Source organism: Affinirhizobium capsici, assembly GCF_977018625.1.
The window spans coordinates 225,755-268,514 of the sequence record NZ_CDRNXD010000008.1; the positions used below are offsets into that span (position 1 = coordinate 225,755).

The following is a 42,760-nucleotide window of genomic DNA, read 5'->3' on the forward strand; positions in this document are numbered from 1 at the left end:
GAACGCAGATGATATTGTTTGTAGCGTTGGCCATCAACGCCTCCCTCGGATGAAATGCTTTTCAAGACGTGAGACAACGGCAACCATGGGCCACAGAAGCAGCAGATAGATCAACGCAGCTCCAATGAGAGGTGTTGGGTTGGCCGCCAGTGCCTGCGCCTGGGTCGCCTGCTTCAAAAGATCCGGCATGGCGACCACCGAGGCAAGCGCGGTATCCTTCAACACATTGATGCAGTTGTTGGTGAGTGGCGGAATGACGATGCGAACTGCCTGAGGCAGGATGACGTCCACCATCGTGTGCCGATTGGAAAGGCCAAGCGCCGCGGAAGCCTCAAACTGTCCATTCGGAATTGCCTCAATCCCTGCACGGAAAATCTCCGCAGTATAGGCCGCCGAGACGAGCGAGAGTGCGGTAACCGCGGAAAGGAAGGGCGAAAGCCTGATGCCGACGAACGGCAAGGCATAATAGACCACGATCAGGAGAACGAGCAGCGGTATGGAGCGAAACACATCCACATAAATGCGGATGAGGACCTTCACGAAAGCTGGGCTGTACAGGCGAGCGACCGCAAGAACGAGACCGCCGATCAAGCCTGCCACGATGCTTACAAGACCAATTTCCAGCGTGACCAACAGGCCCCACAGCAGTTGCGGGAGGCTCTCCAGAAAGACCTTGAGATTGAAGAATGTATTGAGAAGATTCATGCCAGCACGGCTCCTTTAAACCAGTGGAACCGAAGTTCGGTCCCACTGGAGCATCAAGCCTTACTTGCCTTTCGGCATGTCCATGACCTTGACAGTCGACGTCGTGTCTTCCGCCTTGGCGCCGAACCAGGTGTCATGCAGCTTGGCGACGTAGCCTTCCTTTTTGAGTGTCGTGATGACGTCATTGACCTGCGTTGCCAGCGGATCGCCCTTGTTGAACATGATGGAGTATTTTTCACCCGTCGGGATGCGCTCGATCACCTTCAGTTCCGGTTTATCCTTCACGTAATAGAGGAGTGCCGGAATGTCGCTGATGTAACCGTCGATACGTCCCGCCACCAGATCGAGCATGGCAGGCGAAAGGCCCTCAAAACGTCGGATTTCTCCAAACTTGTATTCGGCCTTGTTCTTCTCGGCCCAGACATCCCCCGTGGAGCCGGTATCTACACCAACCACTTTGCCGCTCATATCCTTCAGGTTTTTGATGCCCGATTTCGCAGTCGCCGTCAGAGACTGGTCGCTATCGTAGTAAGGCTGGGCGAATGACACTGATTCCAGGCGCTTTTCGGTTATGGTGATGGATGATATTGCCATGTTGATACGACCGGACTGAACCGCTGGAAACAGGCCGTTGAATGGCGTGTTCACGAACTCGACCGACTTGCCCAGACGCTTGCCGATCTCGTTGACGAGATCCACTTCAAAGCCGACAACCTTGCCGCTTGCATCCTGAAACTCCCAAGGCACGTTTCCGATGTTAGCCCCAACAGTGAGGTCTGCCGCCTGCGCTGTCTGCAAGGTGAGGAGTGCTGCAACGCCAGAAAAGATGGCGGCGGCGAATGTAGTCACGCGTGTCATTAGGTTCCCCTTGTTATTTGATGCACGATGTCACATACAATGGTCTAACTGGTCAGACCAGTAAGGCCAGACAATCACGGCTTTTGGCGCTTTGCAAGATGTCCGTGAGAAAATAGATTGGCCAGACATTAGAGGATGGTCGCGGGAATAATAGAAAATGCTGAATAAGACCCTTTTGCCGCAAACGGTGGCGCGCGAAATCCAGAATATGATCCAGTCCGGCGCGCTTGCGCCCGGCCAGAGAATTCAATCCCAGCGTGAGCTTTCGGAAAAATTTGGCGTTAGCCGCGCATCATTGCGTGAAGCGTTGCTTACACTTGAAACACTCGGTTTGGTCAAAACCGAGGCTGGGCGTGGAACGTTTGTCACCTCACCTGCGGAACGCACGCAGCCTTCAGGTGGTGACATGGCGCCTTGGCGCTATTCACAGACCTACTCAGCTTTCGATGTGTTCCAGACACGTATTCTTTTGGAGGGAGAAATTGCGAAGCTGGCTTCGGGTCGCCTGACCCAGCGCCAGTTGGACGAGATGGAAAAGGCGACGGAAACAATGGAGGAATGCTGGGCGAAACAGGACGTTGTCTCCAACGTGGAGGCAGATCTCCTCTTTCACGCGACGATTGTTTCCGCCTGCTCCAATCAGATGCTGCAGGCCCTTTACCGAACTGTCCGCGAGCTCATCACCGAAACGCAGCGTCAACCTATTCCGATGACGGACCCGCAACGTATGCGTGATTCCATTTCTGAACATCGCCGCATCATCGACGCATTACGCGCCAATGACGGAGCGCGCGCTCAATCTGAAATGGAAACCCACGTCCGCAATACTGCGCGCTGTGCCGGGCTCAATCCGTAACTGGCACGATACCCAAGCTGAATGTTTTCGATTCTGACATACTGGCTATCTTAAGAAAACACGCGCAAGCTGCTTGGAGTATGACATCTTCAGGACGGACAATCGCACTTTAGGTCATGATCCGGTCGTCTGATGGCAAGGACGTTCTCGGTGTTGCACCAAAACCTGAAGTGAAAGCGGCTCCTCAGATCTCATCGCTGCAATATTAAGTTAAGCGCTTTAGCGCCGTAGACCTTTCTACGGCGCTAAATGTTTTTGGCGACCGACATTGTGGATGTTGGTCGGTTTCCTAAGACGTTATTTCTTGGTCCAGCTCTTCACCAGTTCGTCGTAATTGACGGTGATTGGCTTTTCCTTCTCATCCTTGATGGCCAACTGCGGCGCGAGGTTACCCTTTTTTACCGCATCATCATGCCAGTATTGCAGATCATGCTCCTTGGCGAGCTTTGGTCCGAGATCGCCCTGAACCTTGGCGCGCTCGATACGAGCCATGACCTTTTCCTGTTCGGCACATAGTGAATCCATGGCTTCCTGCGGCGTCTTTGTGCCAGCTGCCGCGTCACCAATTGCCTGCCACCACAGCTGGGCCAGCTTCGGATAGTCCGGAACGTTGGTGCCGGTTGGGGACCACTGCAAACGAGCTGGTGAGCGGTAGAATTCCACCAGGCCACCAAGCTCCGGCGCACGCTTGGTGAAGCTCTCATGATCCAGCGTCGATTGGCGCACAAAGCTGATTGCCGTGTGGCTCTTCTTCAGGTCCACCGTCTTGGACACCACGAACTGAGCGTAGAGCCAGGCGGCCTTTGCACGGTCTTCCGGCGTGGATTTCAGGATGGTCCAGGAACCGACATCCTGATAGCCAAGCTTCATGCCGTCCTTCCAGTAGACGCCGTGCGGTGACGGAGCCATGCGCCACTTCGGCGAATTGTCGGAGTTCACGACCGGCAAGCCTGGCTTTACCATGTCGGCGGTAAAGACTGTGTACCAGAAGATCTGCTGGGCTACTTCACCCTGTGCCGGGATCGGGCCTGCTTCCGAGAAGGTCATGGACTGCGCCTGTGGAGGCGCATATTTCTTCAGCCATTCCAGATATTTGGCAATGGAATAAACGGCGGCTGGACCATTTGTGTCACCGCCACGCGCAACGCATGAACCCACCGGGCGCGAGTTTTCATCGACTTTAATACCCCATTCGTCCACCGGCTTACCGTTGGGAATGCCCTTATCGCCATTGCCAGCCATGGAAAGCCACGCATCGGTGAAGCGCCAACCGAGAGAGGGGTCCTTCTTGCCATAGTCCATGTGGCCATAGACCTTCTTGCCGTTCACCTCACGACCGGTGAAGAATTCGGCAATATCCTCATAGGCAGACCAGTTGACCGGAACACCGAGGTCGTAGCCATATTTGGCTTTGAAGTCGGCCTTGTTCTTCTCATCGTTGAACCAGTCATATCTGAACCAGTAGAGGTTCGCGAACTGCTGATCCGGCAATTGATAGAGGTCACCATCCGGGGCGGTGGTAAATGACGTGCCGATGAAATCCTTCAGGTCAAGACCGGGATTGGTAACGTCCTTGCCTTCGCCAGCCATCCATTTTGTCAGGTTGCGAACCTGCTGGTAGCGCCAGTGTGTCCCGATCAAATCGGAATCGTTGACATAGGCGTCATAGACGTTTTCGCCGGACTGCATCTGCGTCTGCAGCTTTTCGATTACGTCACCTTCACCGATCAGGTCATGCGTGACCTTGATGCCGGTGATCTTTTCAAAGGCAGGTGCCAGAACCTTCGATTCATAATCATGTGCGGTGATGGTTTCTGATACGACGCGCAGGGACATGCCCTTGAACGGTTTCGCTGCATCTATGAACCATTGCATTTCCTTTTCCTGTCCTGTGCGGTCAAGGACAGACATGTCCTTGATTTCACTGTCCAGGAACTGCTTTGCCTCATCCATGCCTGCGAAGGCGGACCCCGCCCCCATTACGAGCGCGATGATGCTTGCTGATGCCATTATGTGCTTCCGCATGTTTTCCTCCCATTGCGTTGCACGACTACCCCTCCTCCGATGGCGTCCCGCCACCGGCATACCTCGCTACACGAAGCGGAAAACGCCAATGGCGTAGACAACCGAGAGTGCGAGAGCCCACCACAGGTTTGGCCCCACGAGACCAAGCCATGCGATATTGATGAATGCGCTGCCCAGCAGCGAAATGAACAGTCGGTCTCCACGCGTCGTGTTCATGCGCAGAATGCCGTAGCGCGGATTGCCGCCGGGCGAGAAATATTCCCATACTCCCATCCCGATCAGTAGAGCCACAATCGTGACGAAGAAGGTGGCTGTTTCCCAGGTCCAGGCCATCCAGCTGAGGTCGATCATGTTTAGCCCCTCCCCCTTTAGACCCGCCCGAGGGCAAAGCCCTTGGCGATGTGATTGCGTACGAACCAGATGACGAGAGCGCCAGGAATGATCGTCAAAACACCAGCCGCAGCCAACACGCCATAATCGAATCCAGCAGCAGAGGATGTGCGCGTCATGGCAGCCGCAATTGGCTTTGCATCCGTCGTTGTCAAAGTGCGGGCAATCAGGAGCTCGACCCAGGAGAACATGAAGCAGAAGAAGGCCGTGACACCCACGCCGGAAGCAATAAGCGGCATGAAGATTTTGCCGAAGAAGCGCGGGAAGGAATAGCCGTCGATATAGGCGGTTTCATCAATCTCTTTCGGCACGCCCGACATAAAGCCTTCCAAGATCCAGACAGCCAGCGGCACGTTGAACAGGCAGTGGGCAATGGCAACTGCAATATGCGTATCGATGAGTGCAAAGGCAGAATAAAGCTGAAAGAAAGGGAGAATGAACACAGCAGGCGGTGCCATGCGGTTAGTCAGCAACCAGAAGAAAAGATGCTTGTCGCCCAGAAAGCGGTAGCGCGAAAAAGCATAGGCAGCGGGCAGAGCTACCACGATGCAGATTACCGTATTCATCACCACATAGGTCATGGAGTTGAAATAGGTCTGGTACCAGGATGGATCGGTAAAGATCACCATGTAGTTTCGCAGCGTCGGCTGCTGCGGCCAGAGGCTAAGCCCGCTTAAAATCTCGTTGGTGGTTTTGAACGAGAGGTTCACCAGCCAATAGATCGGTATCAACAGGAAGAGCACGTAGAACGTCGGAATGATCCACCGGAACGAGCGCTGGCTTTTCCGCGTATGAATGCTATGCGCCTTCACCATCGCATCGACCGGATAAGCTGTGCCTGTCTGGGTTTCGGTTGTCATGGGAAACTCCTTAAGCACGGTCTTCATCTGGCTGTGTGGTGACGGTGTAGAACAGCCACGAAACCAGAAGGACAATCAGGAAGTAGATGATGGACATTGCCGAGGCCGGGCCGAGGTCGAATTGCCCGACAGCCATCTTGACGAGGTCGATAGAGAGGAAAGTCGTCACGCTACCAGGGCCACCGCCGGTGACAACGAAAGGCTCGGTGTAGATCATGAAGCTATCCATGAAGCGCAACAGAATGGCGATCTGCAAGACACGATTGAGTTTGGGCAGTTGGATGAAGCGGAAAACGCTCCACCGCGAGGCACCATCAATTTTCGCCGCCTGATAATAAGCATCAGGGATCGACATCAGGCCGGCATAGCAAAGCAGCACCACGAGGCTCGTCCAGTGCCAGATATCCATGATAACGATGGTGAACCAGGCATCCAGCGTATCGCGGCCGTAATTATAGTCGAAGCCAAGCCAGGTGATGATGTAGCCGAACAGGCCGACATCGGTTCGGGCAAACAGCTGCCAGATCGTGCCGACCACATTCCATGGAATGAGCAGTGGCAAGGACATCAAGACGAGGCAGATCGGCACGCCAATGCCGCGCTTTGGCATATTGAGAGCAATCACGATGCCGAGCGGGATCTCTATCGCCAGCACAATGGCTGAAAACAGCAGGTTTCGCGCCATTGATTCCCAGAACCGATCTGATGACAGCACCTGCTCGAACCATTCGGTTCCAGCCCAGAAGAATTCATTATTGCCGAACGTATCCTGAACCGAATAGTTGACCACGGTCATGAGCGGAATGACCGCAGAAAAAGCCACGAGCAGCAGCACTGGCAGCACGAGAAACCAGGCTTTGTTGTTCCAGGTTTTTTCCATGGTCAGGCTCCCAGTTCCACGCGCCAGGAATTGGCGTAGAGGTTGATGCCGCCGGGTTCGAACTGCACATGGGGCGAGGCTGGCATTGGTTCACCTTCCCCGGCAAGGGCTGCGATCTCACGTCCTTCCAGGACAGCACGCACGATGCGATGGCGCCCCACATCCTCAACTTTGCGGATCTGAACGGGAATGCCCGTCTCGCAAATGCGGGTATATTCAGGCCTTACGCCAAGATCAGTCTGGCCACCCGGTAGCTGTTGTGCGGCTCCTGGCAGGGTAATTTCGTGCGATCCTATATGCGCGGTGTTGCCAGTCACTTGAACGGGCAGAAGGTTCATGCCCGGAGAGCCAATAAAATAGCCAACAAATGTGTGCATGGGGCGCTCGAACAGCTCTGCTGGCGTACCGATCTGCACTACCTGCCCCTCATACATAACGACAACCTGGTCGGCAAAGGTCAGAGCTTCGGTCTGGTCATGGGTGACATAGATCATGGTGTAACCGAACCGCCGGTGCAGCTTTTTCAACTGCGAGCGAAGCTCCCACTTCATCTGCGGATCGATAACTGTCAAAGGCTCATCGAACAGGATGGCGTTTACATCGGCGCGTACCAGCCCGCGTCCCAGCGAGATTTTCTGTTTCTGGTCGGCGGTCAGACGCCTTGCCTTTCGATGCGCCCGCTCTGACAAGCCGATCATTTCCAGCGTTTCGCGAACCTTGCTATCGATAGTGGAACGGTCGACACCGCGATTTCGCAAGGGAAAGGCAAGGTTGTCGTAAACGCTCATCGTGTCGTAGACGACGGGAAACTGGAACACTTGCGCGATGTTGCGGTCCTGAGTTGACAGATGCGTCACGTCGCGCCCGCCAAACAACAAACGCCCATGCGACGGCTGCAAAAGGCCAGAAATAATGTTCAAAAGGGTTGTCTTGCCGCATCCGGAAGGACCGAGCAAAGCGTAGGCTCCTCCATCGCGAAATGCGTGATTGATTTCGCGAAGGGCGAAATCCTGAGGCTTTTGCGGGTTAGGGCGGTAGGCGTGGCGAATGTGATCGAAGCTGATTTCTGCCATGTCCTGTCTCCCTCAGGCAGCCCGTGCGGACCGGTGTTCGACGGCATGCCCGTCAGCATCGAAGATCAGCAGATGCTTCAACTCGAAGCCGATGCGGATGATCTGTTCAGGATCGTATTCGCGCACACCCGCTGCCAAAATGACCCAGTTGGCATCAGCAAATGCGACATGAATAAAGCTTTCCGAGCCGGTGATTTCGGTCACGGCCACCTGTGCATCTAACGGGATGAAAGAAGGGCCCTGTGGCTCGACCGCAAGATGGTGGGCCTGCAGCGCAATCGTGTAGCGACCGTCCGGCAAATGATTGAGCGTCGGAGAAACCGGGACGCTTAGAAGCGCACCATGGATAAAGCGGTCCCCTGTCTTTTCCACGTCAAGAGTATTAAGCGGCGGATCGGCAAATGTTTGGGCGCTCATCAGGTTGACCGGATGACGAAATACATCGAGCGTTTTGCCAAACTGGGCAACCTGCCCTTCATGCATGACCGCCGTATTGCCACCGAGCAACAGAGCCTCCTGCGGCTCTGTGGTTGCATAAACAAAAATTGCGCCTGTTTCGGCAAAAATCTTGGGAAGCTCTTCGCGCAGTTCCTCACGCAGCTTGTAGTCAAGGTTCGCCAGAGGTTCATCCAGTAAAACCAGGCTTGCCCGCTTTACCATCGCACGTGCCAGCGCCGTTCTCTGCTGCTGACCACCAGACAAGCTGAGCGGTGTGCGATCCAGATAAGGCGTGAGGCGCATCAATTCGGCAGCCCGTTTTACATCCCGATCAACGGTGGCCTTATCAACGCCCTTCACGCGAAGTGGCGACGCGATATTTTCGTAGACGGTCAACGATGGGTAATTGATGAATTGCTGATAAACCATCGCCACGTTGCGGCGCTGCACCGGAACACCTGTCACATCCTTGCCATCCATGCGGATGGCTCCTGATGTTGGCGCGTCGAGCCCTGCCATCAGGCGCATCAGCGAGGTTTTGCCTGCCAGTGTTGGCCCCAGCAAAACATTCAACGAACCCGGTTCGAGCGTGAGCGAAACATCAACGATGTGTTGTGCCGCGCCCACGGACTTCGAAACATTCCGTAGTTCAAGCATGCCATCCTCCTCCCAAAGGTGCCGGCACGGCCGGCGGCAAGCGATTCTGGCCCTCCCATCCAGAAGGGCCAGAACCCTACGTTAAAGATTTGGAGAAATCTTCCAATCCCTTAATTTATAAACTGTGCCTGGACGGGGGCGGATATCCCCACCCTCTTTCAAGCGACGCTTGAAACTGTGAATTGGTGTCGCAAGATCATTGATCCGAAACTCCACCACTGATGGCCCGTCATGTGCAAAGGCGCGATCAAGTGCGGCATCAATTTCGTCTGGTGTTTCAACTGCTACTCCCAAAAGACCGAGACCAGCACTCGCGGCTGCAAAGCTTGGCCGCGCACTCTGTGTTTCAAGCATGGCGGATTGGACATTGCCGAAATACAATTGTTGCCAAAGCTGTATCCAGCCCAAGCGACCGTTGTTAAGCACGATGTTGACCACCCTTTGGTTCTGCTGAAGCTGCGTGGCCAACTCACCAATAGTGTAGGAAAAGGCTCCATCCCCGGAGACTGTAACGATGCGAGCTTGCGGGCGCGTAGCCGCCGCGCCGATGGCGCCGGGAATCGAATAACCGAGGCCGCCCTGGCCGCGTGCATACAGGAATTGCCGTCCGGGCTTGCGGGCCGGGATATAGCCGCCAATCCAGCCTGCCGCAAAACTGGCATCCGAAACGACAATGTCGTCTTCATCGAGGCGTGCAGCGACTGCGGCCATAATGCGAGGTGGTGAAAGCGGAATTTCTTCCGATTCAATTTCTGCTCGCTTGGCCCTCTCGCCCTGCTCTTTTATTTCAGCAATCCGCGTTTTCCAATCTGCATTGTGACTAGCACGAAGGCCGTCTTTCAGAAGTTTCACCGTTTCGCGTATGTCTCCATAAAGCGAGATCGTTGGACGGAAGGTTCTTCCATGTTCCAACGGGTCGGCATCAATGACGATCGTTGCCTGTTCCGGCAGAGGAAGCGTCCAGTTCATTGCTGTGTTCTGGCTGGCCTTGGAGCCACACCAGATGACCAGATCGGCTTCCTTGATAAGTTCGATGGCCGCCCAGGAACCGAGAGGGTTGAGAATGCCAGCTGCATAATCTCGTGTTTCCGGAACCGAGCCCTTGCCGGAAAGCGAGGTGACAACAAGGCCGTTCAATTGATCTGCAAAGGCGGTCACATCCATTGCCGCATCCGACCCATGTACGCCGCCGCCGCAGACAAGGGCTGGCCGTTTGGCTTTTGCGATCAGGTCGAGCGCGGCTGAGACATCAGAAGCCAAAGGGACAGATCGCAGATAGGGAATATGAATGGAACGCTCATCCACCACAGGCTTCAGCACGCTTTCATCCCATTCAGCATCAAAAATATCATGCGGAATGATGATGGCTACAGGGCCGGGTCGCGGTGCCACGGCTGTGCGAAACGCAGTGCGCACGATTTCCGGCAGAGCGCTGACCGATGGCACCAGCCAGGCATTCTTGGAAATGGATTGAAAGAATTTGAGCTGGTCAAACCCTTGGCTGGCAATGCCCTTCTCCTTCAACGTCAACCAATCGAGCGGTAGTTCCCCGATAATGCCCACCATTGGAATAGAAGCATTGAGCGCTTCAAGGAAACCGGCGGATAGAAGGTTGGCGCCTGGACCGACCGTAACGTCGCATACGCCCGGCTTGCCGGTCAGCCGTGCATAGGCATCCGCCGCATAGGCTGCATTGCGTTCGTCACGCATTAACACGTGACGAATGCGGTCTGTTCGCCGCGAGATGCCATCATGGAGGGCTGTCGTCTGCCCGCCAGGCATGCCGAATACCAGCTCAACACCGTATTGTGCCAGCATTTCAGATAAGAGATCGCCAATATGCGCCATTGTTCTAGTCCCATCATATCCAGGAAAATCGTAGGTCTCTTCGGCCTTCAGTGTAGCGAGGCCAGATTTTCGACCACCGATCTGTAGGCAGTCAGTTTGCGGGCCATGGCCCTGTTGCGCTCCAACCGGGGCTCGTATTGCCGGGAAACCCTCACCATACGCCGCGCCGCCTCTCCAAGGTCCGGGTAATGGCCGAGGGCCACCGCCGCGCAGATGGCGCCTGCCTTGGCACCGAATTCACTGCCATCGGCAACTTCCACACGCATGTCCAGCGCATCCGCGAACATCTGGCACCAGTGCGCGGATTTCGATGCCCCGCCTGCCATGCGGGCAATCGTTGGGCGTCTATTGGCCTCTGGCGGCAGCAGACGGTCGATATCCGTTTTGTGCGCGAAGACTACTCCTTCGAAGGCCGCTCTAAGCACATCCCCCAGCGTGTGGCGGGCGCAAAGGCCAAGAATGCCACCCGGAACATGCGATGGGCCCCCATACAGAAATGGTAGGAAGAGAATTTCATTATCCCGATCCAGCGCCTCCGCTACCAGTCGGTTGCCGACATCATAGATAGATGAACCCATGGCCTTTGCCCTTGCACCCTCTGCTTCCAGGAGAGTTGAGAAGATCCATTCCACATTGCTGGCAGACGTGGCCGCACCTTCCGTCGCGATGAAGCGATTGCCAATCGGAAAGGCGGATTGGATGAATGGCTGTGGGCTGACCAGCGGCTCATCAGTAATGATGGAATTGATGCTGAACGTGCCAGCAACCACGGAGATGAAATTGGGATCGGTTACACCGGAAGCTAGGGCCGACCCCGTGACATCCACCACGCCACGAATGACGGGCGTCCCTGCAAGCAGGCCGGTAGCTTGCGCTGCGTGCTCTGTCACATAACCGGCAACATCAACCGAAGGCCCGACATCCGGCAGTTTTTCCAGCCAGCGAGAAACACCACCGACACGGAACGCCTCTTGCGAATAGCGATTGTTGACGAGATCGAATATCCCGGCAATCCCACCGTCTGTCGGGTCTGTGGAGACCTTTCCGGTCAGCCTTGCCCGAATGAAATCTTTGCAGAAGACAAGCTTCCAGGTGCGATGAAAGAGATCCGGCTCGTTTTCATCAAACCAACGCAGAAGCGGAATCGCATGGGTTGCGAACATACGCGCCCCGATCAACCGGTCGATCTCGTCAACGATACCAGAGGGGCGCATTGCGTCGATCATATCGAGGGTGCGCGTATCAGTGGAAACAAGGCCAGCTCTGACAGGCTTCAGATCACGATCAATGAAGTAGGCTCCTGCGCCGTAACCGGATGGCGTGACGCCGATGATGTCTTCCGGCTTGGTGTCGGTGATCTCCAGGAGATCTCGTATCGCGCTACAGGCTGCGGACCACATGGCGTCCGGATCGCGTTCTGTCCAGCCGGGTCGCGGGAACTGCATTTTGTTCGGACTGCTTCGGCAGGCCAGCTCATTTCCATCCAGGTCGAACAGTGCCGCTTTGGTCATAGTTCCACCGGCGTCGATGCCGATCAGGCGCTCACGCATGGTCTTCTCCTCCCAATGTCCGGGATGGCTCCTCTCCGCCCCGGCAACCCCTCAGTCGACGAAATTCTTCTTGTCTCATCCCTTGCTAGCTGCAAGGTTGTTATAATAAGTTGAGGCTAGGCGAGTTGATCTAGGCTGTCAATACGTCTCGCATCACTTGTTAAGGGAGGCTCAAACAAGGGATGCTTCATCATCACGCGAGGGAGGAATTGCATGAGGACGCGGGCGCAAGCGCTGGATGCATTGGAGCATGGAGAAAGCGGCGACATCCTGATAATTGGCGGCGGCATCAACGGTGTCGGAGTTTTTCGCGATCTTGCTGCACAAGGCATTGGTGCCACTTTGGTTGAGATGGGAGATTTTTGTAGCGGGACCTCCGCCGCGCCATCCCGCCTCATTCATGGCGGTTTGCGTTATCTGGAACAGGGTGAGTTCAAGCTGGTGCGAGAATCCGTCGAGGAACGGGATAGGCTGCTTAAAAACGCGCGCCATCAGGTCCACCCTATTCGCGTCTGGGTGCCTGCTCTATCCTGGACCGGTGGCACGGTACAGGCGGCGCTGCGCTTCCTGCGCCTCATGAAAGATCCCGGCCCCAAAGGCGCTTTGATACTAAAACTTGGCCTGTCTATCTTTGATAGCTTCAGCATGCGCGATCGGTCCATGCCACGGCATCGGCTCGTCAAGAAAGCGCCCGCTTCTGCAAAGGTGCGAGGCTTGGCAGACGATATCAAAATCGTGGCGGAGTATTTCGATGCCCGCATCGACAGCCCCGAAAGGTTGACATTGGAACTGGTTGAGGATGCGGAGAATGCTTGCACCGAAAGTCTTGCAATCCCGTACCTAAAACTCATCGGTTTTGAGAAGGAAACTGCTCTCCTCGAAGATGTTCTGACGGGCCGGATTCTACGGAAGCGTTGCCGTTTTGTCGTCAATTGCGCTGGCGCCTGGATCGACAATGTCGATGAAAACCTTGGAATAAACGAGGGTTTGGTAGGAGGCACCCGCGGTTCGCATCTTGTCTTGAAGCGATCTGATCTGGCTGCGGATCTGGATGACGTGATGCTTTATTTCGAAACGCCCGATTTCCGCGCCTGCCTGATTTACCGGCTTGATGCAGACCATGTACTGCTGGGAACAACTGATATTCGCACGGAAGATGCCGGCGACAAGGAGACCTCGGAAGCTGAAATCGATTATCTGTTCGACGTGATCCAGACAGTCTTACCGAAAGCCAACCCCAAACGGAGTGACATCGCTTTCGCTTATTCAGGCGTTAGGCCCCTGCCCCGCCAGTCCGGGGGCGCTGCAGGGTCGATCAGTCGCGATCATAGTTTCCGCGTCTTTGAGCCCACGGATAGCCGCCACTTCCCTGTCCTCACGCTGGTTGGTGGCAAGTGGACCACATATCGGGCCTGCGCCGAACAAATCGTTGATCTTGCCTTGCCCCGATTGGGCAGTCGGCGAAAAGCTTCAACAGCGCATTTGCCAATCGGTGGGGGTAAAGGGTTTCCCAAAAGTGACGCCGAATATCATACTCTGAAAACGGACGTGATGGCGGCAAGCGGTTTAACCGCTGAAAGAGCCGACCAACTCATCAAGCGCTACGGCACCCGTTCGCGCTTCATTGCGCCAAAGCTTGGAGCGGAAACAGTGCTGCAAGCGGCTCCTTGCTATTCGCGGGAGGAAATTCTATGGATCGCGCAAAACGAGCGCGTCACTCGTCTCGACGACCTTATTCTTCGGCGAACACTGATGGCTTTTGAGGGTTTGGCCAGCAACGCCTGCCTTTCAGAAGTGGCGGGCATCCTGGCTGATGAACTTGAATGGTCGGCGGAGCGGCTTCAGGCCGAGGTGAATGCAACGCGCGTCCTGATGAAGAATCGACACCGCTCCCCGCATTTCTGAGGGAGTGGAGACAAGGGAGGCGCACGTGGGCGATCACCTGCTGAATGATGCAATCATTCACGACCGTGCTCTGAAAGTGCCCCTCTGGTTGCAGCTCAAGAGCACTATTGCGGACATGATCGTCAAGGGCGGCATGGGCGCAGATGATAAGTTACCCAGTGAAACCGAGCTATGTAAGCAGTTTGGTGTTTCTCGCATCGTCGTGCGCCAGGCGATGAGCGGGCTCGTCGCTGAGGGTTTGGTCTATCGCCAGCAAGGACGTGGCGCATTCGTCGCTCCACAAACCGAAGATAGTGATTTCGTAGGTCGTATTATCGGCTTTTCCGGCGATATCGAGCTTAGAAATCATACCGTCAGCCGTTCAATCCTGAGCGCCGACATTCGGGAGCCCGATGCCAAGGCCGCAAAGGCGCTTGGGCTTGTGGACGGTGAAAAGGTGGTTTTCCTCAGGCGTACCATGAGTGTGGATGGCGTGCCGCGCATTTTGGTGGAAAGCTCACTGGTTGAAGGCTATGTGCCAGGACTTCTGGACCATCCTTTGGAAAATCGATCGCTTTATGCGATGCTGCTCGAAAACTACGGCATACAATTTGAAGGTGCAGAGCGCTGGATTGAGGCTGCCAGCGCGACCAAGGATGAGGCGGAACACCTGAAAATCAAAAAGGGAACCGCGCTCATCAAGATCGAATCCCGCTCCTATGATCGTCGTGGACGGCAGGTTGAGTTCTTCTCCGCACTTTATCGTACCGATAGCGCCCGTCTTCATTTTACAATCAAACCAGATCAAAGCAGGTGACGCTCCCGCGTGCCGACGAGGGGCGGATGATAGAAGCTCCAAACAGAAGCAGGTTGCCTAGCAATCCCCGAAATGACATCAAGTTATGATCGACATGTCTGTCTTATCCGTGGAGTTGCGGCACTGTCCTGGTCTCTATTTGAAGTTCGCAAACTCGGGCCCGCCTTGGCTTTGGCCACGGGCGCTATGTATGCGACCAGTGCCAGTTCGCAGCCGAGCGATAATCTGGATGAAGGCAATATCTACATCGTGACCCTGGGCGCATCGACCGAATTTGGGCCCTCCTATCCAGGGGCCTCGCGCCACTCTTTTTCAGTCATGCCGGATTTCGATTGGCGACGCATGGGAGAAGCGGAAGAGCTATCCGCACCGGACGATAACCTTGACCTTAGCCTGTTGGACTGGGGCCAATTGTCTGCTGGTCCCGTCATCGGCTTTCGAGACAGCCGAGACGAGAAGGATATGTCTGTGCTGAAAGGTTTGAAGAAGATCAGGCCCGATGCGGATGCAGGAATTTTTGCCCGATATTGGATCGTTCCTGACGAATGGCGCGTGCGCACCGAGGTTCGCAAAGCTGTGTTCAACGGGAGCGGATTGCAAGTTGATATGGGAAGCGACTACTTTGTGAAAGCAGGCGAGCGATGGATCTTCACCGCTGGTCCTCGCGCCTCTTTTGCCAGTAAGCCTCATATGAAAACCTACTTTGGCGTATCAGCTGAGGAAGCTCAGGAAAACGGAAAAGTTGAGCCGTTCGATCCTTCCGGTGGTCTTCAATCCGCTGGTATATCGGTTTCTGCCAGCTACAGCTTGGATGATGCCTGGACGCTTCAGGCCTATGGCCGCTATGATCGCCTCCTGGGCGATGCCCGTCGCAGCCCCATCAGCCGTGATATCGGAAGCGCGGATCAGTGGACATTGGGCTTTGGCATAACCAAAGCCTTCACGGTGAATTTCTGATCTGCGTCAAATCCGGTTTGCTGCTATCTGCCGTGGCAATGCAAACAATGCCAGATAGAATGAGCGCAGAGCCAAGGATCTGCAGTGGCGTCATCGTCTCCCCAAACCACATCCAAGCGCTGGTGATGATGAGGATATAGCTGACAGCGGACAACGGGAAAGCGCGGCTCAGATCTGATTCCGCAAGCACGGTCATCCAGATCAGGAAACAAACCGCCTCAGCAATGACGGCAGCAAGGAACCAAGGCTGGATCATCACCTGCCAGGCCCAGCTGGATGGCGTTTCCGTGGCCGCTTGAGCAGCACCCAGCTTGAGGAATACCTGTTGCAGAACGTTCAAGACCGGAATGGCGGCCCAGCTCAAGTGTTTCAACCTCATGCTCCCGCACCAGCATCATCCGTTGCGAAATACGGAGCCAACCATTTGAGGACACGCTGCAAAGCGGGATTTGTGTGTTTGAAATACATTGAGTTCTGCGTCAGCTGGCTGCCGAGACGTACCTTGTTCTGGTAGTAGGCCTGACCGCTTTGATAGCGCGAAAATCCATGTTCGAGACAATAGGCGATGTTAGTGAACCAGCTGAGATAATAGAGGTTGAATTCACGACCTCGCGCAGCATCCATACAGAAGAACTTGTCGATCATTGTGCTGCCGTCATGAACCATGAGATTTGCGGCCAAAAGCTCCTCTTCGACAAAATAAAGTGTGCAAAACGAATGGTCTGGCATATTCTGAAGAACACCTTCAAAATAGGCTGAAGTCAGTTCTTCGAACTGCCAATCACTCCGTTCGCGAGTGGCGCGATAAAGCTGCATAATGCGCGGCAGATGATGGCCGACATCTGTGCGATACTCGATACGAACGATATCTTTTGCTTTTAGTTTGCGCCGCATATCCTTGCGGGTTGCCGATGAGAGACGCGCCATATACTCGTCGATACTCTGGAAGTCGATGTCCATCCATGCGGTTGGCATGCCACCCAGATCTGCATAGCCGTGAGCAGCGACCGCGCTCTGGCATCTGTTTTCGAGCGGTTGCGGAATATCCTTCATTGCATGCAACACACAGCCTCGCTGCTGTGCATAGGTTTCGAACGTCGCCAGCAAGCAATTGAAGATGCGGATGCGCTCATCATCCGAAACATCAGGATGGCAGCCGAACCTTCCTGTCTCCGTGCAGGGTGAACCGAGGCACGCTAGCGGAAATGTCAGAAATCCAGGCCACATGGTTCGGATGTTTTCGATCCATCGTTTGACTTTGCCTGTCTCCAGCGTTGTTTCCAGCGCGTATTGTGAGAGGAAGGCAGGCATGGCCCCGACCAACCGTCCGTCGCTGTGAACGAGTATGTAGCACCACTGGAACCCGGTGATCCCGGCTTGCTCTACGGTCAAGAGATAATCGTAACGCTCTGCCTCATCCGGAAAACATTGATCCCATTCGAGGCGGTCTATTTCGGCCAAGGATGTCACCACACGGCCGGAGAGGTCTCTATTGGGGCGGGGACCGGATGCAAAAACAGTCCGGCGACGTTCGAGGGCTTGGCTAGGCATCGTAGGTCTCGAAAAAATCTGCAGTAAGATCGGCGACGTGCCGATGCTGACGATCCATGTGGATCATGTGGTAAGAGTCTTTCAGCCAGTGCAACTGGTTAACCCCGCCCAGATGATCGGCGATATAGCGCGCATTGCTCGGGCTGCTCACGTCGTCTTCTTCGGAATGGATGATCACTGTAGGGGTATGAAGGTCAGCCAGCCTCTGTTTCAGCACTTCTCCCATTCTGCCCATTTCCACCAGACCGCGACCCGGAAAACTGTCCAGCATTCCCTGGCTGCCCATCGTCGCAACCAGACGCCGGATGCGCTCATCCTTGATTCCTAGGGACTCGGTTTCGCGAAAGCTCAAACGATCAAGAAACGGTATTTTCGCAAGCCAGCGGATTTGTCGCGACATGAATGCGTAATAAGGTCGGATATTCCAGCCATCATAATGAAAGCAGGGGGAATACAAGGCCGATGCGCGGATCAGAAGCGGCTGTCTTCCGGCTGCGAGAAGGCCAAGTTGGCCACCTGCGCAAATGCCTGCGGTGAACACGCCGTCGGTTCTCTCAGCCAAATCGGATGCTGCCTCCTCAACGCTTTCGAGCCAGTCCTGCCAACGCGAACGCCGCAGTGCCGCAGCATTCTGTCCATGGCCGGCCAGCAAAGGCGCATAGACAGAATAACCACGTTTGGTGAACTGTCGCGCTACGAGGCGCATTTCAGCGGGAGCCCCGGTCAAGCCGTGGATCAGCAGTACGCCTCGACCATTTCTGCCTTCTTCATAAAATGAGAGTGGATTGATTTTCATGGCCATTCACATCCAGTAGCGGTCATAGTCCGGTCATCCCCACGCACACCACGCCAGCACAAACCAGCGCGATGCCGAGAGCATGACGTAGATTGATCGTTTCTTTGAAGATGACGACACCTGCGAGAGCAATGGCGACATAACTCGATGCCATCAGGGGAAATGCAAGTGAAAGCGGTGCGCTTTCAAGGACACAACTCCACGCCAAGAGTTCGACGAACCAGAAGAGAATGCCGACAGCTGTGACGGGATTGAGAAAAACTACCAAACCGTCATGGCAACGGGCGGACTGCTTGAAACAAACCTCTCTGGCCGTCTCGGTCGCCACGCAAAAGCCAATGAGGGCCACAGTGGTGAAGTTTAGTACCGGCATCATTGCATATACTCCGCCAGTACATTCAACAGGGCATGATTGGCAGCGCTGTTGATATTGCGCGTGGAGTGCTGGTCCGGTGCCTTCAGCGGCTGATCCAGCAGAATTTCCCCGCGCTTAAGCATCCGGGTGATAATGGAGCCACTGTAATCCGGGCGCGAATAATCCCCGGTAACATCAGCGCCGATAATCCGGTGCCGCTTCCCGATCTCGCTTATCAACTCCAGAACATAGGGCAACTGCATCACGCCCTGATCCCAATTGGTGAGCGCATCAGACGGTGCTAAGGCATCCTTGTCGATGGTGATGTAAACACTGCGTGTTTCGATCGTATCGAGCAGGCGCTCGATGAAATTCTGCTCGCCAATATCTGAAATGCATCTCCAGTGCAGGGCATCCTGTTTTTGCACAAAGCTTGCGCCTGAACCGTATTGTTGTTTCACGCGACTTGGTGCGTGCGAATAGGGAAATAACTGTAATCGGTCGTTTCTCAGTAGATCGAGATTTGCGCCCTTTCTTTCGGGCGAGCACAGATCACTGCTGCAGACCCCAAGCGTCACCACCCTCGCGACCTTGGCGTGCGCCAAAGCCTTGTTGACCCAGGAGCCGCAATGTATGCCGCTAGAAAAGCTCACCCAATCCGGATGATTGTCTATGTGCACGACAGTCACCGGGCCTTCATGCTCGTCCGTAACAAGCGATAGCAGCAGCGCAGTAACATGGTGGAAATCGCCAGAACCCATGAAGGTCAGTCGCGACTTTCCCTGCAGCGGTTTTCGGCTGCTGTTGATATTTGCGTAAAGCTCGCTGAGGGCTTGTTGTTTCGCCCAAAGCCGTACCGCACGACCACTCCGTTTTTGATCGAGTTCGTGCGCTCCGGCAAGCATGCAGGAGCGCACGAACTCTGACTGCAACTCCAACGCATCATCGAGATGGAGCAGAAGGAGTTGCATGGGCCTATCTCCGCTCGGCGCGGGTCAGAAGCTCATCCAGGAGCCTCAGAGCGAGATCGATTTCCGGGTAGGAGATCATCAGGTTTGGAGCAAGCGTGATGACATTCTTGTGGTAGCCCCCCACATCGAGCACGAGCCCGTAGGTCTTGCCGTCCACGATCATGCCACCCTTCATCCCCTCGTCCGACATCCAGTCGAGCGTTGCCTTGTCGGGGGTAAATCCGTCCGGTCCGCAGATTTCCATGCGTAGCGCAAGACCAAGGCCATCGACGTCACCGACGATGGGATGGCGCTTTTGCAGCTCCTTCAGACCGTCAAGGAAGCGGGCGCCCTTGTCCATGACGCTTGCACCAAAGTCCGTTTCGCTGACCATGTTGAGCGTTTCGAGAGCAACTGCGGTACCCATCGGGTTTGAGGCGAATGTGGAATGGGTGGAACCGGGCGGGAAAATGGTCGGGTTGATCATCTCCTCGCGTGCCCAGATGCCGGACAATGGGTTCAAGCCGTTGGTAATCGCCTTGCCGAAGACCAGAACATCCGGTGAGACCCCGAAATGCTCGATCGACCAGAGTTTGCCTGTTCGATAGACACCCATCTGGATCTCATCGACCACAAGCAGGATGCCATGGTCATCCAGTATCTTCTTCAAGCCGGTGAAGAAATTCATGGGCGGGATGACATAGCCGCCGGTCCCCTGAATTGGCTCGATGTAAAAGGCGGCATATTCCGATTTACCGGCTTTCGGGTCCCAGACACCGTTATATTCGCTTTCGAACAGGCGAGCGAACTTCTGGACGCAGTATTCGCCGTATTCTTCCTTCGACATGCCTTTGGGGCCGCGGAAGTGGTAGGGAAACTCGATGAACTGTGCGCGCTCGCCGAAGTGACCGTAGCGGCGGCGATAGCGATAGCTGGAGGTGATGGAGGTCGCGCCAAGGGTTCGGCCATGATAGCCACCCTCGAATGCGAACATCAGGCTCTTGCCGCCGGTGTAGTTGCGGACAAGCTTCAACGAATCTTCGATGGCCTGCGACCCGCCGACGTTGAAGTGAACGCGCCCCTTGTGGCCGAACTTCTTTTCCGCATCACGAGCGATCAGGGCGGCCAGTTCCACCTTCTCGCGGTGAAGATATTGCGATGCGACCTGCGGAAGCCGATCCAGTTGCCGGTGGGCTGCGCGGTTCAGGCGCTCATTGCGATAGCCGAAATTAACGGCGGAGTACCACATCTGCAGGTCGAGAAAGGCAGTGCCCGTTCTGTCATGCAGGAAGGAGCCTTCGCATGCTTCAAAGAACTTCGGATAATCTGTGTAGTGAACCGTATCGCCGTGCGAGCAATAGGTGTTTTCCAACGCTCGAAGCTCGTCTTCGCTAAAAGCAGCGGGAGCTTCGGCAAGTTTCAAAGTGGCAGACATAGGCATCCTATTAGTCAGGCAGTCGTGGACCGGAAGCGCTGTTGGGTAAGCACTGGGTTATTCAGGGTGAGGCTGCGAAGGGTCGTGACCACATCATGAAAGGTTCCATAGGGAACGTAAGGGATGCGGTTTTCCTCGCAGTAGGTGATGAGCTTGGCTTTTGCGAAAACGAGCTGCGCCTCGTGAGAGACGCAAAAATCACTGCGACCATCGCCCACATAAATGTGGGACCCGTTTGCTTGCTCGATGATCCGGCACTTGCACACGCCGGAGCGCGGGCCGCAATGGTCGCTGCTAAACGGGAAGGTCAGGTCGAAGCGGTCACGACCGCCTTCGTGAGTGCGGATAAAACGATTTGCGATGATCTCGACTTCCGACACACCGTGATTGGCAAGGATGCGGCGTATGAAATAATCCACGCCATCGCTGACGATCACAATGGGGATATCGTGCTTCCGGCAGAAACGCTGAAACTCTAAGAAACTTTCATCGATCTCCAGCGAGTCGAGAAAGGTGTCCAAGGCTGCCTGAGATGTGCTTAGAAGATTGACCTGCGCTTTCATACACTGGCGCGCACTTATCAGTCCTTGTTCCCAACGCTCTTCGGCGTCATGCCAAGCAGGAAGTGCGAACTGTTCGAACACGGCATCGCTGACATCCCGTTTCGAGATGGTGCCGTCAAAATCGCAAAAAGCTTTCATCACGCTTCTTCCTTCAGTCTGTTGCAGAAGGTTTAGCGGGCGAAGCTGATTGTCGGATTAGGCGAAAATGATGCGAAACTGAATTGTGAAAAATAATGCGAGAATGCGAAGCCTATAATCCGGTCACACCCATATGGACCGGCTCACTGCTTGAGTGATGAGGGACCGTCAGTTCTATTTTGAGGCCCTTCCCCCACGGGGCATCGTCAAGCTCGATGCGCAGACCGAGCCGCTGGGCAATTCCGGCCACAATAGCTAATCCCAATCCACTTCCGGCCTGATCCCGCGACAGCCTGTGGAACGGCCGGAACACATCATCGCGATGCTCCCGTGCGATACCTGGTCCGCTATCGCAAAGGATTATGCGCCAATCGTAATACGGCCCCTGTTCAAGTCTTAGCGCCAGTTGCCCTGCGTGAGGCGAATATTTGACCGCATTTTCCAAGAGATTGTCGAACAACAGGCGCAATAACACGCTGTCGGAATAGACATTGGCCTCGTCAGGAAGCTCAATCTCAAGCTCGATCTGCTTCTGTGTCAACTGGTGACCGAGATCTGCAAGAGCGGACGCAAGCACATCTGCGATATTCACATCAGCAAGGCAAAGACGCTGATGACTGACACGCGCGAGATTGAGCATCTGTTCAATCAGATGCATGGAGCGGGCGTTGCTGGCAAAGAGGTCAGTGATCAACGCCTGGCGTTCCTCCTCAGTCTCTGCTTTTTCAAGAAGTTGCAGGAGAAGTTTCGTTCCTGCCTGCGGCGTCCGCAATTGATGGGCGGCCAGGTCAGAAAAGCGTCGTTCCAGTGTGAGCGATACGGAAAGCTTTTCCGCAAAGCGGTTGAACGAGACAGCAAGCGGCACGAGATCACGTGGGAGCCCTTGCACTTCCACGGGCGAAAGATCATCGGGATTTCTCAACCTGATTTCGCCGATAAGTTGGCGAATGCGCCTGAGACCACTGTTGATGACGAGCCAGACGAGTACAGCAATGGCGGGAATGAGAACAGCGAGCGGCAGGACGAGATTAAGAAGGATGTTCTCGACCAGATTTGCCCGTAATGCTTCTTTCTCCGCGACTTCAATCACAATATCGCTGTCGGCTACGGCAAGAGTATAAACCCTCCAGCGCTCTTTCCCATCAAGCCGATCGGTAAAGCCCGCCGGGAAAATACCGACATCTTTCGAAAACGCGTTGCTGCTGACAAAGGCGAGCTCCCTCCCCTTCCACACCCGGAAGGAATGGGCATCCGCATAATCATCTGCATCTTCGTTCAGCGCCAGTTGGTTTTCCATGTTGAAATCAAGATCGGGAACCTGAACGGTCGGACGGTTATGAGGCTTTTCCAGTGGATGCCGAAGCAGGACCCAAAGCGTATTGGCATCATTGATCAGCTCTGCGTCGTAAATATTGTTGATTTCCCGCGTAGCGCTGCGGTGGGCCAACAGGCCGATAATGATGATCACAATCATTAAGGTTGGAAGAATACGAAAGAAAAGCCGTTGGCTGAGGGTCATGTTCATCGCTCGATCATGTAACCAACGCCGCGAATGGACTTGATGAAATCCGTGCCGAGCTTTTTACGCAAATTGTAAACCGCAACCTCGATTGTGTTGCTCTCGATCGTGCTGTTGAGGTCATACAAGGCGTATTCGATATCGCTTTTCGTGACATATCGACCGCAACGCTCCATCAGCACGCGCAACAAATGGAATTCCTTTGCCGGAATATGAAGCTGAATGCCTTTGTGTCGGACAACCATTGCAGCTGGATCGACTTCCACCTCGCCCGATTTCAGTATGGTCTGCGTGCGTCCCTCGCGTCGACGCAGCAAAGCCCTCACACGGGCAAGCAGTTCGTCAAGGTCAAAGGGTTTAACCAGATAATCGTCCGCGCCGCCATCCAATCCCTCTACCCTGCTCTTCACGCTATCGAGGGCTGTCAGCATCAGAACCGGAAGGGAATTGCCGCTTGTTCTGAGTACTTGCAGCACTTCAATGCCGCTGATCCCTGGCAAATTGACATCCAGTATGAGCCCGTCATAGCTGTTGCTTCGGGCAGCTTCCAGCCCCTGTTCTCCATCCTTGAACCAATCGACGCCGTAGCTGTGCTTGTCGAAAGCACGCTTCAAGGAGGAGCCGAGGATGTGGTCATCTTCTATCAGGAGCAGTCTCAAAATCGAACTCCGATACGAGCGGGTAAAGGACAAAACATGGGATTGAGTTCGGATGGATCTTCCTCATTTGTGCCCTTTCCATGGCTGATTTTCAAAACGCAGAAAGGGCGGCACTTTGGCCGCCCTTGCAAGATACTGTCAAAAGTCCGGGTGGTTTATGCCGGCCGTTCCTCACCTGCGTTCGGACGCCAGGTGATCAGCTTCTTCTCGGCCACATCAAGGATCAAGTCGATGATGAGAACAAAGACGGCAAGGATGATGATGCCAGCGAAGACACCAACTGCATCGAAGTTGCCTTCCGAGCGGGCGATCAGATAGCCGAGGCCTGCTGATGCACCAAGATACTCGCCAATGATAGCGCCGACGACTGCGAAACCGACCGAGGTGCGAAGAGAGGACAAAATCCAGCTTGCCGCTGCCGGGAAATAAACATGGCGAAGGAGATCTGAGCGCTTGGCACCAAGGATACGGGTGTTGGACAGAACCACCGGATTGACTTCGCGAACGCCCTGCATCGCATTGAAGAATGTGACGAAGAAGACGAGCGTAACGGCAAGTGCTACTTTCGACCAGAGACCGAGACCCAACCAAAGAACGAAGATCGGAGCCAAGACGACGCGGGGAATGGCGTTAACAGCTTTGATGAAGGGATCGAGCACCTTTGCAACGGTCGGGCTCAGACCAAGCCAGACGCCTGCGCCAACACCAAGACCGGTGCCAATGAGGTAGCCGAGAACCGTTTCGCTCAGCGTAATGCCGACATGCTTATAAAAGCCCGCATCACCAACCCAATCCACCACCTGTTTGACGATGTCGAACGGTGCGGGGAAGAAGAAGCGGTCGATTGCACCGGTTGAAACACCGAGTTGCCAGCCACCGAGGATGACCACCAGCAGCACGACCTGAATGAGGCGAATATTAACGGCTTGCATAGCTCTTCTCCACTTCGCCGCGCAGGGACGCCCAGATATCGCGGTACAGGGTCATGAATTTCGGATCGAGTTTAATTTCCGCCACGTTACGAGGACGCTCGAGATCAACAGGGAAGCTTTCGATAACGCGGCTTTTAGGTCCGGCGGCTAGAACCACGACGCGGTCACCTAGAGCAATCGCCTCTTCCAGATCGTGCGTGATCATGACTACGGCGCGTCGATCCTCTTGCCATAAGCGCAGAAGCTCGTTCTGCATCAAGTGCCGAGTATGAATGTCGAGCGCTGAGAACGGCTCGTCCATCAGGATGACCTTTGGCTCGGTAATGAGGGCCTGGGCCATCTGCACGCGCTTGCGCTGGCCGCCGGAGAGCATATGCGGGAAGCGGTTCTCAAAACCTTTGAGACCCACCTTTTCCAGCCAAGCCAGAACTTTCACGCGCCTTTCTGCTTCGGGAACGCCCCGGAACATGAGCCCAAGCTCGACATTCTGATAGGCTGTCTTCCAAGGCAGAAGGGCATCCTGCTGGAAGAGATAGCCAATATTGTTCTGAACGCCGTCAACAGGTGATCCATCAATGGAGACGGAGCCCTTGGCTGGCTTCAACAAGCCAGCAATAGCGTTCAAGATCGTGGATTTGCCACATCCGGTCGGCCCGACGATGGAGAGAAACTCTCCATCGCCCACCTTGAGGTTCACGTCTTGAACCGCAACAAAGGAGCCGAAAGCCATGGTTACGTTGTCGATGGCGACCATCGAATTGGTTTCTGCTTGTGCCACGGGCGTTAACTTTCTCACAGTCGAAGACATGGGATCGGCCCTTAGTTCGCGCTCTTCGAAGCTGCGGCTTCGACGAACTTGTTGGTGTAGGTGGTGTTCAGATCAATCGTCGCCTTGGCAACCGCCTCGTTGAAGCTCTTCAGGACTGCCAGCGGCGTTTCCAGATCCTTGGGTTCGAACTTCCCATCTTCGGAGAAGATCGCCTTTGCGGCTTCAACAGCCTTGATGTAGGTCTGCTTGTCGCCAGAGACGAAATCGTCGGGAAGTTTGTCAACGATCTCTTCAGCAGAATGGTCCTTCATCCAGTGAAGTGCGCGCACCGTAGCATTGGTCACTTTCTGGATCACTTGAGGATTGGCATCGATGTAATCCTTCGTCGCGTAAAGCACGGAGGTTGGATAGATGCCGCCGTAGACGTCCTTTGCACCCTGGTCAGAACGTGCGTCGATCAGGATCTTGCCCAGGCCACGCTCCACTACAATGGTCGCTGCCGGATCGTAGTTCACCAGCAGATCGATCTTGCCCTGCTGAAGTGCTGCGACAGCAGCCGCGCCGGAGCCGACACCGATAATGGAGATGTCATTATCCGACAAATTGTGCTGCTTCAGGTAGTAGCGAATGAAGAAGTCTGAAGATGAGCCCGGAGATGTGATGCCAACCTTCTTGCCTTTGATGGTCTCAGGCTTTGCGGGATCGAAATCAGTATCGTTCTTTCCTGCAAGTACAAGACCTGAATTGCGCGCCATCATGACGAAGCCCACAACGTGCTTGTTCTGGGATTGCATCTGGATCGTGTGGTCATAAAAGCCAACCGCGACATCCGTAGAGCCGGCCACAAGCGCTTGCAGAACCTTGGAGCCGCCTTGCGCGAAGTTTTCAGTCGTTACATCCAGACCTTCATCCTTGTAATAGCCAAGGCTCGCTGCCACAGGGAAAGGCAGGTTGTTGAGATTGTAAGATCCGACGCTCATTCTGACGGATTCAGCATTTGCAGTTGCTGCGAAGGCGCAAAGCGCCGCAGTTGCCAGCAAGAATTTACGCATGGGTCTCCTCCCGATTTTACTCTCTTGTTTTGCCATTATGGCGCTGTTCATGCCGCGTTATCTATCGCTGCGATGGGTTTGGCGAAGGCGTAACCTTCGAAGAGGCGGCGTGCCGTTCTCACGAGACCAGCAGTGATGGTGCCGTTTCGCATCTCAAGTTGAACATCCAGGCGACCGGCCGGATGCTCGATCTGAATTTGCGCTGGTACAGTTGGTCTGCCTGCCTGCTCAAAGGCAACCGTGCCAGGCGTCACAGCCGCTGTAGCAATGCCTACGGCTCCGGTTGTGGCCAACGCGGGATGACAATCGTTGGGCATGAAATAACGAACTGAAAGCGTGCCGCCCTTGCGAGCAGGAGCGATGAGAACCGGCTTGGGAATGACCATATCATTGACGTCGCCCATTCCCATAAGCTTTCCGGCCTCAACACGTATGCGGGACAGATGTTGGATGAGGTCACGATTATCGCTCAAAGCCTGCGGGTCTTCATAACCTGTTAGCCCCAAATCGCTAGCACGCATGAGCACCATGGGCATGGCGCAGTCAATTGCGGTCACTTCGATGCCGTCGATGACATCTGCTGGTTTTCCGGTCGGCAAAAGCTTGCCCGTTTTGGCACCAGCCGCGTCCACAAATGTGAGCGCTATAGGAGCGGCAAGACCCGGAACGCCATCGATGGAGGCATCACCGAGATAGATAACTTCGTTACCATGCGTCGGCACCTTGGCTTCGATTATCTTGCCTGTGTTGACATTGTGGATACGAACAAGCGTGTCATCTCCAGTTGACGCTACCAGCCCCGCTTCGATGGCAAAGGGGCCGACGGCAGCCAACATGTTACCGCAGTTCGGGGAGTAATCGACGAACTGGCGGTCGGTGCGGACTTGAGCAAAAAGGTAATCGATATCGGCGCCTCTCACCTCTGATGGCCCAATGATCGCAACCTTGGACGTCACCGGGTTTCCGCCGCCAATGCCATCGATCTGTAGCGGGTGGCCAGACCCCATGATGGAGAGAAGCGCGGCGTCTCTTTCGCGTTGATTGCTGGGCAGATCACTTGCAAGGAAGAACGGACCGCGAGATGTTCCGCCGCGCATCAGCACACAGGGTATCTTCAAAAGATCGTTCATGATCGCCTCAATCTTGCATAGGATGGATCAATCCATCTTGTTGTTGCAATATGAGCAAGAGAGGCTTATTTGTTAAATGCAATTTTTAGAGGGTTTATTGCGTAATGAGCATCAATTGCGAAATTCTTGATCTTCGCGCATTTCAAGCTGTAGTCGAGCTTGAGAGCTTTCATCGAGCCGCAGAACTTCTCAACATATCTCAGCCCGCCCTCACCCGACGCATCCAAAAGCTGGAACAGTCCATCGGTGCACCTTTGCTAGAGCGCACGACCCGGCACGTCGCACCGACGGCTATGGGGCAGGAAGTCATTCCCCTTGTAAGGCGAATGCTTGAGGAATTTGATGGCTCACTTTTTGCTGTCAGAGACGGCGCGCAACGTCGGGGCCTTATCACGATGGCTTGCGTACCGACCGCGGCATTTTATTTCCTACCCACGGTTATCCGAACCTTTAGTGAGCAGTTTCCTCACATCCGGCTTCGAATTCGGGATCTCACCGCGAATGAAGGATTGCAAGCAGTGGCGCGTGGAGAGGTTGAATTTGGCATTAACTTGATGGGAAATTCCGATCCGGATCTTTCATTCGAGCCTTTGATCGACGACCCATTCGTATTGGCTATGCGCAAGGATCACCCGCTCGCCAAATTTGAGACTATTCAATGGAATCAGTTGGAACCTTATCCGCTTGTCGTGGTGGATCGCTCGAGCGGTAACAGGACGCTTCTAGAGAGTACGCTTGCGAAGCATAACGTCAGGCTGAACTGGTTTTACGAAGTGACGCATCTCAATACCTCTCTGGGCTTGGTGGAAGCCGGCCTTGGTATTTCCGTGCTGCCACTTTTGGCAACACCGCAGAACGAGCACCCTTTCCTCGTGACACGCCGTATCATTGATCCGGTAGTTTCCCGAACCATTGGCATTGTGCAGAGACGCAGCAGCAAGCTTTCGCCCGCCGCTGAGAAGTTCGTAGCCATGCTTCTTGAGACTTGGAAAACCTCCTAAACGGTCTGACTGCCTAATATTCGCTTTGAGCCGCACAGCTGGATTCCTGACAGCTGTCAGGGACTGGAATGAGTCGACGAACCCTGACAGCTGTCAGGAATCTAGGTTTAGCCAATACGACCCCGTAAGAACTACTTTGTCCTTCATGCGTTCACTACCGCCAGCCCGGAAGGAGAAGCAGATGGATTTCGCAGAACGACGCGGCGAACTTGTCACAGACGATCAACTATCAGGGTGTGAACTTCGAGATCACGGCGTGATTGGGAATCTCTCCACCCTCGCCCTTGTTGCGATGGACGGCTCGATAGACTTTCTCTGCTGGCCAGATTTTGACAGCCCCAGCGTATTTGCCGGCCTGCTCGATCGAGAACGCGGCGGGATCTTTCGCGTCTGGCCAGATCTTCCCGGTGCCCGCGTTACCCAACATTATCTCAGCAACACCAATGTCCTTGTGACAAGATGGATGAGCGAAACGGCAAGTGTCGAACTGACGGACTTTATGGCTGTTGGAGATGATGAATGTTCCAATCACTTTATTCTGGTGCGCCGTCTGCGCGTAACGCGTGGCCAGGCAACTATCCGGATGATCTGTCACCCTCGCTTCGATTACGCTCGACAGGAAAGTCCGGTTATTTGCAAGCAAGGAGATGCATACTGGCAACCGGATGAAAATGTGCGGCTCAGGCTGCACTGCACGCGAACGCTCATAGCGCAAGCCAATGACGTAGCACTCTCCGCCCTCCCCTTGTCTAAAGGTGACCAAATTGATTTCGTATTAAGCGACGTGCCCGACGACGAATCTGGCTCTATGGACGCCGCCAAGCTGGAGAACGAAACAACCACGTTTTGGCAGGCATGGGCGGATCGTTCCACCTATCGCGGGAGATGGAGGGAGCTGGTAGCTCGCTCTGCCCTGGCCCTTAAGCTACTGACATCGCGGCGGCATGGCTCCATCATAGCGGCTGGAACCTTTGGTCTACCGGAAGCGCCTGGCGGAGCGCGCAATTGGGATTATCGAGCCACTTGGATCAGGGACGCTTCTTTCACTACCTATGCGCTGATGCGTTTAGGCTACAGAAACGAGGCGCAAGCGTTCAATCATTGGATGGGCGAACGCGCGAGGGAATGCGATTGCGGCGGTAGGCTCGGTGTCATGTATGCTATGGACGGGCGCTCTATAGACCTTGAAACCACTCTACCTCATCTTCGTGGATATGATGGCGCGACGCCGGTTCGTATTGGTAACGATGCAAAAGATCAGCTTCAGCTCGATATCTATGGCGAGCTGATGGATTCTGTCTATCTCAGCAATAAATACGGTCAGGCCATCTCCCACGATGGGTGGACGGGAGTGCGGCAGGTTATCGATTACGTGTGCAAGAACTGGAGAAAGCCAGATGCTGGCATCTGGGAAATGCGAGGCCCGAACAGAGAGTTTCTCCACTCCAGGCTCATGTGCTGGGTGGCGGTAGATCGTGCTATACGCCTTGCAAACAAACGTTCTCTCGCCGCTCCGTTTACCGAGTGGCAGAACACAAGAAATGAGATCTACGACGATATCTGGGAGAACTTCTGGAGCGAGCGCAAGGGTCACTTTATCCAGGCGCGCGGCAGTGAAGATCTCGATGCCTCCTTGTTGCTGATGCCGTTGGTGCGTTTCATCAGCGCCACCGATCCTCGTTGGCTGAGCACCCTGGATGCCATTGGGAGTGAATTGGCCGACGATGGAATCGTTTACCGCTACAAAATGGATGATGGATTGGAGGGCAGGGAAGGCGGCTTTGCAGCCTGTTCCTTCTGGTATGCGGAATGCCTTGCGCGGGCAGGGCGGTTGCCACAGGCCCAGCGAGTTTTTGAAGCGGCACTTACCTATGCAAATCACCTCGGTCTTTATGCGGAAGAATTCAACTTGAAGGGGGAAATCGCCGGTAATTTCCCGCAGGCTCTCAGCCATCTGGCGATGATCAGTGCCGCCTTCTACCTTGACCGGTCAATGGATCAGAGTGGAAGTCAGGAATGGAAGTCTTAAGCTTGCGCTTTACGTTGTGTTAGCCACGAAGCAATTCGAAGCGGATTTATTCCTGAAATAAACCTTGGCCAATGAAATGCGTGATACAGGTTATTACACGGGAGCTCTGAAAATGAGCCTGGCATGATGCCGCGTCCCCAGCGTTTCGCCTGCTTTGCGGTGGTGAAGAGACGATGTCAACAATTTCCTCATTTCCTGAATTGTCTCTGTTTGCTTATGCTCCCGAAAGGACGAAGCTCTATGCCCCTGCAAAACGAAGCAGCGCGCCTTGGCACTCTGCGCAATCTGCGCCTGCTCGATACGATGCCCAGCGAAAGCTTTGATCGTATAACCCGCCTGGTATCCAATGTGTTCGGTTTGCCGGTAGCCGCGATCTCGCTAACTGATACGGATAGACAATGGTTCAAATCCAAAGTCGGCATCGATCATTGCGAGATTCCCCGCGAAAGGGCTCCTTGTGCTGAGGTTGCAGAAAAGAAACAACCGCTGGTCATTCAGGATTTTCAACAAGACCCCTTCTATAGTGAGAGCCATCTGGGCCGTGCAGGGGTCCGCTTCTATGCAGGAGTTCCTCTTGTCACGCCAGACGGCTATGGCCTCGGTGCTCTTTGCGTTCTCAGTCTGGAGCCAAGACAGGTTAGCCAGCATGAACTTGACACCCTGAGTGATCTGGCTGCCATGGTCATGGACCAGATCGAGCTTCAGCACGCGGCAGGACGGATTGAAGTATCGAGCGGCCTGCCGAACCGCTACCAATTGATGACTGATCTTATCGACCTCACAAAGCGCGAGGAGAGCGGTTATCTGACAATCAACCTTCTGGATCTTGCACAGACTTCGGAATTTGAACGATTGTCGCGTGTTTTGGCACCTGGTCACCTCGATGCAACGATCAAGGATGTTGCCCACCTACTGAACGCGCATGTTGGAGTAGACGGACACACCTACCACATCGCACCCACACAATTTGCTTTCTTCACATCGTCCTGTGGCGATACCGACAACCACCGGAAAACGATGGAGGCGCTCCTATCTCAAGTGGAGCAATGTCGCGAATTTCCCTCTACAATTACTCCAAGTATCGGCTTTATGGACATTGATCCAAGACTTATACAGCCTGACGATATTATTCGATCCCTTCAGGGTGCGGTGCAAGACGGACGAGCCAATGCAACACGCATAGGTTGCTTTTCAACTTCTTTGGATGAACGGCATCGAAGAAGTTATGCCATCTTAAGAGATTTCCAATCGGCTTTGGCATGTGATGATCAACTTCGCCTGGTTTTCCAGCCACGCCGACAGATGGCATCAGGGAACGTGAAGTTCGCCGAGGCTTTGCTGCGTTGGCACCATCCTTTGATGGGATCCATTTCGCCCGCAGAATTCATTCCGATCATCGAAGCCTCTGCTTTGGCGCGGGAGCTAACAGCATGGGTGATCGACAAATCCTTGCAGACTATATCAGCGTGGAAGAAAACCGGCCATGAGGTGGGTCTTTCGATCAACATATCGGCATCTAATCTGCAGGAGGCAGATTTCGTAGAGCGGCTTGCTGAAAGGCTTGCGCATTACGGTGTATCAGCGAGCGAAATCGAGCTCGAGCTGACCGAAACTGCTATCATGAAAGAAGCTGATCAAGCCCTTGATGTTTTGCAGCAGATCAGAGGTCTCGGCATTCGCCTGGCGCTTGATGATTTCGGCACTGGCTATAGCAGTCTGGCCTACCTGCAAAAGCTTCCCATCGATACCCTTAAGATCGACAGGTCGTTTGTGGCCGATATGGTGAATGGAAATCGCGAGCGTGTTCTGGTCCGCTCGATGATCGATCTTTCGCATAGCCTCGGCTATAAGGTGGTTGCTGAAGGTGTGGAACTAGCTGAGATGTCCGATCTGCTGGATGCTATGAGATGCGACGAGATTCAAGGCTACTGGCTCTCTGCGCCGCTCTCCGGGGACAACTTCTTATCTTGGGTTGCCAATCAAAACTCGGCAGGCCTGAAACTCACTGCTTGAGGTAGGGGAGGGGAGGTAGAAGCCGCATTCGCGGCTCAAACTTCCGCACCCACCAAAAGTTCCAGCTGTCTACGGAACGCTTATCGATATTGCGCATTTCCTTGCACACTCGCGCCTGAGTGGGTTTTCTACACCAACCATGCGGCAACGCGGTTTTGAAGCACCACACCGGGCGCATAGGAAGAGTAGAGTAACGTGCATCTTACCGACGCACGCACGTTGCTCATTATGAGGCAAGGGGTGCAGCTTTGAGTGATACAGCGCAAACAGGACCGTTAAGCATTGATGATGTTACAGTCATCGATGACACTAAGCTGAAGAAGGCAGTTACTGCTGCAGCCCTTGGAAATGCCATGGAATGGTTCGATTTCGGCGTTTACGGTTTTGTCGCCTACGCTGTCGGACAGGTTTTCTTTCCAGAAGTTTCACCAGGTGTTCAAACCATCGCGGCATTGGCGACTTTCTCTGTTCCATTCCTTGTCAGGCCCCTCGGAGGCGTCTTCTTTGGAGCGATGGGAGACAAATTCGGTCGGCAAAAAGTTCTATCGCTTACCATCGTTATCATGGCGGCTAGTACCTTCTGCATCGGTCTCATCCCGAGCTACGCAGCCATAGGTATATGGGCCCCCATATTGCTGCTCCTTTGCAAGCTCGCACAGGGTTTTTCGGTGGGCGGTGAGTATACGGGTGCTGCCATTTTCGTGGCAGAATATGCGCCAGATAAGCGGCGAGGTTTTCTCGCAAGCTGGCTCGATTTCGGCTCTATTGCGGGTTTTGTGCTCGGGGCAGGGCTGGTTGTTCTCTTAAGTTCATCGATGGGCGAGCAAAATTTCCTTGATTGGGGTTGGCGTTTGCCCTTCTTCCTCGCGGCGCCTCTCGGCCTGATTGGTCTTTATTTGCGCCACGCGGCGGAGGAGACGCCGGCTTTCACTGAACGCCTGCAAAAGGCTGAGAAGGAAGACAAGGAATCCCTGCAAGAGCGCCCAATGGTGCCAATTGCAGAAATCACCAGCAAGTATGCCCGCTCGCTTGCCATCTGCATCGGCATGGTCTTGGTCACCAACGTCACCTACTACATGTTGCTGACCTATATGCCGACCTATCTGTCCAAAACCCTTGGATACACCGAAGATCACGGTGTGCTTATCATCATCGCAGTCATGGTTGGGATGCTTTTCGTGCAGCCAGCTGTCGGCTTTCTGAGCGATAGGGTAGGCCGCAAGCCATTCCTGATCGCTGGAAGTGCTATCGTGCTATGCCTTTCATGGCCAGCTTTCCACCTTATAGCCAGCGGTGTGGTGACGAAGATTTTCTTTGGGCTGCTCATTCTGGCAATCGCGTTGAATTGCATGATCGGCATCATGGCCGCCACATTACCGGCGTTGTTTCCAGCTCGTATTCGTTACAGTGCTTTGGCCATTTCGTTCAATATCTCGATCATCGTGGCGGGCCTCACCCCAACCATTACCGCTTGGCTGGTGGAGGCGACGAACAATATTTACATGCCGGCCTACTATCTCATGATTGCTGCAGGGGTTGGGCTGGTGACGGCTTTCTTCCTGAAAGAAACTGCCAATCGCCCTCTCTATGGCGATACTCCGAACGCTTCCAGCCGCAAGGAAGCCCGAACCCTGCTTGCTGAGCAATTCGATCACATTGAACGGAGTGTGGAGGATATTGACGAGGAATTGTCGAAGCTTGAAGAGCAAAGAGTGCTCCTCGAGCGCAAGCGCGAAAAGCTGGTTGGGCGTCATCCTGACTTGACGTAAAGAATACAAAGTCAGCGCCTTCAGTAAGCGCCGACTTTCATTTCCTTCTCTCAAATCGGACCCCAGTTGATCTCGACGGCAACGAATAGGAAGATCGCGCTCAGCACACCCCAGGCAATGACCAGCGGGGCAATGAAGCGAACCCACTTGCCGTAAGCAACATCCGAGGTGGCCAGAATGGCCATCAATACCCCTGAGGTCGGGTTGATGCAGTTTACGACGCCTTCGCCGAAAACGACGGACTGAACAGTTGTCTGCCTCGTTATTCCGAGAACATCGCCAAGCGGGGTGAATACCGGGATCAGCACTGCTGACTCGCCCGAGCCGGATGAGATGAAAACATGCATGATCATGGCACTGACATACATGCCAATGGCAGACAACGAGCGCGGTAGACCATCCAGTAGCGCAACGGCATAGGACACAATCGTATCGAGGATCAGGCCCTGATCCAGAATGATGGAAATGGCGCGCGCAAGACCAACGATGAATGCGCCGATAACCAGTTGCGAGCAGCCCTTCAAAAAGCCTTGCGCAATGGCATCCGCAGACATTTTGGAAATGATGCCGACGCCAATCGCCATGATGACGAACATGGCGAGCATTTCTTTCTCGCTCCATTTGAGCGTGATGGCTCCTACAATGAAACCGCCCAGGCAAAGGGCTGTGAAGAGAAGTGCCAACCAGTAACGCGTGGTTTGCCCAGCGGAGACGGCAATATCCGCACTCTCCGATGTTTCAAGCTGTGTGGGGCGAGGGTTTTCCTTGCGCTGGCTGCGCGCATAAAGCCAAAGGAATGCAATGGTGGCGACCAGAAACGCAATGAAGATCACGACGCGAAAGCCAAAGCCTGAGAGGAGCGGCACGTCCGCCAGACGCTGCGCCAAACCGACGGATGTCGGAGCCGAAATCGAAGCATTGTAGCCCGTATAGGTCGCCACATAGACCAGCGAGATGCCAAAGAGCTTGTTGAGACCTATGGAACGCGCCACCATGATGCCAATGGGCACGAAAGCAATAACCGAGTTCACCACAATGCCCGTGGTACCCAGAATTGAAAAGACCACGCAAAACAAAAGGATTAGCGTGAAATCATTCAGTCGCCGGTTGCGGGCGATGCCGTTCAGCATGTGGTGGACCGCACCGCTTTGTTCGAGGACATAGAGTGCGCCGCCGGTGAACATGACCATGAAGACGATGGGCGCGCTTTTGATCAACCCCTCCGCAATGGCCAAGAACAGGGCCTGCGGATAGACATGATGTTGCTCAACGCTGTGGTAGCTGCCGGGCACAGAGAACGAAATGCCGTTGCGTGTTTCTGTCACATATTGTCCGGCAGGCACGACCCATGTGGCAATACCAGCCAGCACAAGCATGCAAAACAAAAGAACGTAAGGGTTCTGTAGGCTGATGCTGGATGATTTCCGGCTCGCCGTGGGATTTCCACTCATTTCAGATTTCCATTTCGATTAGAAAGAGTCGCCGAAACTGCGGCGCTTGCACTCAGCTTGTCGCAATGAGTTGGCTGATCAGCGCTGCCCGTCTTGGCATCGCATCAATCACAACATGCTCGTATTCCGCATGTGGTCCGCCGCCTTCAGCACCCAATCCATCCAGTGTTGGAATGCCGATTGCCGAAGTGAAATTGCCATCGCTGCCGCCGCCAACGGCACTGCCAGCCAGTTCAAACCCAATCTCGTCCGCTGCTTTTTGCGCGCGTGCGAACAGTTTGCCGTTGGCCTCGTTCAACTCCATTGGCGGACGGTTGAGGCCGCCTGTAACTTGAAGCGTAGTGCCTTCAAGAACCGGCCTGCACGCGAGAATTGCCTGCTCGATCCGCTCTGCCTCTTCCAAGGAGGTCACGCGCACATCGATCGCAATTGTGGCGCGATCAGGGATGACATTGAGCCTGTTGCCAGACTGTGCAATTCCGACATTGACCGATGTACCACGAGACATGTCCTGCAAGGCGTTCACCGCCAAAATCTGGTGCGCCATTTCTTCTGCAGCACTGATACCACCGAGAGGATTGTTCCCTGCATGGGCGGCTTTACCCTCAATCGCCATATAATACTGACCCGTACCCTTGCGTCCGATTTTGAGATTGCCGGTACCTTCCTCGGATGGTTCAGGAACCAGAACCTGATCGCACTGAGCGGCCAGTTCTTCGATCAACATGCGGGAATGAAGGCTGCCCGTTTCTTCATCACTGGTGCAGAGAAACCAGATCTCATGGCCAGCCAACGCATTTTGCACCTGCAGCGCCTTTACGGCCCAAAGCGCCTGAACAAGACCCCCCTTCATATCGAAAGCACCAGGGCCGTAGAATTTGCCATCCTCGATGCGCGTTCCAAGGCGGTCGATATCCCACACGGTATCGAAATGGGTGGTGATGAGAGTTCGCCGGTTGCCTTGACCAGTTTTGAAAAGTAAATGGTCGCCAACCTCTGTTTGCGAAAAACGCTCCACATCTGCGTTCAGCCGCTTGCGGAAGAGCTCTATTAAGTAGGCGCCGCATCGGTCTACAGCCTCTTTGTCTTCGGAGGGGGACTGATGAGCCACTAATGTTTGAAGGTCTTCAAACATTAGGGATTGGTTTGCTTCAAGGAAGTTCAGGAACGCGTTCATAGGTCCTCCGCGACGGAGACGGCTGAGGAGGTCCGGCCCCTTGCGAGATTGGATAAACGCCACCCGTTAGAACCACTGCTTATGTAGAGGCTGCTGCAAGCTCGACTGGCGATGCGCCACCTCTCTCCTCAACATGACGCAACTGTGAGATAGCAGGCTTCAATTGTTGCAACAATTTCTTTAAAGTCAGCATTTCGTTGCCATAAACGCAAAGCTCTTCCATGGAACATCGATCACTCGTCTATTTCCGCGAAGTGGCAAAAACCCAGTCGCTAACCGAGGCGGCAGAGCGGTTGCGCCTCTCTCCATCCGCCATCAGTCGTCAAATTTCCCGCCTGGAAGAGGTTCTCGGTGTTGATCTTTTTGAGCGCCGTCCACGCGGCATGGTTTTGACCCCGGCTGGAGAACTCCTGCTGCACAGGTCTCAGCGGCTGGCACTTGGCATGGATGAAGCCTTTGCCGAGGTGCGTGAACTAGCAGGCCGCTCCCATGGTTTGATCCGCGTCGCCAGTTTTGAGGGTTTTGCACTCGATTGCTTGACCCGTGCCATCGAGGCGTTTCGGGAGAAGCATGAAGCCGTCAGCTTTCATGCCTGGGTGGGTACCTCGCCGGATATCTGCGCAAGGGTGAAGGATGGAACTGCCGATATTGGCATCACCTATAGTTACCCTACCCCGCCCGATATCAACGTTCAGAAAGTTTCCCTGAGGCCGATCTATGCTGTCATTCGCAGGGATCATCCACTCGCTAAGAGGCGCGTGCTGAAACTGGAAGATTTGCATGGGGAAGCGCTTGCCGTGCCGGATCAGGATAGAACCCAGCGCCACCTGCTCGAGGCAGCGCTCGCAGCCAAAGGGCTGACTTTCAATCCCGTTTTTTCAACCAATTCCATGGCGATGCTACGATCCTTCGGGCTCTCGACAGGAACGACCATGATAACCGGCTCCCCGGATTTGCTCCGCGACAATCCATATGGAGCGATCCTCATTCCCATAAGCGATCCCGTTCTTGCGACCAGTTCACTGCACGTCATCACTATGGAGGGACGCGATCTTCCACATACCATGACGGCGTTTTTGGAAGAAATACGCGCTGTTATTGATGCCAACAGTACCTAAAAACTGTCAATTGACCGCTTGATAGGGGAGAGGTACGCCATCAATGGGAGCGAGAGAGACCGGCAATTTTCGCATAAAGGCCGATTCATTGGGGTGATCGATCCGTCGTGCATGAGCCTTTTGCGTCCCTTCGATCTCATCACCGCCAAACAGCGTTTCATTTAAGAATTTATTTGGAGGAATATCATGGAAGAAATCCCGGCAACCCGCTCAGAACACGATTTATTGGGTGATCGAGATGTGCCGATGGAAGCCTATTATGGTGTCCATACTTTGCGTGCGGTTGAAAACTTCCAGATTTCCGGCCAACGTCTTTCTGACGCGCCTGACCTGATTGTTGCCTTGGCTGCCATCAAGGAAGCTGCCGCGCAAGCCAACATGGATTTGGGCCTGCTGAACCCCGCCCAGGGCGGGGCGATCGTTGAGGCCTGCCGCGAAATTCGCGCCGGTGCATTGCATGATCAATTCGTGGTTGATCTCATTCAGGGTGGGGCAGGAACCTCAACCAATATGAATGCAAATGAGGTGATTGCCAACCGCGCGCTCGAGATTCTCGGTCACAAGCGTGGGGACTATGCGCATCTTCATCCGAACGAGCAGGTGAACCTTAGCCAATCCACCAATGATGTTTATCCGACAGCGCTCAAGCTTGCAGCTTGGACCGGCATACACCGGCTTCTTGAAGCAATGGCCAGCCTGCGTGTAGCTTTTGCTGATAAATCGACCGAGTTTGCCGATGTCTTGAAAATGGGTCGCACCCAGTTGCAGGATGCTGTGCCGATGACCCTCGGCCAGGAATTCGGCACCTATGCCTTGATGCTGGGTGAAGACGAGGCTCGACTTTCAGAAGCTGTGCAATTGATCCGTGAAATCAATTTGGGTGCGACCGCGATCGGGACCGGCATTACGGCTCATCCGGATTATGCTGCAAGGGTGCGGGAGCGGCTTTCGGACGTGGTGGGTGTCGAATTGCTGACATCCCCCGATCTGGTCGAAGCCACACAGGATTGCGGCTCCTTCGTGCAGCTTTCCGGCGTACTGAAGCGGGTTGCAGTCAAGCTTTCGAAGACCTGCAACGATCTTCGCCTTTTGTCCTCAGGTCCCCGCGCCGGCTTTAACGAGATCAATCTTCCGGCGCGTCAGGCTGGTTCATCGATCATGCCCGGCAAGGTCAACCCGGTCATCCCGGAAGTTGTCAACCAGGTAGCGTTCGAAGTCATCGGCAACGATGTAACCATTACCATGGCTGCTGAAGCAGGCCAGTTGCAGTTGAATGCGTTCGAGCCGATCATCTTCTACAGCCTGTCAAGATCCATCATGCATCTGACAGCCGCTTGTGACACCCTTGAAAAGAACTGCGTACGCGGCATCACGGCCAATAAGGAGCGCCTGCGGGATATGGTGGAACATTCCATCGGCATCGTTACTGCATTGAACCCCTATATAGGCTATCGCAACGCGACGGAAATTGCGCTGGAATCCCATAGAAGTGGGCGCGGTGTTTATGAGCTTGTTCTCGAAAAGGGCCTCATGTCAAAGGATCGTCTAGACGCGGTTCTGCGCCCTGAAACATTGACAAAGCCGCAGCCGCTCATCTTGGCGGAAACAGCCTGAACAGGTTTAACAGCGATGGGGGCGGGTCAGTAGCCTGCCTTATATCAAAGCCTGCTCCTCCCTACATAAGGAACGCGATGGGCTTCATGAACGGCCACCGTGCTGACCGGGTTGATGGCGCTTTATTCTAGTGATTGCGCTCAGCTATCCGATCGAAGTGTGAGCATGTTCCATGTCACAGACCGCAGTCTGAGCAGCTTTCGTCTTTCGATTTCGTGCGGTTTGGGCATTGACGTTGAATCTGTCTGTTCCAGATGTAGCAGCGTCATTCCTTGGAGGTTTTATGCAGTATTTCAAGAGGTTTATGGCTGCCACAGCGCTTGCTATTGCCCTGCAAATCCCACTCGCAGCAGGTATCGCGCCGCATCCGGCATGGGCTCAGGTGGCGTCACAGGAGGATGTTTCTGATCAGGTGACAGCAAAGCTAAACACCTATGTGGAATTGCTCAATCGTACCCTGCGGGCATCTGAATCATTGGATCGGTACGATAGCTGGGTGGATATGAAGAAAGGCCCGACGGGCAAAGAGAAGATCATCTACGGGCTCTATTCTCTTTACGACGTGAGAGAACAGGCTTCGGCCGTTGTCTCTGCCACAGAGGCAGAGCCAAAAATGCCGAGACTCGATACGGCAATGCGAGCCTATGTAGATGTCTACCAACAATTGGCGCCTGTCATTGAGCGCGCTAACAAATATTATGAAAGACAGGACTATAAGAGCGATAAGATGGAAGCCGGGAAGGGCTTTCACGAGGACATTGCATCGCTTGCCCCGATTTTCGAGGATCGCCGCAAGGAGGCAGATGCTGCTTTGCGCGACGAAAAGGTGAAGGTTGACCAGGAAGCCCTGAACGCTTTGGAGAAGAGCGAAGGAAAGAAGTCACGTTGGCATGTCCGTAACGTCATGTTTCGCGCTGAAGCAGTCATGGACCTTATGCCGACAAATGAGCGTCCTGTCGTTAAGATGCCCGATTTCAAGCAGGCGCTGGACAACTATTCAAGTGCGGTCCGCGAGTTTGACGACTACTCCCTTGAGCATCCAGATTCTTTCCATGTTTTTGAATCGCGGCCAGCATCGCTTTTATCGAAGCTCAGAGTTTTCAATGAAAAACTCGTGAAGGCGAAAGGTGATGCTCGGAAGGGCGCAGGCGAAGATTTGCAATGGATTGTGTCCGACTACAACACGATGGTGAGCACCGCGCAGACGGCAACGACGTTTGCCAAAGATTGAAGAGTTGGACGTTTCATAGTTTGAACTTTGGAGTTGACGATCGCGAATGAAGGCCTGATCGAGGGGGAATTGCTTGTCTTCGTATCGTGATGGTGGATATGCTCACAATGGGTCCAGATAACCTCGAAGCGTCATGCAGGAATCAAGAGTGGACCTGTTGTCGGCGCCTGTTTGACAGAGTTTGTTCAGCGGAACGTTGATCTTCTCTGGCCTCTCTCAACCTTCAAATGAATCTTCACATACTCTCACATAGGCGTGAAACCTTTTTCGCTAATATGTCGTTCAGCGCGAATGAGACATGATGAAGTTGGACTGAGATCGGTCGATGATGCCGACGAAACCGCATCCGTTCAGGATGCTCCTGACAATGATGTTCAGCTTCCCCCGGAGGAACTGGAACCGGGCTCAGGGTTGACGCCCGAGCAACTCGAAGAAGCGCGTCGGAGGTATCTGTTAAAACGCTTCTGGATCAGTGCGCGCGGCTTCTGGAGCCGCCGTGGCGATAAGATGGCATGGTTGTTCACCATTGGCCTGCTCGTCATGATCGGCATCAACGTCGGGTTCCAATATGGCATCAACATCTGGAATCGTGGAATATTCGACGCAATCGAAAAACGAGATGCTTCGACGGTTTATTCACTAGCCTCAATATTTCCTTTTCTGGTTCTCGGAAGCGTTATCGTAGTTACTTCGCAAGTGTATGTCAGAATGCGGATACAGCGGCGCTGGCGCTCCTGGCTGACCACCTCGCTGGTTGGCAGATGGATTGCTAACGGTCGATACTACCAACTCAACTTGATCGACGGTGACCACACAAATCCTGAGGCGAGACTTTCTGAGGATATGCGCATTGCCACCGAGGCGCCGGTCGATTTCGTCTCTGGCGTCATCGCCGCGTTCGTATCTGCTTCCACGTTCATCGTCGTGCTCTGGACTATTGGCGGTGCGCTACCGCTGTCCATTGGAGGAGTTTCCTTCACCATTCCTGGTTTCCTTGTCATAGCGGCTATCATCTACGCGGCGATAACTTCCACTGCCATCGCTTTTATTGCGCGAAACTTCGTCAAGGTTTCTGAAGTCAAGAACCAGGTCGAAGCTGAATTTCGCTATACGCTGACCCGTGTCAGGGAAAACGGCGAAAGTATCGCGCTGCTGGGCGGGGAAGAGGAGGAGCGCAGTGATCTCGATAGACGGTTCGGCAATGTCCGCAGGCAATGGCGGCTCATGGCGCAACAATATATGCGTACAACTGTCGTCTCCAACGGTTCCATGCTGATTGCGCCAGTCGTACCGCTTTTGTTGTGCGCGCCGAAGTTTCTCGATGGCAGCATGTCGCTTGGCCAAGTCATGCAGGCGGCGTCTGCTTTCACCATCGTGCAATCCGCATTTGGCTGGTTGGTTGATAATTATCCGCGACTGGCCGACTGGAATGCCTGTGCACGACGTGTCGCCTCCCTGATGATGTCACTTGATGGGCTTGAAAGGGCTGAAAAGAGCGATGCTCTCGGTCGCATTGTTCGCGGTGAGACCGAAGGCGAAATCATGCTGAGCCTCAAGGATGTATCCGTATCCTTAGGCGATGGGACCGCCGTCGTAAAAGAGACGGATGTGGAAATCGGCGCGGGCGAGAGAGTGCTAGTGTCGGGTGAATCCGGCTCGGGAAAAAGCACTCTGGTTCGTGCTATTTCCGGACTTTGGCCCTGGGGCGGC

The 42,760-nt window shown here is 54.4% G+C and carries 38 protein-coding genes (1 of these 38 only partly in view); 12 read left to right on the top strand and 26 right to left on the bottom strand.

The features are described from left to right. The 3 genes in view from AC0JZ1_RS21065 to AC0JZ1_RS21075 are tightly spaced (at most 60 nt apart) and all read right to left on the bottom strand, a layout consistent with a single transcriptional unit that may run on beyond the window. Positions 1–34, bottom strand: the 5' end (the start) of a protein-coding gene (locus AC0JZ1_RS21065; RefSeq protein WP_471884383.1) for an amino acid ABC transporter ATP-binding protein. Its footprint begins 716 nt before the window's first position; the window shows 34 of its 750 coding nt (coding positions 1–34); its start codon is at positions 32–34; its stop codon lies beyond the left edge, outside the window. Continuing rightward, a complete protein-coding gene (locus AC0JZ1_RS21070; RefSeq protein WP_471884384.1) occupies positions 34–705 on the bottom strand; it encodes an amino acid ABC transporter permease in 672 nt (223 codons plus the stop codon). Before AC0JZ1_RS21070 ends, AC0JZ1_RS21065 begins: the two co-directional genes overlap by 1 nt. 60 nt (positions 706–765) lie before the next feature. Further along, on the bottom strand, positions 766–1,563 hold the full coding sequence (locus AC0JZ1_RS21075; protein ID WP_471884385.1) for a transporter substrate-binding domain-containing protein: 798 nt from the start codon (positions 1,561–1,563) through the stop codon (positions 766–768). 157 nt (positions 1,564–1,720) lie between these two features. On the opposite strand from AC0JZ1_RS21075, the gene AC0JZ1_RS21080 reads away from it, so the two are divergent. Continuing rightward, on the top strand, positions 1,721–2,419 hold the full coding sequence (locus AC0JZ1_RS21080; protein ID WP_471884386.1) for a FadR/GntR family transcriptional regulator: 699 nt from the start codon (positions 1,721–1,723) through the stop codon (positions 2,417–2,419). Between the two features lie 297 nt (positions 2,420–2,716). Here AC0JZ1_RS21080 and AC0JZ1_RS21085 read toward each other — a convergent pair whose 3' ends face one another. The 8 genes from AC0JZ1_RS21085 to AC0JZ1_RS21120 all read right to left on the bottom strand — a co-directional run bounded on the left by AC0JZ1_RS21085 (position 2,717) and on the right by AC0JZ1_RS21120 (position 12,140). After that, a complete protein-coding gene (locus AC0JZ1_RS21085; RefSeq protein ID WP_471884387.1) occupies positions 2,717–4,444 on the bottom strand; it encodes an ABC transporter substrate-binding protein in 1,728 nt (575 codons plus the stop codon). Between the two features lie 66 nt (positions 4,445–4,510). Beyond that, positions 4,511–4,795 carry a DUF2160 domain-containing protein gene (locus tag AC0JZ1_RS21090; protein WP_471884388.1) on the bottom strand — a complete coding sequence of 95 codons (285 nt, stop codon included), beginning with the start codon at positions 4,793–4,795 and terminating at the stop codon, positions 4,511–4,513. A gap of 17 nt (positions 4,796–4,812) precedes the next feature. Beyond that, entirely contained in the window at positions 4,813–5,649 is an 837-nt protein-coding gene (locus AC0JZ1_RS21095) for a carbohydrate ABC transporter permease (RefSeq protein WP_471884426.1), read from the bottom strand. 55 nt (positions 5,650–5,704) lie between these two features. Beyond that, on the bottom strand, positions 5,705–6,574 hold the full coding sequence (locus tag AC0JZ1_RS21100) for a carbohydrate ABC transporter permease (RefSeq protein ID WP_471884389.1): 870 nt from the start codon (positions 6,572–6,574) through the stop codon (positions 5,705–5,707). Between the two features lie 2 nt (positions 6,575–6,576). Further along, complete coding sequence (locus AC0JZ1_RS21105; RefSeq protein WP_471884390.1) at positions 6,577–7,647, bottom strand: ABC transporter ATP-binding protein; 1,071 nt, start codon at positions 7,645–7,647, stop codon at positions 6,577–6,579. Between the two features lie 12 nt (positions 7,648–7,659). Further along, positions 7,660–8,742 (bottom strand): ABC transporter ATP-binding protein, encoded by a 1,083-nt coding sequence (locus tag AC0JZ1_RS21110; RefSeq protein WP_471884391.1) that lies wholly within the window; start codon positions 8,740–8,742, stop codon positions 7,660–7,662. Between the two features lie 81 nt (positions 8,743–8,823). Then, complete coding sequence (locus AC0JZ1_RS21115) at positions 8,824–10,590, bottom strand: thiamine pyrophosphate-binding protein (protein ID WP_471884392.1); 1,767 nt, start codon at positions 10,588–10,590, stop codon at positions 8,824–8,826. 47 nt (positions 10,591–10,637) lie between these two features. Beyond that, positions 10,638–12,140 carry an FGGY-family carbohydrate kinase gene (locus AC0JZ1_RS21120; protein ID WP_471884393.1) on the bottom strand — a complete coding sequence of 501 codons (1,503 nt, stop codon included), beginning with the start codon at positions 12,138–12,140 and terminating at the stop codon, positions 10,638–10,640. 213 nt (positions 12,141–12,353) lie between these two features. On the opposite strand from AC0JZ1_RS21120, the gene AC0JZ1_RS21125 reads away from it, so the two are divergent. The 3 genes from AC0JZ1_RS21125 (at position 12,354) to AC0JZ1_RS21135 (ending at position 15,798) form a co-directional block, all read left to right on the top strand. After that, the gene (locus AC0JZ1_RS21125) at positions 12,354–14,045 is read left to right on the top strand and encodes a glycerol-3-phosphate dehydrogenase/oxidase (protein ID WP_471884394.1); all 1,692 of its coding nucleotides are present in this window, start codon (positions 12,354–12,356) and stop codon (positions 14,043–14,045) included. Positions 14,046–14,070: 25 nt separating this feature from the next. After that, on the top strand, positions 14,071–14,841 hold the full coding sequence (locus AC0JZ1_RS21130) for a GntR family transcriptional regulator (RefSeq protein ID WP_471884395.1): 771 nt from the start codon (positions 14,071–14,073) through the stop codon (positions 14,839–14,841). A 72-nt stretch (positions 14,842–14,913) separates the two neighbouring features. Further along, positions 14,914–15,798: a MipA/OmpV family protein gene (locus AC0JZ1_RS21135; RefSeq protein ID WP_471884396.1), complete on the top strand. Its 885-nt coding sequence runs from the start codon at positions 14,914–14,916 to the stop codon at positions 15,796–15,798. On the opposite strand, the gene AC0JZ1_RS21140 is transcribed toward AC0JZ1_RS21135, so the two are convergent. The 13 genes from AC0JZ1_RS21140 to AC0JZ1_RS21200 all read right to left on the bottom strand — a co-directional run bounded on the left by AC0JZ1_RS21140 (position 15,782) and on the right by AC0JZ1_RS21200 (position 27,647). Continuing rightward, entirely contained in the window at positions 15,782–16,177 is a 396-nt protein-coding gene (locus tag AC0JZ1_RS21140; RefSeq protein ID WP_471884397.1) for an EamA family transporter, read from the bottom strand. The genes AC0JZ1_RS21135 and AC0JZ1_RS21140 overlap by 17 nt on opposite strands. After that, complete coding sequence (locus tag AC0JZ1_RS21145) at positions 16,174–17,349, bottom strand: peptidogalycan biosysnthesis protein (RefSeq protein WP_471884398.1); 1,176 nt, start codon at positions 17,347–17,349, stop codon at positions 16,174–16,176. The genes AC0JZ1_RS21140 and AC0JZ1_RS21145 overlap by 4 nt, the downstream gene beginning before the upstream one ends. Then, a complete protein-coding gene (locus tag AC0JZ1_RS21150) occupies positions 17,342–18,145 on the bottom strand; it encodes an alpha/beta hydrolase (protein WP_471884399.1) in 804 nt (267 codons plus the stop codon). Before AC0JZ1_RS21150 ends, AC0JZ1_RS21145 begins: the two co-directional genes overlap by 8 nt. A 22-nt stretch (positions 18,146–18,167) precedes the next feature. After that, on the bottom strand, positions 18,168–18,521 hold the full coding sequence (locus AC0JZ1_RS21155) for a DMT family transporter (protein ID WP_471884400.1): 354 nt from the start codon (positions 18,519–18,521) through the stop codon (positions 18,168–18,170). Then, positions 18,518–19,471 (bottom strand): arginase, encoded by a 954-nt coding sequence (locus AC0JZ1_RS21160; protein ID WP_471884401.1) that lies wholly within the window; start codon positions 19,469–19,471, stop codon positions 18,518–18,520. Before AC0JZ1_RS21160 ends, AC0JZ1_RS21155 begins: the two co-directional genes overlap by 4 nt. 4 nt (positions 19,472–19,475) lie before the next feature. After that, the gene (locus tag AC0JZ1_RS21165) at positions 19,476–20,885 is read right to left on the bottom strand and encodes an aspartate aminotransferase family protein (protein ID WP_471884402.1); all 1,410 of its coding nucleotides are present in this window, start codon (positions 20,883–20,885) and stop codon (positions 19,476–19,478) included. A gap of 14 nt (positions 20,886–20,899) precedes the next feature. After that, a complete protein-coding gene (locus AC0JZ1_RS21170) occupies positions 20,900–21,586 on the bottom strand; it encodes an MtnX-like HAD-IB family phosphatase (protein ID WP_471884403.1) in 687 nt (228 codons plus the stop codon). A 112-nt stretch (positions 21,587–21,698) separates the two neighbouring features. Then, complete coding sequence (locus tag AC0JZ1_RS21175) at positions 21,699–23,111, bottom strand: sensor histidine kinase (protein WP_471884404.1); 1,413 nt, start codon at positions 23,109–23,111, stop codon at positions 21,699–21,701. After that, a complete protein-coding gene (locus tag AC0JZ1_RS21180) occupies positions 23,108–23,764 on the bottom strand; it encodes a response regulator (protein WP_471884405.1) in 657 nt (218 codons plus the stop codon). The genes AC0JZ1_RS21175 and AC0JZ1_RS21180 overlap by 4 nt, the downstream gene beginning before the upstream one ends. Positions 23,765–23,919: 155 nt before the next feature. Continuing rightward, complete coding sequence (locus AC0JZ1_RS21185) at positions 23,920–24,696, bottom strand: ABC transporter permease (RefSeq protein WP_471884406.1); 777 nt, start codon at positions 24,694–24,696, stop codon at positions 23,920–23,922. Next, a complete protein-coding gene (locus AC0JZ1_RS21190) occupies positions 24,683–25,450 on the bottom strand; it encodes an ABC transporter ATP-binding protein (RefSeq protein WP_471884427.1) in 768 nt (255 codons plus the stop codon). Before AC0JZ1_RS21190 ends, AC0JZ1_RS21185 begins: the two co-directional genes overlap by 14 nt. 65 nt (positions 25,451–25,515) lie before the next feature. Then, a complete protein-coding gene (locus AC0JZ1_RS21195; RefSeq protein WP_471884407.1) occupies positions 25,516–26,517 on the bottom strand; it encodes an ABC transporter substrate-binding protein in 1,002 nt (333 codons plus the stop codon). 47 nt (positions 26,518–26,564) lie between these two features. Beyond that, positions 26,565–27,647 (bottom strand): 4-oxalomesaconate tautomerase, encoded by a 1,083-nt coding sequence (locus AC0JZ1_RS21200; RefSeq protein WP_471884408.1) that lies wholly within the window; start codon positions 27,645–27,647, stop codon positions 26,565–26,567. Between the two features lie 104 nt (positions 27,648–27,751). Between AC0JZ1_RS21200 and AC0JZ1_RS21205 the strand changes: the two genes are divergently transcribed. The 4 genes from AC0JZ1_RS21205 (at position 27,752) to proP (ending at position 34,459) form a co-directional block, all read left to right on the top strand. Continuing rightward, positions 27,752–28,648 (top strand): LysR family transcriptional regulator, encoded by an 897-nt coding sequence (locus AC0JZ1_RS21205; RefSeq protein ID WP_471884409.1) that lies wholly within the window; start codon positions 27,752–27,754, stop codon positions 28,646–28,648. Positions 28,649–28,829: 181 nt separating this feature from the next. Beyond that, the gene (locus AC0JZ1_RS21210) at positions 28,830–30,677 is read left to right on the top strand and encodes a glycoside hydrolase family 15 protein (protein WP_471884410.1); all 1,848 of its coding nucleotides are present in this window, start codon (positions 28,830–28,832) and stop codon (positions 30,675–30,677) included. A 240-nt stretch (positions 30,678–30,917) separates the two neighbouring features. Further along, the gene (locus tag AC0JZ1_RS21215; RefSeq protein ID WP_471884411.1) at positions 30,918–32,690 is read left to right on the top strand and encodes a sensor domain-containing phosphodiesterase; all 1,773 of its coding nucleotides are present in this window, start codon (positions 30,918–30,920) and stop codon (positions 32,688–32,690) included. A gap of 248 nt (positions 32,691–32,938) precedes the next feature. Beyond that, positions 32,939–34,459, top strand: coding sequence for a glycine betaine/L-proline transporter ProP (proP, locus tag AC0JZ1_RS21220; RefSeq protein ID WP_471884412.1), 1,521 nt, complete (start codon positions 32,939–32,941; stop codon positions 34,457–34,459). A 50-nt stretch (positions 34,460–34,509) separates the two neighbouring features. Here proP and AC0JZ1_RS21225 read toward each other — a convergent pair whose 3' ends face one another. After that, entirely contained in the window at positions 34,510–35,910 is a 1,401-nt protein-coding gene (locus AC0JZ1_RS21225; RefSeq protein WP_471884413.1) for a YfcC family protein, read from the bottom strand. Between the two features lie 52 nt (positions 35,911–35,962). After that, on the bottom strand, positions 35,963–37,087 hold the full coding sequence (locus AC0JZ1_RS21230; protein ID WP_471884414.1) for a M20 family metallopeptidase: 1,125 nt from the start codon (positions 37,085–37,087) through the stop codon (positions 35,963–35,965). A 221-nt stretch (positions 37,088–37,308) separates the two neighbouring features. Between AC0JZ1_RS21230 and AC0JZ1_RS21235 the strand changes: the two genes are divergently transcribed. From AC0JZ1_RS21235 to AC0JZ1_RS21250, 4 genes are all read left to right on the top strand, one after another. Next, positions 37,309–38,205 carry a LysR family transcriptional regulator gene (locus AC0JZ1_RS21235; RefSeq protein WP_471884415.1) on the top strand — a complete coding sequence of 299 codons (897 nt, stop codon included), beginning with the start codon at positions 37,309–37,311 and terminating at the stop codon, positions 38,203–38,205. A gap of 186 nt (positions 38,206–38,391) precedes the next feature. Continuing rightward, a complete protein-coding gene (gene aspA, locus AC0JZ1_RS21240; protein WP_471884416.1) occupies positions 38,392–39,819 on the top strand; it encodes an aspartate ammonia-lyase in 1,428 nt (475 codons plus the stop codon). Positions 39,820–40,102: 283 nt separating this feature from the next. Next, positions 40,103–41,050 (top strand): YiiG family protein, encoded by a 948-nt coding sequence (locus tag AC0JZ1_RS21245; protein ID WP_471884417.1) that lies wholly within the window; start codon positions 40,103–40,105, stop codon positions 41,048–41,050. A gap of 291 nt (positions 41,051–41,341) precedes the next feature. After that, the coding region (locus tag AC0JZ1_RS21250) for an ABC transporter ATP-binding protein/permease (protein WP_471884418.1) at positions 41,342–42,760 on the top strand (1,419 nt) is incomplete at its 3' end.

Coding starts and splice junctions, on each gene's coding strand:
- AC0JZ1_RS21070 (WP_471884384.1), bottom strand. CDS start 705: ATGAATCTTCTCAATACATTCTTCAATCTCAAGGTCTTTCTGGAGAGC.
- AC0JZ1_RS21075 (WP_471884385.1), bottom strand. CDS start 1,563: ATGACACGCGTGACTACATTCGCCGCCGCCATCTTTTCTGGCGTTGCA.
- AC0JZ1_RS21080 (WP_471884386.1), top strand. CDS start 1,721: ATGCTGAATAAGACCCTTTTGCCGCAAACGGTGGCGCGCGAAATCCAG.
- AC0JZ1_RS21085 (WP_471884387.1), bottom strand. CDS start 4,444: ATGCGGAAGCACATAATGGCATCAGCAAGCATCATCGCGCTCGTAATG.
- AC0JZ1_RS21090 (WP_471884388.1), bottom strand. CDS start 4,795: ATGATCGACCTCAGCTGGATGGCCTGGACCTGGGAAACAGCCACCTTC.
- AC0JZ1_RS21095 (WP_471884426.1), bottom strand. CDS start 5,649: ATGGTGAAGGCGCATAGCATTCATACGCGGAAAAGCCAGCGCTCGTTC.
- AC0JZ1_RS21100 (WP_471884389.1), bottom strand. CDS start 6,574: ATGGAAAAAACCTGGAACAACAAAGCCTGGTTTCTCGTGCTGCCAGTG.
- AC0JZ1_RS21105 (WP_471884390.1), bottom strand. CDS start 7,647: ATGGCAGAAATCAGCTTCGATCACATTCGCCACGCCTACCGCCCTAAC.
- AC0JZ1_RS21110 (WP_471884391.1), bottom strand. CDS start 8,742: ATGCTTGAACTACGGAATGTTTCGAAGTCCGTGGGCGCGGCACAACAC.
- AC0JZ1_RS21115 (WP_471884392.1), bottom strand. CDS start 10,590: ATGGCGCATATTGGCGATCTCTTATCTGAAATGCTGGCACAATACGGT.
- AC0JZ1_RS21120 (WP_471884393.1), bottom strand. CDS start 12,140: ATGCGTGAGCGCCTGATCGGCATCGACGCCGGTGGAACTATGACCAAA.
- AC0JZ1_RS21125 (WP_471884394.1), top strand. CDS start 12,354: ATGAGGACGCGGGCGCAAGCGCTGGATGCATTGGAGCATGGAGAAAGC.
- AC0JZ1_RS21135 (WP_471884396.1), top strand. CDS start 14,914: ATGACATCAAGTTATGATCGACATGTCTGTCTTATCCGTGGAGTTGCG.
- AC0JZ1_RS21140 (WP_471884397.1), bottom strand. CDS start 16,177: ATGAGGTTGAAACACTTGAGCTGGGCCGCCATTCCGGTCTTGAACGTT.
- AC0JZ1_RS21145 (WP_471884398.1), bottom strand. CDS start 17,349: ATGCCTAGCCAAGCCCTCGAACGTCGCCGGACTGTTTTTGCATCCGGT.
- AC0JZ1_RS21150 (WP_471884399.1), bottom strand. CDS start 18,145: ATGAAAATCAATCCACTCTCATTTTATGAAGAAGGCAGAAATGGTCGA.
- AC0JZ1_RS21155 (WP_471884400.1), bottom strand. CDS start 18,521: ATGATGCCGGTACTAAACTTCACCACTGTGGCCCTCATTGGCTTTTGC.
- AC0JZ1_RS21160 (WP_471884401.1), bottom strand. CDS start 19,471: ATGCAACTCCTTCTGCTCCATCTCGATGATGCGTTGGAGTTGCAGTCA.
- AC0JZ1_RS21165 (WP_471884402.1), bottom strand. CDS start 20,885: ATGTCTGCCACTTTGAAACTTGCCGAAGCTCCCGCTGCTTTTAGCGAA.
- AC0JZ1_RS21170 (WP_471884403.1), bottom strand. CDS start 21,586: ATGAAAGCTTTTTGCGATTTTGACGGCACCATCTCGAAACGGGATGTC.
- AC0JZ1_RS21175 (WP_471884404.1), bottom strand. CDS start 23,111: ATGAACATGACCCTCAGCCAACGGCTTTTCTTTCGTATTCTTCCAACC.
- AC0JZ1_RS21185 (WP_471884406.1), bottom strand. CDS start 24,696: ATGCAAGCCGTTAATATTCGCCTCATTCAGGTCGTGCTGCTGGTGGTC.
- AC0JZ1_RS21190 (WP_471884427.1), bottom strand. CDS start 25,450: ATGGTCGCCATCGACAACGTAACCATGGCTTTCGGCTCCTTTGTTGCG.
- AC0JZ1_RS21195 (WP_471884407.1), bottom strand. CDS start 26,517: ATGCGTAAATTCTTGCTGGCAACTGCGGCGCTTTGCGCCTTCGCAGCA.
- AC0JZ1_RS21200 (WP_471884408.1), bottom strand. CDS start 27,647: ATGAACGATCTTTTGAAGATACCCTGTGTGCTGATGCGCGGCGGAACA.
- AC0JZ1_RS21205 (WP_471884409.1), top strand. CDS start 27,752: ATGAGCATCAATTGCGAAATTCTTGATCTTCGCGCATTTCAAGCTGTA.
- AC0JZ1_RS21210 (WP_471884410.1), top strand. CDS start 28,830: ATGGATTTCGCAGAACGACGCGGCGAACTTGTCACAGACGATCAACTA.
- AC0JZ1_RS21215 (WP_471884411.1), top strand. CDS start 30,918: ATGCCCCTGCAAAACGAAGCAGCGCGCCTTGGCACTCTGCGCAATCTG.
- AC0JZ1_RS21225 (WP_471884413.1), bottom strand. CDS start 35,910: ATGAGTGGAAATCCCACGGCGAGCCGGAAATCATCCAGCATCAGCCTA.
- AC0JZ1_RS21230 (WP_471884414.1), bottom strand. CDS start 37,087: ATGAACGCGTTCCTGAACTTCCTTGAAGCAAACCAATCCCTAATGTTT.
- AC0JZ1_RS21235 (WP_471884415.1), top strand. CDS start 37,309: ATGGAACATCGATCACTCGTCTATTTCCGCGAAGTGGCAAAAACCCAG.
- aspA (WP_471884416.1), top strand. CDS start 38,392: ATGGAAGAAATCCCGGCAACCCGCTCAGAACACGATTTATTGGGTGAT.
- AC0JZ1_RS21245 (WP_471884417.1), top strand. CDS start 40,103: ATGCAGTATTTCAAGAGGTTTATGGCTGCCACAGCGCTTGCTATTGCC.